The sequence below is a fragment of the Paenibacillus taichungensis genome (genome assembly GCF_003287275.1).
Taxonomy (GTDB): Bacteria; Bacillota; Bacilli; order Paenibacillales; family Paenibacillaceae; genus Paenibacillus; species Paenibacillus taichungensis_A.
In genome coordinates this window covers 1-57,671 of record NZ_QEVW01000025.1, presented here as the reverse complement: position 1 = coordinate 57,671, position 57,671 = coordinate 1, and the positions used below count along the sequence as shown (strand labels likewise).

Annotated in this window: 47 protein-coding genes, 1 tRNA gene and 2 other annotated features; of the genes, 46 read left to right on the top strand and 2 right to left on the bottom strand. The window is 46.9% G+C overall.

Features of this window, described 5'->3' with window-relative positions; genetic code table 11:
- The first annotated feature begins 135 nt into the window (after positions 1-135).
- Positions 136-4,125: a S8 family serine peptidase gene (locus tag DC345_RS27640; RefSeq protein WP_113055886.1), complete on the top strand. Its 3,990-nt coding sequence runs from the start codon at positions 136-138 to the stop codon at positions 4,123-4,125.
- 239 nt (positions 4,126-4,364) lie between these two features.
- On the opposite strand, the gene DC345_RS27635 is transcribed toward DC345_RS27640, so the two are convergent.
- Both DC345_RS27635 and DC345_RS27630 read right to left on the bottom strand, forming a co-directional pair.
- A complete protein-coding gene (locus DC345_RS27635) occupies positions 4,365-5,597 on the bottom strand; it encodes a CynX/NimT family MFS transporter (protein ID WP_113055885.1) in 1,233 nt (410 codons plus the stop codon).
- 292 nt (positions 5,598-5,889) lie between these two features.
- A tRNA-Arg gene (locus tag DC345_RS27630) sits at positions 5,890-5,963 on the bottom strand.
- A gap of 190 nt (positions 5,964-6,153) precedes the next feature.
- Here DC345_RS27630 and DC345_RS27625 point away from each other — a divergent pair.
- The 45 genes from DC345_RS27625 to DC345_RS27405 all read left to right on the top strand — a co-directional run bounded on the left by DC345_RS27625 (position 6,154) and on the right by DC345_RS27405 (position 57,190).
- The gene (locus tag DC345_RS27625) at positions 6,154-7,131 is read left to right on the top strand and encodes a hypothetical protein (protein WP_397333771.1); all 978 of its coding nucleotides are present in this window, start codon (positions 6,154-6,156) and stop codon (positions 7,129-7,131) included.
- A 135-nt stretch (positions 7,132-7,266) separates the two neighbouring features.
- Positions 7,267-8,607, top strand: coding sequence for a trigger factor (gene tig, locus DC345_RS27620; protein WP_113055884.1), 1,341 nt, complete (start codon positions 7,267-7,269; stop codon positions 8,605-8,607).
- Between the two features lie 377 nt (positions 8,608-8,984).
- The gene (gene clpP, locus DC345_RS27615) at positions 8,985-9,575 is read left to right on the top strand and encodes an ATP-dependent Clp endopeptidase proteolytic subunit ClpP (RefSeq protein ID WP_024633993.1); all 591 of its coding nucleotides are present in this window, start codon (positions 8,985-8,987) and stop codon (positions 9,573-9,575) included.
- A 12-nt stretch (positions 9,576-9,587) separates the two neighbouring features.
- Positions 9,588-10,841, top strand: coding sequence for an ATP-dependent protease ATP-binding subunit ClpX (gene clpX / locus DC345_RS27610; protein ID WP_063566713.1), 1,254 nt, complete (start codon positions 9,588-9,590; stop codon positions 10,839-10,841).
- Between the two features lie 123 nt (positions 10,842-10,964).
- Positions 10,965-12,062 (top strand): flavodoxin-dependent (E)-4-hydroxy-3-methylbut-2-enyl-diphosphate synthase, encoded by a 1,098-nt coding sequence (gene ispG / locus DC345_RS27605; protein WP_113055883.1) that lies wholly within the window; start codon positions 10,965-10,967, stop codon positions 12,060-12,062.
- Positions 12,063-12,231: 169 nt separating this feature from the next.
- Positions 12,232-13,986: an ATP-dependent protease LonB gene (lonB, locus tag DC345_RS27600; RefSeq protein ID WP_113055882.1), complete on the top strand. Its 1,755-nt coding sequence runs from the start codon at positions 12,232-12,234 to the stop codon at positions 13,984-13,986.
- Between the two features lie 86 nt (positions 13,987-14,072).
- On the top strand, positions 14,073-16,412 hold the full coding sequence (gene lon / locus DC345_RS27595) for an endopeptidase La (protein WP_113055881.1): 2,340 nt from the start codon (positions 14,073-14,075) through the stop codon (positions 16,410-16,412).
- 156 nt (positions 16,413-16,568) lie between these two features.
- Positions 16,569-17,222, top strand: a complete 654-nt coding sequence (yihA, locus tag DC345_RS27590) for a ribosome biogenesis GTP-binding protein YihA/YsxC (RefSeq protein ID WP_113055880.1) — start codon at positions 16,569-16,571, stop codon at positions 17,220-17,222.
- 263 nt (positions 17,223-17,485) lie between these two features.
- A complete protein-coding gene (locus DC345_RS27585; protein WP_113055879.1) occupies positions 17,486-18,076 on the top strand; it encodes a non-ribosomal peptide synthetase module in 591 nt (196 codons plus the stop codon).
- A gap of 562 nt (positions 18,077-18,638) precedes the next feature.
- On the top strand, positions 18,639-20,027 hold the full coding sequence (hemA, locus tag DC345_RS27580) for a glutamyl-tRNA reductase (protein WP_113055878.1): 1,389 nt from the start codon (positions 18,639-18,641) through the stop codon (positions 20,025-20,027).
- Between the two features lie 14 nt (positions 20,028-20,041).
- Entirely contained in the window at positions 20,042-20,869 is an 828-nt protein-coding gene (ccsA, locus tag DC345_RS27575) for a cytochrome c biogenesis protein CcsA (protein ID WP_376040466.1), read from the top strand.
- Between the two features lie 28 nt (positions 20,870-20,897).
- Positions 20,898-21,524 (top strand): precorrin-2 dehydrogenase/sirohydrochlorin ferrochelatase family protein, encoded by a 627-nt coding sequence (locus DC345_RS27570; RefSeq protein WP_258530842.1) that lies wholly within the window; start codon positions 20,898-20,900, stop codon positions 21,522-21,524.
- A 2-nt stretch (positions 21,525-21,526) separates the two neighbouring features.
- Positions 21,527-22,483: a hydroxymethylbilane synthase gene (hemC, locus tag DC345_RS27565; RefSeq protein ID WP_113055876.1), complete on the top strand. Its 957-nt coding sequence runs from the start codon at positions 21,527-21,529 to the stop codon at positions 22,481-22,483.
- Between the two features lie 4 nt (positions 22,484-22,487).
- The gene (gene cobA / locus DC345_RS27560) at positions 22,488-24,050 is read left to right on the top strand and encodes a uroporphyrinogen-III C-methyltransferase (protein ID WP_113055875.1); all 1,563 of its coding nucleotides are present in this window, start codon (positions 22,488-22,490) and stop codon (positions 24,048-24,050) included.
- A 107-nt stretch (positions 24,051-24,157) separates the two neighbouring features.
- A complete protein-coding gene (gene hemB / locus DC345_RS27555) occupies positions 24,158-25,159 on the top strand; it encodes a porphobilinogen synthase (RefSeq protein ID WP_079696601.1) in 1,002 nt (333 codons plus the stop codon).
- Between the two features lie 113 nt (positions 25,160-25,272).
- Entirely contained in the window at positions 25,273-26,577 is a 1,305-nt protein-coding gene (gene hemL / locus DC345_RS27550; protein WP_113055874.1) for a glutamate-1-semialdehyde 2,1-aminomutase, read from the top strand.
- A complete protein-coding gene (locus tag DC345_RS27545) occupies positions 26,574-27,482 on the top strand; it encodes an RluA family pseudouridine synthase (protein ID WP_113055873.1) in 909 nt (302 codons plus the stop codon). Before hemL ends, DC345_RS27545 begins: the two co-directional genes overlap by 4 nt.
- Positions 27,483-27,618: 136 nt before the next feature.
- Positions 27,619-29,094 carry a LysM peptidoglycan-binding domain-containing protein gene (locus DC345_RS27540; RefSeq protein WP_113055872.1) on the top strand — a complete coding sequence of 492 codons (1,476 nt, stop codon included), beginning with the start codon at positions 27,619-27,621 and terminating at the stop codon, positions 29,092-29,094.
- Positions 29,095-29,252: 158 nt separating this feature from the next.
- Positions 29,253-29,532: a binding site (T-box leader), on the top strand.
- Positions 29,533-29,590: 58 nt separating this feature from the next.
- Entirely contained in the window at positions 29,591-32,257 is a 2,667-nt protein-coding gene (locus DC345_RS27535) for a valine--tRNA ligase (protein WP_113055871.1), read from the top strand.
- 77 nt (positions 32,258-32,334) lie between these two features.
- Positions 32,335-33,711 carry a bifunctional folylpolyglutamate synthase/dihydrofolate synthase gene (locus tag DC345_RS27530; RefSeq protein WP_113055870.1) on the top strand — a complete coding sequence of 459 codons (1,377 nt, stop codon included), beginning with the start codon at positions 32,335-32,337 and terminating at the stop codon, positions 33,709-33,711.
- Between the two features lie 56 nt (positions 33,712-33,767).
- Positions 33,768-35,087, top strand: coding sequence for a UDP-N-acetylmuramate--L-alanine ligase (gene murC, locus DC345_RS27525; RefSeq protein ID WP_258530904.1), 1,320 nt, complete (start codon positions 33,768-33,770; stop codon positions 35,085-35,087).
- A 118-nt stretch (positions 35,088-35,205) separates the two neighbouring features.
- Positions 35,206-36,411, top strand: coding sequence for an SPOR domain-containing protein (locus DC345_RS27520; protein ID WP_181586751.1), 1,206 nt, complete (start codon positions 35,206-35,208; stop codon positions 36,409-36,411).
- Between the two features lie 145 nt (positions 36,412-36,556).
- A complete protein-coding gene (locus DC345_RS27515; protein ID WP_024633972.1) occupies positions 36,557-36,799 on the top strand; it encodes a DUF4321 domain-containing protein in 243 nt (80 codons plus the stop codon).
- A 94-nt stretch (positions 36,800-36,893) separates the two neighbouring features.
- Positions 36,894-37,505, top strand: coding sequence for a Maf family protein (locus tag DC345_RS27510; RefSeq protein ID WP_113055867.1), 612 nt, complete (start codon positions 36,894-36,896; stop codon positions 37,503-37,505).
- A gap of 35 nt (positions 37,506-37,540) precedes the next feature.
- Positions 37,541-38,230, top strand: a complete 690-nt coding sequence (gene radC, locus DC345_RS27505) for a RadC family protein (RefSeq protein ID WP_113055866.1) — start codon at positions 37,541-37,543, stop codon at positions 38,228-38,230.
- Between the two features lie 194 nt (positions 38,231-38,424).
- Positions 38,425-39,459 (top strand): rod shape-determining protein, encoded by a 1,035-nt coding sequence (locus DC345_RS27500; RefSeq protein WP_024633969.1) that lies wholly within the window; start codon positions 38,425-38,427, stop codon positions 39,457-39,459.
- Between the two features lie 187 nt (positions 39,460-39,646).
- On the top strand, positions 39,647-40,519 hold the full coding sequence (gene mreC / locus DC345_RS27495; protein ID WP_113055865.1) for a rod shape-determining protein MreC: 873 nt from the start codon (positions 39,647-39,649) through the stop codon (positions 40,517-40,519).
- Entirely contained in the window at positions 40,519-41,052 is a 534-nt protein-coding gene (locus DC345_RS27490; protein WP_113055864.1) for a rod shape-determining protein MreD, read from the top strand. Before mreC ends, DC345_RS27490 begins: the two co-directional genes overlap by 1 nt.
- A 73-nt stretch (positions 41,053-41,125) precedes the next feature.
- Positions 41,126-41,788 carry a septum site-determining protein MinC gene (gene minC, locus DC345_RS27485; RefSeq protein WP_099858127.1) on the top strand — a complete coding sequence of 221 codons (663 nt, stop codon included), beginning with the start codon at positions 41,126-41,128 and terminating at the stop codon, positions 41,786-41,788.
- 3 nt (positions 41,789-41,791) lie between these two features.
- Complete coding sequence (gene minD, locus DC345_RS27480) at positions 41,792-42,586, top strand: septum site-determining protein MinD (RefSeq protein WP_053783092.1); 795 nt, start codon at positions 41,792-41,794, stop codon at positions 42,584-42,586.
- Between the two features lie 227 nt (positions 42,587-42,813).
- Complete coding sequence (locus DC345_RS27475) at positions 42,814-43,698, top strand: M23 family metallopeptidase (protein WP_181586750.1); 885 nt, start codon at positions 42,814-42,816, stop codon at positions 43,696-43,698.
- Positions 43,691-44,551, top strand: a complete 861-nt coding sequence (locus DC345_RS27470) for a M50 family metallopeptidase (RefSeq protein WP_113055862.1) — start codon at positions 43,691-43,693, stop codon at positions 44,549-44,551. Before DC345_RS27475 ends, DC345_RS27470 begins: the two co-directional genes overlap by 8 nt.
- Before the next feature lie 106 nt (positions 44,552-44,657).
- Entirely contained in the window at positions 44,658-45,908 is a 1,251-nt protein-coding gene (locus DC345_RS27465; RefSeq protein WP_113055861.1) for an Rne/Rng family ribonuclease, read from the top strand.
- Between the two features lie 56 nt (positions 45,909-45,964).
- Positions 45,965-46,049 (top strand) — a sequence feature (ribosomal protein L21 leader region).
- Between the two features lie 14 nt (positions 46,050-46,063).
- The gene (rplU, locus tag DC345_RS27460; protein WP_062328098.1) at positions 46,064-46,375 is read left to right on the top strand and encodes a 50S ribosomal protein L21; all 312 of its coding nucleotides are present in this window, start codon (positions 46,064-46,066) and stop codon (positions 46,373-46,375) included.
- A 13-nt stretch (positions 46,376-46,388) separates the two neighbouring features.
- On the top strand, positions 46,389-46,718 hold the full coding sequence (locus DC345_RS27455; protein ID WP_079347324.1) for a ribosomal-processing cysteine protease Prp: 330 nt from the start codon (positions 46,389-46,391) through the stop codon (positions 46,716-46,718).
- A gap of 23 nt (positions 46,719-46,741) precedes the next feature.
- Positions 46,742-47,053 carry a 50S ribosomal protein L27 gene (gene rpmA / locus DC345_RS27450; protein ID WP_024633959.1) on the top strand — a complete coding sequence of 104 codons (312 nt, stop codon included), beginning with the start codon at positions 46,742-46,744 and terminating at the stop codon, positions 47,051-47,053.
- Positions 47,054-47,204: 151 nt separating this feature from the next.
- A complete protein-coding gene (locus DC345_RS27445) occupies positions 47,205-47,942 on the top strand; it encodes a Spo0B domain-containing protein (RefSeq protein WP_063568125.1) in 738 nt (245 codons plus the stop codon).
- A gap of 17 nt (positions 47,943-47,959) precedes the next feature.
- Complete coding sequence (gene obgE / locus DC345_RS27440) at positions 47,960-49,270, top strand: GTPase ObgE (RefSeq protein WP_113055860.1); 1,311 nt, start codon at positions 47,960-47,962, stop codon at positions 49,268-49,270.
- Positions 49,271-49,501: 231 nt separating this feature from the next.
- Positions 49,502-49,939: an ACT domain-containing protein gene (locus DC345_RS27435; RefSeq protein WP_024633956.1), complete on the top strand. Its 438-nt coding sequence runs from the start codon at positions 49,502-49,504 to the stop codon at positions 49,937-49,939.
- A 93-nt stretch (positions 49,940-50,032) separates the two neighbouring features.
- Positions 50,033-51,319, top strand: a complete 1,287-nt coding sequence (locus tag DC345_RS27430) for a homoserine dehydrogenase (protein ID WP_076290955.1) — start codon at positions 50,033-50,035, stop codon at positions 51,317-51,319.
- A 119-nt stretch (positions 51,320-51,438) separates the two neighbouring features.
- Entirely contained in the window at positions 51,439-52,509 is a 1,071-nt protein-coding gene (thrC, locus tag DC345_RS27425; RefSeq protein WP_113055859.1) for a threonine synthase, read from the top strand.
- Positions 52,506-53,474 (top strand): homoserine kinase, encoded by a 969-nt coding sequence (gene thrB, locus DC345_RS27420; protein ID WP_113055858.1) that lies wholly within the window; start codon positions 52,506-52,508, stop codon positions 53,472-53,474. Before thrC ends, thrB begins: the two co-directional genes overlap by 4 nt.
- Positions 53,471-54,352, top strand: coding sequence for a prephenate dehydratase (gene pheA / locus DC345_RS27415; RefSeq protein WP_113055857.1), 882 nt, complete (start codon positions 53,471-53,473; stop codon positions 54,350-54,352). The genes thrB and pheA overlap by 4 nt, the downstream gene beginning before the upstream one ends.
- 139 nt (positions 54,353-54,491) lie before the next feature.
- Positions 54,492-55,376, top strand: coding sequence for a branched-chain-amino-acid transaminase (gene ilvE, locus DC345_RS27410; protein ID WP_113056039.1), 885 nt, complete (start codon positions 54,492-54,494; stop codon positions 55,374-55,376).
- A 194-nt stretch (positions 55,377-55,570) separates the two neighbouring features.
- Complete coding sequence (locus tag DC345_RS27405; protein WP_113055856.1) at positions 55,571-57,190, top strand: LysM peptidoglycan-binding domain-containing protein; 1,620 nt, start codon at positions 55,571-55,573, stop codon at positions 57,188-57,190.
- Positions 57,191-57,671 lie beyond the last annotated feature (481 nt).

Genomic DNA, 57,671 nt, shown 5'->3' with positions numbered 1-57,671 from the left:
TTAGTAGAATAATTTACCAAGGGTCAATCTACTTGCAGATAGGGTGGTGAGTTGTCACAGGTATTGCAGTACTTGTCATTGCAGGACCCAATCTATTGGTGAGGTACTTTCATATTGAGAAGGAGGGGCATAGCCTTGAATAAACGTTTGATATCCATATTGTTAAGTATTCTAATGACTTTTTCTATTATCATGCCAGCGGCCGGAGCCGCTCCTGTTGGTATTCAGCTTGAGAATTCGCTAAGCAAGACCGAAGCCAAACAATGGAGAGAGATTCTTGCCCAGCGGGAAGGAAAGCTTGCAGCAGATCCATTTTTAGACAAGAGTCTGGAAGGTCTTGGGGGAGAGAATACAAGAGTCATTGTTGAACTCTCCAATAAGCCAGTTGCTGTTGCGCAAGGCGAATCTACCCTCTCTGGAAAATCTTTTACCTCCTCTATGGAAACAAAGGCTGTGACTCAAGTTGAGCAACAACAACAGTCATTTGTACATAGCCTCACTCAGAATAAAATCAAACACGAAGTATTGGAAAATTACGCATATGCTCTAAATGGTGTGGCCATTGAACTTAAGGGCAACCAATTGGGGCAATTGCTTCGCATACCGGGCGTTGTCAGTGTATATCCAGACCTCGAAATTACCGTAGCTCCGGAAACAGATGAGGTAAATCCTTATATGAAAGATACCGCACCTTTTATTGGCGCCCCTGAAGTATGGAATCTGGGGTACAAAGGAAAAGGCGTCAAAGTTGGTGTTATTGATACAGGAATCGATTATGAACATCCTAATTTGCAAGACGCCTTCAAAGGTGGCTGGGATTTCGTTGAAAATGACAATGATCCTTATGAAACAACACATGAAGAGTGGAAATTATCTGGTGCACCTGAATTTAATGCCAATGGAAGCGCCTATTACACATCCCATGGTACTCACGTGGCTGGTACCATTGCTGCTCGTGAAGCTGGAGATTACGGGATTGTTGGGGTTGCTCCTGAAGCCGATATTTATGCATATCGTGTTCTTGGGCCCTATGGAAGTGGTCAAACTTCATGGGTGCTTGGTGGAATTGACCGTTCCGTTGCCGATGGCATGGACGTAATCAATCTCTCGTTGGGTAACGCTGCCAATGATCCAAGTTATATCACTTCAGTTGCGCTTAATAATGCCATGCTGTCTGGCGTGACTGCAGTTGTCGCAAGCGGTAATGATGGCCCGAATCGTTATACATTAGGTTCTCCAGGAGCATCGGCTATGGCAATCACTGTAGGTAACTCCACAGGGCCTAGCCAAAACATTACAGCCAATACTCATTTCTGGATTGGTGAGGAAGGTGAAGGTACGCTTCCTGAAGAACAACCTGTCCCTGAAGTTGAGCCGTCCCCTGAACTGGGAACAGCACCGGGTGCTGATACTCCTGAAGTTCCAGCTCAAGGTGAACCATCAACCACACCGGAAGATGTGACCGGTGAAGCAGCTCCATCAACAAACGAAGCTGGATTGTCTGAATCAGCATCTGACGATGATACAGCTTTTGATGTGGAAGCCAGCCAATCAGAAGAGGGTGTTCAGCCAGCCTCGTCTTCGGCACCAGTCGAAACCTCTCCAGAGGTTGCACCTGTGAAAGAAGAGCCTGCGATTGCTCCAACTGAAACGGAGCAAAATCCATTGGCTGTTACTGAGTCGGTGTACCGACTTGATGTAATGGGCTGGAGCCTCTCGGCAGATCCGGAATCTGTTTTGACGGGTCAATATGATCTTTTATTCGCAGGGTTGGGTAAGCCGACCGACTTTGAAGGCAAGGATTTTACAGGCAAAGTGGCTTTTGTACAGCGCGGTGAGCTAGCGTTTGTAGAGAAGGTAGCCAATGCCAAAGCTGCTGGGGCAGTTGCTATTATCGTATATAACAATATTCCAGGCCCGATCGGTGTGAGTTTGGGAGATAATTTTGAACTTATTCCAACCTTGAGCATGTCGAAGGAAGATGGAGAAAGTATCAAGGCTGAGCTGGATGCCGGTCAAAGCGTTGAAGTGAGCTTTAGTGAATTCGTTAAAGGTCAAACGGCTGGAGATGAAATGAATCCATCCAGCTCCCGCGGACCAGCCAAGGTGACTCTGGATATCAAACCGGATATAGTTGCACCGGGTACCAGCATTCTGTCTACTGTTCCTGCCTATGGCAAGGACGAGCCTGGAGCAGATTATTCACAGGCTTATGATCGTAAATCAGGTACAAGTATGGCCACGCCTCATGTTGCCGGACTAGTTGCCCTGTTGATTGAGAAGCACAGTGACTGGACACCATTTGATATTAAAGTAGCACTCATGAACAATGGTAAAGTGCTCGACACAACCAAATACGATGTGTTTGATCAAGGTGCGGGGCGTATTCAAGCGGTGAAAACGATTGATCCTGCTGCATTTGTTAAAGTATTGGATGTAACTAAATACACAGAGAATGGCGTGGCTGTCGAGAAACCAAATGTTACTGGTAGTGTGAATTTTGGCAACTTCCTCAGCACGGACGAAAAAACCGTCAGCAAAACGATCAAAGTGGAGTCGCTGAATGGCAGCGGTGGAAACTACACTGTAAGCGTGAATCCTACTCGTACAATTCCTGGTGTATCCGTTGCGGTGGATAAGAGCTCTTTTACACTGAATGGTGAGGAAGAGTTGAAGGTTACCATTACAGTTCCAAAAGGTGTTACTGCGGTAACGGAAGCGCAAGGATACCTTAAGTTGTCTAATGGAACGGACACATTTAGTGTTCCATATGTTGCACATTTCAATCTTACCCTAGCAGGCGTTAAATACATTGAGACTGTATATGGTACAGAGAAGAACCCATTCCACTATCCATTGAAGTCTGATGGTACACTGGATACACTCAATGTAGCTATGGAATTCTACAATCCCATGAATTTTGCCCTTATTGAGATCTTTGATGGCCTTAACCCGGATGGGGGCTATTATGGAGATGGATATATTGGATCTATTTTTGGAAACTACTACAATTTCGCAGCCAACACAAGATATAATCTGGCTTGGGATGGACAGTATGCAGATTACACTACCGACGAGGTAACGACGATTCCAGATGGTCTTTACACGGTTGATATCACTACAATCGGTGTTGATGGCAAAACGTATATCGAAGATACCTCTCCATTTTTGGTGAAAAAAGCAGCTCCGGTTGTAACAGCACCAGAAAAACTGGAATTCAAGCAAGATGAATCTGTTGTTGTTAATGGCAGCGTGGATGACTTGTACTTCCGTGTTGCTCCTTCACTTAAAGAGAACTGGAACATTGAGTTTGACCCGGCGGCTGCGCTGAACGCAACATACGTCCTGAAAAAAGAGGATGGTTCGATTTACAAGGAGGGTGTATTTGAAGTAAAACCTGATGGTAGCTTCACTCTTCCTTTAGAAGGCATCCAAGCAGGTGAATATGCAGTTGAACTTACGGTAAAAGACCAACAAGGACTATCTGGTAAAGGCACTACGGCACTGAGTCTGAAATCCAAGGAGACTGAGCCTGAAACTCCAGCCGTCAAAGCGCCTGGAACACCTGTTTTGTCTCATAATAATTGGGTTGGTAATGGCCTGAGCGAAGGCTCATATATCGTTACCATGAACCTGTGGTGGGGTGAGAACGCCACCAGCTACAAGCTTTATGAGGATGGGGTTTTGATCGATACGCAGAAGTTGACCTACAATGCGCCACTGGCACAGTTTGCCCAAACGAAGATCACGGGTAAAGCCAACGGCACCTATACGTACGTAGCCGAGCTAACGAACGACAAAGGGACCACACGGAGTGCGACACTGACAGTCAAGGTTACCAACGCATCGCCAGGCAAAGCAGTTCTCTCTCAAGATAACTGGGATGGCGACGGTAATTATAAGGTAACTATGAACTTGTGGTGGGGAACCAATGCTACTGAGTATCGCCTCTACGAAAATGATAAGTTGATCGACACCCAAACACTCAAAGCGGTTACGCCTAATGCGCAAAGTGCCGTTACTTCGCTGACAGGACGCACTTCAGGCACGTATACGTACCGGGCTGAGTTAATCAACGCAGCTGGTGTTACCAGCACGGACAAGATCACGGTAAAAGTGAAATAAACTCCACGGCACTTATTTATTGAAGCAAATGTTTTCGCATAAGCGGTCTTCATCCTGATCTCGCGGGATGGAGACCGTTTTATCTTGTTTTTTTCTCTGCTGCGTGAATGGATAACTATTCGTTGTCCTGTTAGTTGTAAATTGAATATAGTTCACATGAAAGTCCGTCAATAATAAAACGCTCCTCTCATGAGTACAGGTTTTGTTAGCCTGTCACTCATAAGGGGAGCGTAATTAATCTAACCGATCACTCGATTCTTGCTGGCATTTATACCTGCGACTAGTAATACAATGGCAAGGAGAACCTGTACTAGCAAGGGAAGGGTCCATCCTTGTGTCCAATCATGAAGCACGCCGAACAGCAAAGGTCCGACAGCTGCCAGCATATACCCAAAGGATTGAGCCATACCTGAAAGTCCCGCAGCCTGTCTTGCATCGGACGTACGCAGTACAAAAAACATGGTTACAAGTCCGAACGAAGCCCCTGCTCCAACGCCGGCTAAAGCAACACCAATGGTTACCAGCGAGGAAATACCACTTAAAAGGAATGCGTATCCCAGAATCAGACATGACCCTGTAATTGCTGTCAACTTACGTTGATCTTTCATTCGACCAGCGAGAATGGGAACGATGAACGTTACTGGTACACTAACCATTTGCATCAGGGATAACATCCAGCCTGCTGAAGAGGAACTGAAACCTTGATCAGATAAAACCTCGGGCAACCAGGTAATTGTAGTGTAAAAAATTAAAGATTGCAGTCCCATGAACAATGTGACATACCAGGCTAAGGGAGAGGTAATAAGACGAACCGGCTTCGCTTCCGTTCTCGAAGCCACGTAAACTTCACCGCGACGTCCAGATCGGACGTGAGGCAGCCAGAGAATCAGGGCTAGAATGGACAGTATCGCCCACATGCCCAGTGAAGCGTGCCAACCCATGGAGGTTAAGCCTGCAGCTGGGACGCTGATTCCTGAGGCGATAGCGCCCCATATATTCATGGACACGGAATAAAGTCCGGTAACGAGTCCCACTCGCAATGGGAAATCCCTTTTGATCAGACTGGGCAGCAATACGTTGCTCAGGGCAATCCCACATCCAAGGATCGCTGTTCCTGCAAAGAGAACGGGAACAGAGGGCATAAACCGGAGGGATACACCTATGGTCACGAGAATTATGGCAGTTAACAGAGCGGTTTCTAGTCCGAATCTTCGCGCCAATTGTGGGGCGAACGGAGAGATTGCCGCGAAGGCAAGCAAAGGAAGAGAGGTAAGCAAGCCTGCCAACGTATGACTTATACCTGTATCTGTACGGATCAGTTCCACAATTGGACCTGTTGCCGTAATAGGTGAACGCATGGTTGCTGCGATAACGATAATGCCTGCCAGCAAGAGTCCAAGTTTCATGGATGCTGACGATGAATTATCGACTTCAGAGCGGTCAGGGGCATTTTGATGTAAAGATGATGGCATGGTAAATCTCCTAAAGTTTATTTGTCTAATATGTATACTTTGATACATACATATACATAAACAAGCATAACATCCCGTGTCAACATCAGCCGATTAACGTATTAATCATCCCTAGAACGCAAAAAAAGCTTCCCGAAGGAAGCTTTTCTTTAATACGTCCCAGGAGGGATACTCTCCTTGCAGTCGAGACTGCGAAGTTGTGCTCCCGAAGCTTAGGCTCCGACGAACCATTGGGGTTCTCATCCCCAGAACGCAAAAAAAAAGCTTCCCGAAGGAAGCTTTTTCTTTGTTACGTCCCAGGAGGGATTCGAACCCCCGACCGACGCCTTAGAAGGGCGTTGCTCTATCCAGCTGAGCTACTGAGACATGGATTTTTTCAAGCAAAATTGATTTTATCATAAATAATGATGAATATCAAACATTTTATTTTAAACTATTTTTCGTATATGATATTTGGCGGCGGTAACGTTTTTTTCATTATAATTAGGGTTATGTTAGAATATCAGAAGAACTCAAAAAATAGATCGACTTTCGTTTAATATACATCTATTTATGGTTGATTGCGACTGGAGATTCAGGATACAGAGGAGGTGCTCCTATTAAGGAATCCACGACCCCGGAAACCGAGCACAGTAACAATATCGTGCTGTTTCCTAAGACGCTGGACTATTACCAGATTCAATTGACGGTCATGCTAGAAAATGAACGCTATGGTGAAGCGATGGACCTGCTTCGCTTTTTGCTGCAATGCCAAGGGCAGGAGGAACGGCATTACGACGAATGGCGAGCGTTGCTCGAATGGCTCGAAGCTGCATTCCCTCATTATGGGGAAGATTTACCCGAGGTTCGTGAAGAGCGGGAGGAAGAGGAAATCAGCGAAGAGGACATGGCACGTCAACATGCCCGATCCAAACTTGAGCAGGATGACGGCTATGCTGATAAACTTCTTCGTACCGTAATGGAGGAACCTTTATCTGAACAAACGATGCTGGCGCTGGAGCAGCTTGCATATCTCGATCGGCCAGAAATCGATGATTCGCTTACCGGTTGGCTCAAAGACAAGACACTGCATCCTTTACTTCAGTTCCGTGTGCTTCAGACATTACGACGCCGAGGTGTTCAAGGCATTATTGCGTTTACTCGTGGGGAAGAACCTGTTGAAGTGGAGATTGATACGGTTCCACTTAGACCTGAGGATTTCCCGATTCAGATTGTTCAGATTCTTGAAAGGGTGGCAGATCAGACGGAGGTTCATGAACCTACACTCTTTTATTTTGCACAAGAACTGTGGATTCAATATGTCATGGCCGTGTACGGAACACGTGATTACATGTCCATGTTGGAAGAAAATGATTCCATGACAGATATATGGGCAGCCGCTCTACATATGACCGTTGCAGACAGTCTGGGCGGTTCGCATGACGAGGAAGATACTCGCTCAATGTATGCTGTGACAGGGGCGATGCGCTTTCGTCTGGAGCAAGCATATCGATCGATGAAGCAGTTTGTTTCTGCCGGTTTGGACGGTCAATAGGAGCCGGAAACGTTTTCCTCAAACCGTATCAAGGGATTCCCCTTGAAAAAGAATCTAATCTTGTTTATACTAAAATGGTTATTTTGTACGTGATTGCCTACGTGAACATGCGAATTTTGGAGGGGAAAGTATACAATGAAAGCAACTTGGGAAAAGATAGAGAAGAACCTTGGGGTTCTTGAGGTTGAAGTGGGTGCAGATCGTGTAACTGCAGCACTCGACAAAGCTTTTAATAAAGTAGTTAAACAAGCAAACGTACCTGGATTCCGTAAAGGTAAAGTTCCACGTTCAATCTTCGAAGCTCGTTTTGGTGTGGAAAGCTTGTATCAAGAAGCAATTGACATTTTGCTTCCTGAAGCTTACACAGAAGCAATCGACCAAACGGATATCTTCCCGGTTGATCGTCCTGATGTAGATATCGAACAATTCGCTAAAGGACAAGTATTCAAGTTCAAAGCGAAAGTAACTGTTAAACCAGAAGTTACACTGGGTGACTACAAAGGCGTTGAAGTTGCTGTAGCCAAACACGAAGTAACTGATGTTGAAGTGACTGAAGAGCTCGAGCGTCTTCAACAACGTCACGCAGAACTCGTTGTTATCGACGAAGGTGCTGCACAAAACGGCGACGTTGCTGTAATCGACTTTGACGGTTCCGTTGATGGTGTACCGTTCGAAGGCGGACAAGCTGAGCGTTATTCTTTGGAACTTGGTTCCAACACGTTCATCCCAGGATTTGAAGAGCAAGTTGTGGGTCTGTCCACAGGCGACTTCAAAGACGTTGAAGTGACTTTCCCAGAGAGCTACCATGCAGCTGAACTGGCTGGCAAACAAGCGGTATTCAAAGTGAAAGTACATGAAATCAAACGTAAACAACTTCCTGAATTGGATGACGAGTTTGCTAAAGATGTTAGTGAATTCGATACGCTTGAAGAGTACAAAGCTGATCTGAAAAAACAATTGGAATCCCGTAAAGCAGACGAAGCCAAAGCAGCTCAAGAAAATGCTGTTGTAGAAAAAGTGGCTGAAAATGCTGAAGTGGACATTCCTTCTGCAATGGTTGACAGCGAAGTACAAAACATGATGCGTGATTTCGACAACCGTCTTCGCAACCAAGGTATGAACCTGGAAATGTTCCTGAGCTTCTCTGGTCAAACACAAGCTGACCTGAGAGGACAAATGCAGGAAGATGCTTCCAAACGCGTTCGCAACAACTTGGTTCTTGAAGCAGTTGGTAAAGCGGAAAACATCGAAGTGTCTGACGAAGAAGTTAACCAAGAACTCGAAAAAATGGCTGAGTCTTACAAGCGTCCTGCTGAAGAGATTCGTGGCATTCTCGAGGGTAATGGTTCCCTGGACAGCCTTCGTGACGAAGTGAAACTGCGTAAAACGATCGATGTTCTCGTTGAGAACAGCAAAGTCGTTGAAGCTGTTGAAGCTCCAGCTGAAGAAGTTGCTGCAGAAGCTGACGAAAAATAAGACAAGCTGTTATGTAATGAGCAGCTGAATAAACGATAAGGCACGTGAATCATTGCGTGCCTTATTTTTAAATTATGGCATCCATTTTATAGATGATTCAGTAATAATATGGATGGAAAATTGTCGCGGTATTGGTTATGCATATCCAGCGTCCTATGCTTCTCCTGCAAATAAAAAAAGGTGAAACGGCATAGGATTGCTCCGATTTGCACATACATAGAAAACATGGTTAAATATGATCAGGCAAAAAAGTAAACTCACTCCCTCTTGACACCACTTGTGAAAAATGACATTGTCACAGGAACGTGTTAGAATGAATTTGGGTTTGCTTTACAGGTAGCCTATGTCTAATTACATGTAGAAAAGAGGTTGGTCTCATGAGTCTGGTGCCAATGGTTGTTGAACAAACCAATCGAGGCGAGCGGTCTTACGATATATATTCGCGTTTGCTGAAGGATCGCATTATCTTTTTAACCAGTGCGATTGATGACGATGTAGCCAATCTTGTCATAGCGCAGCTTTTGTTTTTGGCAGCCGACGATCCTGAGAAGGATATCAGCTTGTACATTAATTCACCTGGTGGTTCTGTCACCGCAGGGATGGGTATATACGATACGATGCAATATATCAAGCCGGATGTATCGACCATTTGCGTAGGTATGGCAGCAAGCATGGGCTCGTTATTGCTGACAGCCGGTGCTCCTGGCAAACGATATGCGCTGACTAACAGCGAAGTAATGATTCATCAGCCGCTTGGCGGCGTTCAAGGACAGGCTGCGGATATCAAAATTCACGCAGAATGGATTATTAAAACACGTCAGAAACTGAATCAAATATACGTCGATCGTACAGGTCAACCCCTTGAGAAAATCGAGCGGGATACAGACCGTGACTTTTTCATGAGTGCTGAAGAAGCCAAAACGTACGGCATTATTGACCAGGTGCTCAGCAGACCGATCAATTCCTAAAGGGGTGGTTTCATGTTTAAATTTAACGATGAGAAAGGGCAACTGAAATGCTCTTTTTGCGGTAAATCTCAGGAACAGGTGCGCAAGCTGGTCGCTGGACCAGGCGTTTACATTTGTGATGAATGTATCGAACTGTGCACTGAAATCGTTGAGGAAGAGCTCGGTCATGACGAAGAACTGGACCTCAAAGATATTCCAAAACCGAAAGAAATCCGTGATATTCTAGACCAATATGTCATTGGACAGGATCAGGCAAAGAAATCTTTGTCTGTAGCGGTTTATAACCACTATAAACGGATCAACACGCAAAGTAAGATTGAGGATGTTGAATTGCAAAAAAGTAACATTTTGCTGTTAGGGCCTACGGGTTCTGGTAAAACGTTGCTTGCGCAAACGATGGCTAAAATCCTTAATGTTCCTTTTGCTATTGCTGATGCAACTTCATTGACTGAAGCAGGTTATGTCGGCGAAGATGTAGAGAACATTCTGCTCAAGCTGATTCAAGCTGCTGATTATGATGTGGAAAAAGCAGAGCGCGGCATTATTTATATCGATGAAATTGATAAAGTAGCGCGTAAATCCGAGAACCCATCCATTACACGTGATGTATCGGGTGAAGGTGTCCAACAGGCGCTCCTTAAAATTCTGGAAGGAACTGTAGCTTCTGTACCACCACAAGGTGGTCGTAAGCATCCTCATCAGGAATTCATCCAGATTGATACCACCAACATTTTGTTCATTTGTGGCGGTGCCTTTGATGGTCTGGAGCAAATGATCAAACGCCGGATCGGTAAAAAAGTTATCGGCTTTAACACCGTTGCGGAACAAAAAGATCTTAAACCAGGTGAATACCTGGGTATGGTATTGCCGGAAGACTTGCTGAAATTCGGTTTGATTCCGGAGTTTGTAGGCCGTTTGCCAGTTATCTCCACTTTGGAGCCGCTGGACGAAGATACATTGGTACGGATTCTGTCCGAACCAAAAAATGCGCTTACGAAACAATACCAAAAATTGCTTGAACTGGATAATGTGAATCTGGTGTTCGAACCAGGCGCATTGCTTGCGATTGCGAAAGAAGCCATTAAACGTAACACGGGTGCACGTGGACTGCGCGCAATTATCGAGGGCATTATGCTTGAGATTATGTACGAAGTGCCTTCCCGTGATGATGTTACGAACTGTGTCATTACCGAAGAGGTCGTTGAGAAGAGAGTCGTGCCTGAACTGAGCCAATCCAAGGACGACAAGCAGGAAGAAAGTGCCTAACTACAGGTGAATATTCCGTTTCAACACTGAAATATAGACTTGTCAGTTCTCCACTCCTGGCAGAAGGCGAATTCATGTCTCTGTCAGGGTGGAGCTTTGACGTTGTGGGGAGAGAAATCACTCATGTTTTTAAGACAAGATACACGACCCGTAAAAGTGGGTAACTTAACGATTGGTGGCAGCAACGAGGTCATCATCCAGAGCATGTGTACAACGAAAACGGCAGACGTTGAGGCAACCGTGGCAGAGATTTTGCGTTTGGAAGAAGCAGGCTGCCAAGTGGTGCGTGTAACAGTGAACAATGAGGAAGCTGCAGCAGCCATCAAGGAAATCAAAAAACGGATTCATATTCCGCTCGTGGCGGACATCCATTTTAATTATAAACTGGCGCTCCTTGCGATTGAGAACGGCATCGATAAAGTACGGATTAATCCCGGCAATATCGGTAAACGTGCGAAAGTAGAGGAAGTCGTCAAAGCTTGTAAAGAGAAGGGTATTCCGATTCGAATCGGGGTAAACGCAGGATCTCTGGAAAACCATTTGCTTGAGAAATATGGTTACCCAACAGCTGATGCTATGGTAGAAAGTGCACTTTATCACATTGGTATTTTGGAAGAATTGGATTTTCACGATATTATCGTGTCTCTCAAAGCATCGGATGTACCGATGGCGATTGAGGCTTATTCCAAAGCGGCTGAAATCATCAAATATCCGTTGCATCTGGGTATTACTGAAGCGGGTACGTTGTTCTCTGGTACAATCAAAAGTTCTGCCGGTATGGGTGCCTTGTTATCGATGGGTATTGGTTCGACGATGCGGATATCGCTTAGTGCAGACCCGGTTGAGGAAATCAAGGTCGCTCGTGACCTGCTCAAAACCTTTGGTCTGATTTCCAATGCAGCTACGTTGATTTCCTGTCCTACCTGTGGGCGTTTGGATATCGATCTGTTCTCCATTGCGAATGAAGTGGAAGAGTATATCTCCAAACTCAAGGTGCCGATCAAAGTATCGGTGTTGGGTTGTGCCGTTAACGGTCCGGGTGAAGCCAAAGAAGCGGATATCGGTATTGCCGGTGCACGTGGAGAAGGCTTGTTGTTCCGTCATGGTAAAATGATCCGTAAAGTTCCGGAAGAAATTATGGTTGAGGAATTGAAAAAAGAGATTGACAAAATCGTGGAGTCCTATGAAACGACAGGAGTTATCCCTGGCCGCTCGCACTGATTGATATATATAACGTTTTGTAACAGTCCGTCAGCAATGACGGGCTGTTTTTTGTTCTCAAACATACAATTTCCTGATCACCCGTTTACGTCTCGGTGAAAAGGCTATACTACCAAGTATTAGCATGATCTCATATGAGAATAGGGATAGAACAGGAGGATGTTGAGACATGGAATTTGGTATGGTCATAATGATGATTCAGTTATTTTTTGGTGTGGTGATCGGTTTGTATTTCTGGAATTTGCTTCGTGGTCAGAAAACGAATCGCGGTGCGGTGGAGCGTGAATCCCGCAAGGAACTGGAGAAGCTGCGGAAGTTGCGCTCTATTTCACTCACTAAGCCCTTGGCAGAAAAGACACGTCCGGCAACCATTAATGATATTGTAGGGCAAAAAGACGGACTCCGCGCCCTTAAAGCAGCGCTATGCAGTGCTAACCCACAGCATGTCATTATATATGGCCCCCCAGGGGTAGGGAAAACAGCTGCGGCAAGGGTGGTTTTGGAAGAAGCCAAAAAGAATCCATCATCTCCTTTCAAGGCTGACGCCAAATTCACGGAACTCGACGCCACGACGGCGCGTTTTGATGAACGGGGTATTGCTGACCCTTTGATTGGTTCAGTGCATGATCCGATCTATCAGGGAGCAGGAGCAATGGGCGTAGCTGGTATTCCTCAGCCGAAACCCGGTGCCGTTACGAAAGCGCATGGAGGGATGCTTTTTATTGATGAGATTGGTGAATTGCATTCCATTCAAATGAATAAACTGCTGAAAGTGTTGGAGGATCGCAAGGTCTTTTTGGAAAGTGCGTACTATAACTCGGAAGACACGCATACTCCTGCTTATATCCACGATATTTTTCAAAATGGTCTGCCAGCCGATTTTCGTCTGGTCGGAGCGACGACTCGTTCGCCCCATGAACTGCCTCCAGCCTTACGCTCGCGGTGCATGGAGGTCTATTTCCGTCCATTGCTGCCCGAAGAGATTGGACAAATCGCGGAAGATGCCGTTCAGAAAATCGGATTCAGTCCATGTCCAGAAGCAGTTGATGTGGTTAAACGCTATGCAACCAATGGCCGTGAAGCGGTCAATATCATTCAGCTCGCTGCTGGGCTAGCGTTGACTGAAAAACGTGAAACGCTGCAGGCATCGGATGTGGAATGGGTCGCTGGCAGCAGCCAGATTCAACCCCGGCCAGATCGCAAGGTACCTTTGCGGCCACAGATCGGTTTTGTGAATGGCTTGGCCGTATATGGACCGAATATGGGCACCATTTTGGAGATCGAAGTATCTGCTGTTCCGGCTCTACGAGATCAGGGACGGATTAACATTACAGGAGTTGTGGATGAGGAAGAGATTGGAGGCGGTTCGCGCACTCTCCGGCGAAAAAGCATGGCTAAAGGCTCGGTTGAAAATGTGTTAACCGTATTAAAGGCCATGGGTATTCGTCCTAACGATTATGATTTACACGTCAACTTCCCAGGTGGAACGCCAATTGATGGTCCATCTGCCGGGATTGCTATGGCAACTGCCATTACATCAGCCATCCAGGGGCGTCCGATTGACCATGAGACAGCGATGACTGGCGAGATCAGTATTCATGGCCGGGTAAAACCGATCGGCGGTGTACTCGCCAAAGTGGAGGCTGCATTCCAGGCGGGTGCTAAGACAGTCATAATCCCTGCAGAGAACTGGCAGTCCATTTTTGAAAATCTGGATGGCTTACGGGTTATCCCGGTCGATACCGTTGAAGACGTATTCCGAGAAGTATTTGACTGGGTGCCTAATGAGGAGCAAGCCAAACAAATCAACCTTGCGGAGGATACAGCGACACCTGCACCGGAGATTTTTCCGCCGGCATCCGCATCCTATTTACGTGCTGACTTGCCCCGTCCAGGACAGGTTACAGATTCGGGAAGCTGCTAAGCGCTTCCCTTCATTGGTTTTTTATGTGAACATTTGATAGAATAATGAATGACTACAACCTGAGAGCCATTGGAGGTGCGAAAGCGATGGGACCGAGCAAAGCGAAAGGTCGTCGTTTTCCTTTACTGCCTTTAAGAGGACTTCTCGTCTACCCGAGTATGGTACTGCATCTCGATGTGGGCCGGGAGAAATCGGTCAAGGCTTTAGAAAAAGCGATGGTAGAAGAACATTTGATTCTCCTATGTTCCCAAGCCGAGGTAAATATTGAAGAACCAACACAAGAAGATATTTTCAGAATCGGAACCGTTGCCAAAGTCAGACAGATGCTGAAGCTTCCAAACGGGACGATTCGTGTACTTGTGGAAGGCTTGGAACGGGCTGAAATCATTGAATATACGGACAACGAGGAATACTATGAGGTTCTGGCTCAAGAGCTTCCTGAAGAGGAGAACAGCCATCCGGAAACGGATGCACTGATGCGTACAGTTCTGAACCAGTTCGAAAATTATATTAATCTGTCCAAAAAGGTTACACCTGAGACACTTGCGGCTGTGTCCGATATTGAAGAACCCGGTCGCTTGGCTGATGTTATCACCAGTCACCTGTCATTGAAGATCAAGGACAAACAGGAGATTTTGGAGACCATTGACGTTCGTGAACGACTGGAGAAGTTGCTGGACATCCTGAACAATGAGCGGGAAGTACTGGAGCTTGAACGCAAAATCAGCCAGCGCGTGAAGAAACAGATGGAGAAAACCCAGAAAGAATACTATCTGCGGGAGCAGATGAAGGCGATTCAGAAAGAGCTGGGCGAGAAAGAAGGCCGTGCTGGCGAGGTGGAGGAACTCCGAAATCAGATGGAGGCTCTTGACTTGCCGGACAAGGTGAAGGAAAAGGTTGAGAAAGAAATTGATCGACTGGAGAAAATGCCATCAAGTTCTGCCGAAGGCGGCGTTATCCGCAACTATGTGGATTGGCTGCTGGGACTGCCTTGGACGCAGATGACAGCCGATGATCTGGATATTCAGAAGGCTGAAGATGTGCTAAATGCAGATCACTACGGTTTGGAAAAACCGAAAGAACGTGTGCTTGAATATCTGGCTGTTCAGAAGCTGGTGAAAAAGCTTAAAGGACCGATCCTTTGTCTTGTTGGACCTCCAGGGGTCGGCAAAACATCGCTTGCCCGCTCCATCGCCAGATCCCTTGGACGCGAATTCGTTAGAATATCGCTGGGTGGCGTGCGAGATGAAGCGGAAATTCGCGGTCATCGTCGTACCTATGTGGGGGCAATGCCAGGCCGTATCATTCAGGGCATGAAGACAGCGGGTTCACTCAATCCGGTGTTCCTGCTGGACGAGATTGATAAAATGGCTTCCGACTTCCGTGGAGACCCTTCCGCAGCGTTGCTTGAAGTACTTGATCCCGAACAGAACAACACGTTCAGTGACCACTTTGTAGAGTTGCCGTTTGACTTATCTAACGTTATGTTTATTACAACTGCCAACACAGTGCATAACATTCCACGTCCGCTTCTGGACCGGATGGAGATGCTCAATATTCCGGGGTATACTGAGCTGGAGAAGCTGCAAATCGCCAAAAACTATTTGCTGCCGAAACAGAAACAGGACCATGGCCTGGAAGAAGACCAACTGAATATCGGGGATGACAGCTTGCTGCGTGTCATTCGTGAATATACACGAGAGTCCGGCGTGCGGAATCTGGAACAGCAGATGGCTTCGTTGTGCCGGAAAGCAGCCAAAAACATCGTCTCTGGTGCGGAAGGTCAGATTAACATTACACCGGATGAAGTGAAGGATTATCTTGGTCCGGGTAAATTCCGCTATGGTATGGCCGAACTGGAAGATCAGATTGGTACGGTGACGGGACTGGCGTGGACGGAAGTAGGTGGAGATACCCTCGTGATCGAGGTTACCGTTGTACCTGGAACAGGCAAGCTGACGCTGACGGGTAAATTGGGCGATGTCATGAAGGAATCGGCTCAGGCGGCATTCAGCTACACCCGATCCAAAGCTGCACAGCTTGGCATTCCGTCCGACTTCCACGAGAAGAACGATATCCATATCCACGTTCCGGAAGGAGCCATTCCGAAGGATGGACCATCTGCAGGAATTACAATGGCGACTGCATTGATCTCTGCTTTAACGAACAAACATGTCTCCAAAGACATTGCCATGACTGGTGAAATAACGCTGCGTGGCCGTGTGTTGCCAATCGGCGGACTTAAGGAAAAATCACTGGCGGCCCATCGCGCCGGTTACAAAAAAATATTATTGCCCAAGGATAACGAACGGGACCTGCGGGATATTCCGGACAGTATCAAGGAAGATGTGGAATTTGTCCCCGTAGCTCATATGGATCAAGTGCTGCAACATGCGCTTGTGGAACAGGCAGGATTACACCTGTAGTTCGTTAAACCAGGGATCGTATGAAGAGTAAACCGTTCTGCGGAAGCTTTGGCGTCCGCTGGAACGGTTTTTTTGGTATGATAGAACAATCCATGGCATAATACCAACAACAGCTCTAAGTCAGAGCACAGGAGTTAAAGAGAGGAAAGATACATTATGAAAGTAAATCAATCCGAATTTATTATCAGTGCCGTTCGGCCTGAACAATACCCCGAGGACGGCCTGCCCGAGATTGCCTTGGCGGGACGATCCAATGTAGGGAAATCATCTTTGATCAACCGTTTGATTAATCGCAAAAACTTGGCACGGACAAGTTCTACCCCTGGTAAGACCCAGCAACTGAACTATTATAAGATCAATCAGGATCTCTACTTTGTCGATTTTCCGGGTTATGGCTATGCCAAGGTATCGAAAGAGCAGCGTTTTGCCTGGGGTAAGATGATGGAGAAGTACCTATTGCAGCGCAAGGAATTGAAGCTCGTTATGCAGATGGTGGATATCAGACACGAACCATCCAAGGATGACAAAATGATGAATGAATGGCTGCGTCATCATGGGCTTCCTCTCGTTGTGGTAGCAACCAAACTGGACAAGATCCCCAAAACACGTCGACCAAAACATATCAAAATCATCAAGCAAGGGCTGGATCTTCGTCCAGGTGATCTGTTTGTACCGTTTTCTTCAGAAGAAGGTATAGGAAAAGAAGAATTATGGGAGATCATTACCCGCTTTGCCGGAATCGGTCAAGCTTCAGCGGAAGAAGAGCCACAGGCTGAGGAAAATCACGAAGACTCCCAAATTAACGGATAACCGGGAATTACGGCATTTCGGCGCAGGAAAGCGAGCAACTGGGGTGAATCTTTGATGCGATTAAGGATTAATCCATATATTATGGATTTTCGTGAAAATTCATTGTTTTATTTTGGGGCGAAATAGCTATACGGTAGTGTATAATGAGTATAGGTGCAATCGTAACAGTACCAAAGTAGCGGCCTTGCCGACCTGAAGAATTTTGAGATCACTGCCACATGTGCAGGAAACAAAACAATCGGGAAAGAATTGAGGAGATTTTTATGGCTCAGCGATTAGCTACAGAGTATGTTAAAGCCACTTTGAAATTATCAGAACCCCAGATGCATCAGTTTTTGCGGATGACAGAAGACGGCCGGATTCATCAACGTGTGAAGGTGATGGAGAATGGCTGTCAGGAAATTGTGCTCGTAGATGTGAGTGGAGAAGAAGTTCATTTCCCGTTTGACCGCAGGGAAGGGTTTTATATCTGTGAGTTATCTTGCCGCTTGGTAAACCATCATCTGACGAACGTAGTCCGGAAGCTCTTTATGACCTTTAAGGGTGACGGCGTTGTTCATCGAATTTATGAAGAGTTCACCATGACGTATGTTTATACTCAAGGCGTTGTTCGTAAAATTGTAGAGCAGACCGGTGAGAATATCCGTGTCATCTATGAATACAAAAATTCGTTGCTTGAGTTACAGCGTGTATTCCAGGCACGGGATGTTGAACGCGAGATCATTCGGGTATACGCCGAGATTGATTCGTTACTCGATGCAAGAATGGATGTTTCTACTTCTGAACAGCTCCAGCAGATTGATGAAAAGCTTGCTCGCCACCAGAAACGGCTGTTTGAGCTTGAAGCCTATTGACCTAAAAGTGTGAATAATACAAGTCCCCAACGAACCATCCCCCAATGCTCTGATCTGGCACATTCCAGGCAGCTGCGAAAGGGGATTTTTTTTTGATTTTGGTAGCTTGCTCGGTCCGTAATCTTTTATTTTTATCTTCCTAAAAGGGGTTGCAATCCCTTTGAATAGATGTTATTTTTAATCTCGAATTGCAAGTGGAGATACCAGAAATGAAACTAAATGCATGTTCGACAGTATGAATAATGTTTACATATCGGGATGGAGCGAAGATCACCCCAAACCTGAATAGTCATGGAGCCATCCATGGCTATTTGTTTTATATGGGATTTTCATGAATCTTTATCTTTAAAACAAGTATTTAACGCATAACGGTGAAGATTGGTGAGACACTACAATAAATGACAATGCATAAGATGATTTACATGGGGATTTCATAAACATTTCATAAAAATGGCCCAGTCATACTATGGATGTGTGATATAATTAACCATGTCAATCATAAATGGATGAACATATGTAGAAAACACTTTGATTGGAAATTTATTAGGCAGGTGAACTTGCAATGCACATCGTTGTCGTTGGTTTGAATTATCGCACGGCGCCTGTAGAGGTTAGGGAACGATTCACATTTGCAGAAAAGGACTTGTCTGAAGCGCTGCAGCAGCTCAAGCTGACCAAGAGTGTATTGGAAGGTGTAATCGTAGCCACATGTAACCGTACCGAGTTGTATGTTGTGGTAGACCGTCTTCACATGTGTGGTTATTTTATTCGGACGTTCATGGAACAATGGTTTAATGTTCCGCGGGAAGAATTTACGCAACACTTATATATATATGAAGATGATCAAGCTATGCGCCATTTGTTCCGTGTCATTTGTGGGCTGGACTCAATGGTTATTGGCGAGACTCAGATTCTTGGACAGGTGAAACAGGCTTTTTTCAAAGCACAGGAAGAGAAAGCTACTGGAACCTGGTTTAACATGCTGTTCAAACAAGCTGTTACATTGGGCAAAAGGGCACATTCAGAGACTTCGATCGGAGAGAGTGCGGTATCTGTAAGTTATGCTGCTGTAGAATTAGGCAAGCGTATCTTTGGTATGTTTACGGATAAGAAGGTGCTGATTCTGGGTGCCGGCAAAATGAGTGAACTTACAGTAAAACACTTATATAGCAACGGAGCCTCCGAAGTCATTGTGGCGAATCGGACACTTGCGCGAGCTGAGGAATTGGCAGCGAAGTTTCGGGGGACCCCTTGTACGATGGAACAGGCATTAGAGCGACTGAATGAGGTTGATATTGTCATTAGTTCGACGGGGGCAGAAAGATATGTACTGGATGCCACTGTCGTTCGAGAGAGTATGAAGCGTCGTCAATCGCGTCCACTGTTCCTGATTGATATTGCTGTTCCGCGGGATATCGATCCGGCGATCGGCGAGTTATCCAATGTATTCCTTTATGATATTGATGATTTGGAAGGAATCGTGGAAAGCAATCTGGAAATGCGCAAGGTAGAAGCTGCTAAGATCGAGAAAATGATTGAACTTGAGATGGAAGATTATTATCAATGGCTCAAAACCTTGGGCGTTCGTCCTGTCATTCGGGCATTGCAGGAAAAAGGTGCTTCCATTCATGAAGAAACAATGGATAGTCTGTTTAATAAATTGCCTGAACTGGATGAACATCAGCGTAAAGTTATCCGCCGTCTGACGAAAAGTATCGTGAATCAAATGACGACCGATCCGATTAACCGGATTAAGGAAATGGCTGGTACCAAGCATGGCGATGAAGCACTGCGCATGTTTACTCAGATCTTTGCTCTGGAGGATGCAGTAGAGGTGGCCGCTGAGAAAGTAAGTCAGAGTGATGCCACGGCTCTGCGCAAACCGGATCCCGTTCATCTTAACGATTCCCGGCAAGACCCCGTGCCGGCTTATGCCCCGGCAGGCGTATAAGGCGGGTGGGCAGCTTGACCCTAGCTGAACAAATTTATGAAGCTTTAATTTATATGTATGCCCTGAGCCTACTGTTCTATTTCTCGGACTGCATTCGACGCAATGCGGGGGCGAAGCGGACAGGCACAGGGTTTCTTGTTGTTGTGTGGGCGCTTCAGGTGTTCCATGTCATTTTACGCATGCTAACCGAAGGTCATTTTCCGATTTATACCACGTTTGATTTTTTGTTTATCTTTTCATTTAGTATTGTGTTGATGTCTCTAGTAATGACTCGAATTCAGCGTTCCGAATTTGTCATTTTATTGCTGAACGTGGTTGGTTTCTCCGTTACGGTGTTGAATCGATTGTGGTTTACAGCAGGTGAGATATCTCTGCATAACTGGCAGACTGTGCATGGATTGCTTATTATGCATATTACGTTGGCCAATCTTGGTTTTGCGGCTCTGACGGTGGGTGCTGTATTTGCCTTGTTATATCTGTTTTTGCACCGTAAGCTGAAGAATAAGAAATGGAATGATACCGTACGTCGTCTGCCGAGTCTCGAAGTGATCGGCAAATATATGGATGGTGCTACATTGATAGGCACACCTCTTCTCGGTGTTTCTATCATGCTCGCGGTATTGTCCATTGTGGCCGAAACGCGTTGGAGCCTGCTCTTGGATCTCAAGGTTATTGCAACAGGACTAGCCATAGCAATCTATGTGGGATACTTCGTCTTTAAGAGAAGAAAACAGTTTTCCACAGTCATTATGGCGAGATGGACGCTGATCGGATACGGCTTTGTCATTATCAGTTTTTTATCCAATGCGTACTCAGCGTTTCATCGTTGGACGGGAGAGTGAAGGGATGGAGCGGTACACGCCAATATTTATGGATATATCAGGGAAATCCTGCTTCGTGGTTGGAGGCGGACGTGTCGCTGAACGTAAAATAAAAGGTTTGCTTCATGCAGAAGCGCAAATCAAGGTGATTAGTCCGGAAGTTACGCCAACGTTACAACAATTGCATCATGATTCCCGAATTCAATGGCTGGCCCGGTCCTACCGCAATGGAGATTTGCGGGGGGCCTTTCTCGTATATGCAGCAACCGACCATAGTGAAGTGAACACAGCTGTTGTCCAAGAAGCTGAAGAAGCGGGTATACTGGTTAATGACGCCATATCTTCTGAGCGAAGCACCTTTATTACACCAAGTGTGGTCCGGCGTGGAAGACTGAGCATTGCGATATCGACAGCTGGAGCAGGACCTGTGGCCGCAGCAGAGATTCGTGACACCTTGGAGCAGCAATTCGGAGATGAGTACGAGACATATATTGAATTTTTGTATCAGATGAGGATGGAAGTAAAGGCACGTGTATCTTCTTCAGGTGTCAGAGCTAAATTACTTCGTCGTTTAACCGAAATGAATGTGCTGGAAAAGATCCGTACAGGTCAGTTTGAGTGGTGGACCGAAGAACAAATTGGGGACTGGATATCCCATAATCAGGAGGACGTGTAGACATGCGGACAATTAAAGTGGGAAGCAGACAAAGCGCACTTGCTTTGACCCAGACAGGCCATGTAATTCAAGATTTACGTGATATTTGTGAACGGGAAGGGTTAGCTTTTGATTTTGAAGTACATAAAATCGTTACAAAAGGAGATTTGATTCTCGACGTAACCTTGTCAAAAGTTGGAGGCAAAGGACTATTTGTCAAAGAGATTGAACAGGCGATGATGGATCGCACGATTGATATGGCTGTTCATAGCATGAAGGATATGCCTTCCGAGCTGCCACAAGGGTTGACGAACGGTGCAGTTCCGCGCCGTGCGGATCCTCGTGATGCACTGATTTCAAATGGTGGACTCACTTTGGATCAATTGCCGGAAGGGGCAAGAGTGGGGACGAGCAGTCTGCGTCGATCCAGTCAACTGAAAGCATACCGTCCGGATTTGCAACTTGAATCGCTTCGTGGCAATATTGATTCCCGCCTGCGCAAGCTGGAGACAGAAGGTTTGGACGCTATTATTTTGGCTGCCGCTGGGTTGTATCGAATGGGCTGGCAAGATCGAATTACGGAGTATCTGTCAGAGGAAGCTTGTCTTCCCGCAGTAGGTCAGGGTGCGCTCGGCATTGAATGCCGTGAAGATGATGCTGAATTGCTCCATCTGTTGCAGTTGTATAACGATCCGGAAACCGCATTTCCTGTGTTGGCTGAACGTCGCTTCCTTAGTGTATTGAATGGGGGCTGTCAGGTTCCGATTGGAGCTCATGCCGTATGGGTTCCACAGCAAGATGCAGATTCCCCGAATGGACAAAACACGTTACAATTAACAGGTATGGTTGGTACGCCGGACGGCGGACTGATTCTTAAAGAAGCGATGACGGGCAAAGATCCGGTTCGTCTTGGAGAAGAAGTGGCTTGGAGATTGATTGAACGGGGAGCAGAGCAGATACTGGCAGAAGTTAGGGGATGAAGTCATGGTGGGGAAGGTCTTTTTGGTTGGTGCAGGTCCAGGTGACGCCAAGCTGATTACGGTAAAAGGCTGGGAAACGATCGGTCGGGCGGATGCTGTTGTTTACGATCGCTTGGCAAGTCCAAGATTACTCAAACAAATGAAGCCCGGCGCGGTTAAGATTTATGTGGGTAAACGGCCGGATCGACATACGATGAAGCAGGAAGAAATCAACCAGCTGTTGGTTGATCTCGCACTGGAAGGCAAGATTGTGGTCCGACTTAAAGGGGGAGACCCGACGATATTCGGACGCGTAGGGGAAGAGGCTGATCTGCTGCGCAAAAACGGCGTTCCTTTTGAAATCGTACCTGGTGTAACCTCAGCAATAAGTGTACCTGCTTACGCTGGAATACCTGTGACCCACCGCGACTATGCTTCCTCTATTTCTATCATTACGGGGCATGAGAGTCCGGACAAGCTTGACCGCAGTATTCATTGGGATAAAGTGACGAATGCTACAGGCACACTGGTATTTATGATGGGCGTCTCCAAAATCGGATATATCAGCGAACAGTTGATTCGTCACGGACGCCCTGCGCAAACACCAGTGGCATTGATTCGCTGGGGCACAAGGGCAGAGCAGGATACGATCACAGGTACGCTTGAAGATATCGAAGCAAAAGTCATCGCTGCGAATTTTCAACCACCCGCTGTCATTGTTGTTGGTGAGGTGGTAAACCAGCGCGAACAGTTGAAATGGGCGGAAGCACTGCCGCTGTTTGGCAAACGCATTTTGGTGACGCGAGCACGCAGTCAGGCTAGTGAATTGGTCAACCGAATCGAGGAACTTGGCGGTGAACCTTACGAATTTCCGGTAATTGAGACCGTGATGCCATCAGGGGAGTCGGCACAGGAAAGTGTCAAACAGGCTTTTGGTGCGTTAAATACGTTTGACTGGGTATTTTTCACGAGCGTAAACGGAGTGGAATTCTTTTTCCGTCATTTGCAGCAGCAAGGTAAGGATATTCGCGCCATTCATCAAGCGAGAGTTGCAGCGGTAGGACCTTCCACTGGGGAAGCTTTGCGTAAGTATGGCATTGTAGCGGAGGTCATTCAGGGGCCATTTCAGGCCGAAGGTATGCTGGAAGCTTTTGAAAGTGAACTGAAGCAAGGGCAGAGGGTTCTTTTACCTCATGGAGATCTTGCGCGCTCCTGGTTGCCTGAACAGTTGAGGGAGCGGGGACTTCTGGTTACCGAGGCCATTATCTATGACACCATTCTGGCTGGCGAGGATGACGATGAACTGCTGAAGCTGCTTGAAGAGGGCGGGATTCATGCGATGACCTTCACAAGTTCGTCCACCGTCACCAATTTCATGAGCATTCTGAAACGAATGGGATTGCAGGATCCCTTACCTTTATTGGAAAATGTAGAGGTTGCATGTATCGGGCCTGTTACAGCGAAGACGGCAGAAGCAGCAGGCTTGAAGGTCACCATGATGGCCGAAGAAGCAACCATTGAGAGTCTGATTTCTGTGTTGTCTGAGTGGAAACGAAAGCCTGTTACAGAAGCTGTATTTCCCCGTTAAACATATAAATTGAACCGCAATCGATAGATGAAGCGTGCTGAATTCGTTACGATACCGGCGCGCTTCGCTTTTTGCTCCACATCACGATTCAGGGAGGTTTCACACGTATGAGTTTTCCAATTGTACGGCATCGCCGTTTACGTCAATCCACAGGTATTCGCAATATGGTGAGAGAGACCCATTTGACTGTGGATGATTTTATCCAACCTATCTATGTTACTTATGGTGAAAATGTAAAATCCGAAATCAAATCCATGCCGGGCGTATTCCGCTTCTCGCTGGATCGTCTGCAGGAAGAAGTGAAGGAGATTGCCGATCTGGGTATTCCGGCTGTACTCTTATTCGGTATTCCGGAAACCAAAGACAGTGTTGGTTCGTCTGGATTCGCTGAAGATGGCATTGTACAGGAAGCAACGAAGCTGATTAAGTCCTGGTACCCTGAGCTGCTGGTTGTTGCTGATACCTGTCTGTGCGAATTTACTGATCATGGTCATTGTGGTATGGTGCACACCGTGGAAGTGGATGGTCACATTTGCGGAGATGTTCTCAATGACGAATCACTGGAGCTGCTCGTGAAAACAGCGGTATCCCAGGCGAAAGCTGGAGCAGACATTATCGCACCATCCAACATGATGGATGGATTTGTCCAAGCGATCCGTGCGGGACTGGATGAGAATGGTTTTAGTCACATTCCGATCATGTCCTACTCCGTAAAATATGCTTCGGCATTCTACGGTCCATTCCGCGAAGCTGCGGATTCCACGCCACAATTCGGAGATCGCAAGTCGTATCAAATGGACCCGGCGAACGCTCGTGAAGCATTGCGTGAAGCCGAAACTGATGTGCTTGAAGGAGCAGACATGTTGATGGTGAAACCTTCACTGTCCTATCTGGATGTCATGCGTACGATCAAGGACCAATTTGATCTTCCACTGGTTGCTTACAATGTAAGTGGAGAGTATGCCATGGTGAAGGCAGCGGCGATTCAAGGCTGGATTGATGAGAAGAAAGTGGCTATGGAAATTTTGCTGAGTATGAAACGTGCGGGTGCAGATATGATTATTACGTACTACGGAAAAGACGCTTCACGTTGGTTGGCCGAAAAATAATAGCTTGCTCCCATAACAGCCAGGATGAACAAAACGGATTAACATTTATCAAAATTATATAAAAAGGCCTCTTCCTAAGGTGTGGAGGGGCCTCATCACTAAGGAGGATGTTCATGACTGCACAACAAGGAACTCGTCGCAATGATGAGCGCTCACGCAGCGCATTTGAAGAAGCCAAACAGTACATACCTGGGGGTGTGAACAGCCCCGTTCGAGCGTTCAAATCGGTAGGGCTTACCCCGATCTATGCAGAGCGTGGCGAAGGATCGAAAATCTATGATATTGATGGCAATGTTTTTATTGATTATGTGGGATCCTGGGGTCCGCTCATTATGGGACATGCGCATCCTGACGTTGTAGAAGCTTTGCGTGAGACAGCTCTTAAAGGAACAAGTTTTGGTGCACCAACACTGCTGGAGACCGAGATGGCTAAACTCGTCTGTGAGCGTGTGCCTTCGATCGATATCGTACGAATGGTGAATTCCGGTACGGAAGCAACCATGAGTGCGATTCGACTGGCACGTGGTGTAACCGGACGCAGTAAAATTTTGAAGTTTGAAGGATCATACCATGGGCATGCTGATAGCTTGCTGATCAAAGCAGGATCTGGTGTAGCAACACTGGGTCTGCCTGACAGCCCTGGTGTTCCTGAAGGTGTGGCTATAAATACGATTACGGTTCCATACAATGATCTGGAGTCCGTGAAACTTGCTTTTGAACGTTATGGTGAAGAATTGGCCGCCGTTATAGTGGAACCTGTTGCAGGTAATATGGGAGTTGTACCACCCGTTTCAGGTTTCCTTGAAGGCCTGCGCAGTCTGACGTCTCAATATGGCAGTCTGCTCATTTTTGACGAAGTTATGACCGGTTTCCGTGTAGGCTTGAACTGTGCACAGGGACGATATGGCGTTACACCTGACCTGACTTGTCTGGGTAAAGTCATCGGTGGCGGGCTTCCGGTGGGTGCTTATGGCGGCAGACGTGATCTGATGGAACAGATTGCTCCGACCGGACCGATCTATCAGGCAGGTACACTGAGCGGTAATCCGCTCGCTATGGCAGCAGGTTATACGACACTCAAATTGTTGACACCGGAGGTCTATGATCGTCTGGAGACGCTGTCTGCACGTTTGCAGGCTGGGTTTGAGAAGAATGCAGCAGAGACAGGTGTAGCCATAACGATTAACCGTGTTGGTTCGATGGTCTGTCCATTTTTCAGTGCTGTTCCGGTTACGAATTATGATATCGCCAAAGAAAGCAATCTGGATCAATTCCGTCGTTACTTTGCGGCCATGATTGATCAGGGTGTGAGTGTTGCGCCTTCCCAATACGAAGGTATGTTTATCTCTGGCGTGCATACGGAGCAGGATATTGACGATACAATTGAGGCGAACCGTAAGGCTCTTCAATCATTATGACCATTAAAAGTTGGAAACGCCGTGGGGAATGGCTTGAGCTGATGCCAGGCAAAGCAGTGACAAGCAGTTCAGACAGACAAACGGCTGCAGAACAATGGCTCTTGTCTGAGCTTCAGTTACCAGAGAAGATGTTGCGTCAGCTAAAGACGAACCAGGGCATACAACTGGCAGGGGACCGGCTTCGGCTGGCCCTTTTTGCGTCTCAGCCGATTGATGTAGAACCGCGCTGGGCGGATATCGATGTTCTGTATGAGGATGACTTCTGTCTGGTCGTGCACAAACCGGCCGGAATGAAGCTTCATCCTGATGGAAGCCGGGCGGATCAAGCGATTACGCTGGATCACGCGGTTGCCTCCTATTACGAAATGAATGGGATTCAGGCGAATGTACGTCATGTTCACCGTCTGGACGAGGATACAACTGGGCCTGTTTTATATGCCAAAAATGCTTTTGCTCTCGCCAAACTGGATGAAGCCATGCGTCGTAAAGACATTGGACGCCATTACGTCGCCATTGCAGGCGGTCAGATATCCACGGAGCTGAATACGATTGATGCTCCGATTGGGAAGGACAGGCATCATAAGCAGCGCAGACGTGTCTCTGAAGGTGGGCAGGACGCTGTAACTCACGTGAAGATCGTGGAGGTTTGGGATAGGGCGACCCTTGTCCGGCTGACACTGGATACAGGGCGCACACACCAGATTCGGTTGCATTTAAGTTATGTGGGGCATCCCCTCATCGGAGATGAGTTATATGGAGGCAGAAGGGATTCTATTGGTCGGCAGGCGCTTCATGGTGAGACTCTGAGTTTTAGTCATCCGCTGACAGGAGCGCGAATTAAAGTGGCTGATCCTTGGCCGCAGGATTTCGAACAACTGGCAGGGCGGGAAGGCAAGGACCAATAAACTGGGAAGGTTTGCACAAAAGGTGGCATGCTCATCTCATTCAAGGCATATAGATGGGGTAACGAAGGATTTGGACCATGGATCAGTCCCATGAGAAGGATCATGGTGAACATATGCCGAAAGGAGGACGCCACCTTTGTTGAATCAACCTTATGGTTTGCGGTTCGATATTTATGAGCGCGTTCATTTGTCAGAGGGAGTCCCTGCAATTGAGGAACTGGAGGAAATTGAGTTATACCCCCGCATTCAGGTGATAGGTCAGGATGATCATGCAACATTGCGAGGCCATCTTTTACTCACAGGTGCGTATCGGGGAGAGAACGAGATCTCGGAGGAACTCAAACATTTTATCCCGGTGGAGATCACAGTACCCCTGAACCGGGTAAGATCACTTGAAGATATTTCCATTGAGATTGAAAATTTTGATGTCGATTTGTTATCCGACCGAAGTTTGAACATTACAGGCGTATTGTCTCTTCGCGGTATCGAGGGCTTTCCGGTGGAGGAACCGCAAGTCTGGTCAGCAGATGAGTTTACCGTTGTCCATTCGCCCGACCCTCAGCAGGGCGACCGTTCTGTTGAAACAGAACAGACAGGCAGCCGTCCTAATGTATTTGCTCAGGAGTATTTGCTTCAACGGAGCGAAGAGGAGTTGCAGCAGGAACATTTATTTCAAGCTTCTTCCGAACAGTTTCAATCCTGGCAGCAAGGGGATGGAAACGCCGATCCAAGTAAAATATTACCTGAAAACGAAGCGTCCTCGTCCTTGAGGGATAAGGAAGATGAAGCGCAAGCAGCTGAATTGTCCGATACGCCTTCTCCCGTTTCGTCTTTTTTGGCGGAGACTGCTGACAGATTGGCTTCTTACCCTGAATCCGAGCCTTTGCTTCCTCTGGCTGAAGAGTCGTCTGTTTGGTCCGAGCCTTCCGTCGAGACCTTACATACGAATTTAAGGAACTCGGAACAAGCTGGTTCCAAACCGGACGCGCGGCCTTTGGATGAACAGGCAGCACCGGATGTATGGCATTTTGAATCTGCCCGATCTGAACCAAAGCCAGAGGAGCAGGCAGTTGCAGATGTTCCGACAGGTTCGCAGTCAGAGAACTGGCAGGATGTCTTCGCAGCGTCTGAACCGGAAATTTCAGAGGAAGACAGACCTCCTCTTGAAGCGTTGGATACGAATGAGTTCGCTGAAAAAGAAGCATTTATCCCTGAACCTGTGGCTGAGACGGAAGACAAGCCGGAGCTCAAGGTTGCTTTTGGCAGCAAGAGAGAAACTGCACCCAAACAGGAAGAGGGCGTAGGTATTTCCTCATTGTTATCCTCCGGCAGAGTTACACGGGAGGCGGAGGCAGAACGAGAGCAAGAGGCACTTGCTGGGGTCCAGCAGGAAGAAACATACCAGCCTGATGATGTCGAGTGGAAGAACCTGTTTCTCGGCACCATTGTCGATCAGACCCCGTTCCGTAAAGTAAAGTTATGCATTGTACAGCGTGAAGAGACGCTCGATACCATTGCAGACCGATATCAGTTAAGTACTCGAGAGCTCCAGTTGTATAACCGATTATCTGAACAGGTTGTGGAAGAAGGACAGATTCTATATATCCCTTAACCTGTAGGCAGGTTTAATGACCATTTCGACCCGTGATCCCTTGAGGATGGCGGGTTTTTGCTTTGTCTGCCCTTAACCTGCATTGCAGCGCGCTTTTTCCGCTGTTGTCAGGTTGACTATCGGGCACGGGCAGGGTATGATGTGTTTAGGTTTTTTGAAGAACAACGTGGATCGGGAGTAGTAGACAGTATGACCTTTCAGAGAGCGGGATTGTAGCGCTGGGAAATTCCGTAGGAACCAACTGATCGAAGTCGCCCGGGAGTTGCCTGTTTGAATACAAGGGATGAGTAACTTTAGTATCATTCATACCTGAGGTAGGATGGGCCGGTCGCAGCCGTTATCTGCTTGAAGTGTCACGTAAGTACAGAAGGGGTAGTCTGTCTTTCTATCTGCGTGAAACAAAGGTGGTACCGCGAAAGCTAACCTTTCGTCCTTTGATGGATGAAAGGTTTTTTTGTTTTTTGGCGATGATGAATAAGTAACGGAGGAATGACACATGTCTGAACAAAAAAATTCAGCTGCAACAGAAATGCCAACCACATATGATCCGAAAGCTGCGGAACAAAAATGGTATTCCACTTGGATGGAAAATGGATATTTTAAGGCTGGCCAGCGTAAAGATGCTGAACCTTATACGATTGTAATCCCACCCCCGAACGTAACCGGAATGCTCCATATCGGGCATGCGCTCGATTTCACACTGCAAGACATTCTGATTCGTACTAAGCGGATGCAGGGCTATGATGCACTGTGGCTGCCAGGTTCTGACCATGCGGGGATTGCTACCCAAACCAAAGTGGAGCAGAAATTGCGTGAAGAAGGTCAGACTCGTTATGATCTGGGACGCGAAAAGTTTTTGGAGAAGGTGTGGGACTGGAAAGAGCAATATGCAACAACCATTCGTCAGCAATGGGGCAAAATGGGCTTGTCGCTCGATTACTCGCGTGAACGTTTTACACTGGACGAAGGTCTATCCCAGGCTGTACGTAAAGTGTTTGTTCAACTGTATGAAAAAGGCCTCATTTATCGAGGCAAACGAATCATTAACTGGGACCCGGTGAACCGGACTGCACTGTCCGACATTGAGGTTGAATATAAAGAAGTTCAGGGTCACTTGTACCATCTGCGTTATCCGCTCAAAGACGGAAGTGGGTATGTTACAGTAGCGACAACTCGCCCGGAAACGATGCTGGGAGATACGGCAGTTGCTGTTCATCCGAAGGATGAGCGTTACGCGGATATGATCGGCAAGGTGCTTGTTCTGCCTATCATCGGACGCGAAATTCCGGTTATTGCAGATGAGTACGTAGATAAAGATTTCGGAAGTGGGGCCGTGAAAATTACGCCTGCTCATGATCCGAATGACTTCGAAGTAGGTCTTCGTCATGATCTGCCACAGATTACGGTGATGGATGAGACGGGTACGATGAATGCCGAAGCAGGCAAATATCAGGGACTGGATCGCAGCGACTGCCGTAAGCAGATTGTTGCCGACCTGCAAGAACAGGGCGTATTGATCAACATCGAGGATCATACGCATCAGGTTGGACACAGCGAACGGACAGGAGCTGTCGTTGAGCCGTATTTGTCGACACAGTGGTTTGTTGAGATGAAGCCGCTCGCGGAAAAAGCGATTGAGAAGCAACAAAGCGGTGAAGGAGTTCGTTTTGTTCCGGACCGTTTTGAGAGAACGTATCTGAACTGGATCGAGAATGTTCGTGACTGGTGTATCTCTCGTCAATTGTGGTGGGGTCATCGCATTCCTGCCTGGTATGACGAGGAGACTGGAGAAGTTATTGTATCTGCTGAAGATCCGACAACATTGCCAGAATACGCTGGACGCAAGCTGAGACAGGATGAAGACGTTCTGGATACATGGTTCAGCTCCGCATTATGGCCGTTCTCTACATTAGGCTGGCCGGAAGACACGGAAGATCTGAAACGTTATTACCCGACAAGTGTACTCGTAACAGGGTATGACATTATTTATTTCTGGGTGGCACGCATGATCTTTACCGCTCTGGAGTTCACGGAAGAGGTTCCGTTCAAGGATGTGCTGATGCATGGTCTTGTTCGTGATGCAGACGGACGCAAGATGTCCAAATCGCTCGGCAATGGTGTTGATCCGTTGGATGTGATTGAGAAATATGGTGCGGATGCAATGCGTTACATGATCTCCACTAGCAGCACTCCAGGACAGGATCTCCGTTTCCGTTGGGAGCGGGTTGAACAGGCTCGTAACTTTGCGAATAAAATCTGGAATGCATCACGCTTCGCCCTGATGAATCTGGAAGGCTTCACCTATGAAGATCGTGATATTAGTGGAGACCTCGGAACAGCGGATTATTGGATTTTGCACCGCCTGAACGAAACTTCTCGTGATATTACGCGTCTAATCGAAGCATATGAATTTGGAGAAACAGGCCGTTTGCTGTATAACTTTATTTGGGATGACCTGTGTGACTGGTATATTGAATTTGCGAAGTTGTCCTTCTACGGGGAAGATCCGGTTGCCAAGAAGAAAACACAATCGGTGCTTGCTTATGTGCTGGATCAGACTATGCGCCTGATTCATCCGTTCATGCCGTACATTTCTGAAGAGATCTGGCAGCATCTGCCGCATGAAGGCGAGACGATTACGTTGGCTTCCTGGCCGGTGTATGACCCTGCATTGGAAAATCCAGAAGCGGTTGCTGAGATGAACCTGCTTATGGATACCATTCGTGCAGTGCGAAACATCCGTGCAGAAGTAAATGTACCAATGAGCAAGAAAATTGAATTGATGGTAAAAGCGAACAACGCAGAGACATCCAGCATCATTGAACGCAACAGCCATTACATCAAACGTTTCTGTAATACGTCCGAGTTCGACAGCGGCCTGGATCTGAGCTCACCGGATAAAGCGATGACTGCTGTCATTACTGGGGCTGAGCTGTATTTGCCGCTGGCGGGTCTTATTGATATTGATCAGGAAGTGGCTCGTCTGGAGAAAGAGTTGCAGAACCTTGAGGGCGAAGTACTCCGTGTGGAGAAAAAGTTGGCGAACGAAGGCTTTGTTGCCAAGGCTCCTGCCAAGGTTATCGAGGAAGAGCGCGCCAAGCAAGCGGATTATTCCGATAAACGGGATAAGGTGATTGCACGAATCAAGGAACTGAAAGGTTAATATATTCGGGTCGGATGGAGTGCTTATGCGCCATCCGGCCGCTTTTTTCAACCAAACTCAAACCGAAGGTGAATCATATGACGGAACTTAACGGGACAGAAATAGCATCTCCTTTACTTACTTATGACGAGGCCGTGAACTGGATCAATGGCCTTATTCCTTTTGGCATCCGACCTGGATTGGAACGAATCGAGGGATTGATGTCATTGCTGGGCAATCCTCACCAGCGTCTCAAATTTATTCATGTCGCGGGAACGAACGGCAAAGGTTCGACTTGCGCTTTTTTGACGTCAGTGCTTCTTCAGGCGGGATATGATGTTGGAACGTTTACGTCCCCTTATATCACCAAATTCACAAACCGTTTTCAGTACAACGGTGAGGATATCCCGGAAGAAACGTTGCTCAAACTTTCAAACCGCCTGTATCCATTGGTTCAAGAGATGGCTTCAACTCCCCTTGGATCACCTACTATGTTTGAGGTATCTACAGCACTCGCCCTTCTGTATTATGCGGAAGAGTGCTACCCGGACATTGTGGTATGGGAGACAGGGCTCGGGGGAAGGATGGACGTAACGAATATTGTTACACCCGTGGTATCGGTCATTACCAATATCGGTATGGACCATACGGATGTACTGGGAGATACGATTGAGGCGATTGCTGGAGAGAAGGCAGGCATTATTAAAGCGGGGGTACCCGTTGTTACCTGTGCCACGCAGCCAGAGGCTGTGAAGGTGATCCAGGAGACAGCAGAGCGGTTGCGTTCAACCGTGTATCTGGCGGGAGATCGTTTCTCCTATCATAGACTGGACAGTGATGAGAACGGACAATCTTTTCATTTTACAGGACCGTTCCGTGATCTGGACGCTCGTATTCGCATGCAGGGCGCACATCAATGCGATAATGCAGCGGGTGCACTTATGGTACTGGAGTTGCTTCGCCAATACATGGCATTTATGCTGGATGATGAAGATATTGCACTTGGACTGGAACATGCCTTCTGGGCAGGACGGTTCGAGAAAGTGGTTGATCAGCCCCGCATTGTTCTGGATGGTGCGCATAATCCGGAGGGGGCTGAATCGCTGGCCAAGAGCATTATCGACGTATATCCTCACAACAAGTTAATTTTGATGATGGGCATGCTGGCGAATAAGCATCACGAAGCGTATTTGCAGCATATACTGCCACTAGTGGATACGCTGATCCTGACCGAGCCAGATTTCCGACGCAAAATGGATGCAGCCGAATTGCTGCAGATCGTGGAACGGGTACGTCCCGCCATTGCGAAACCGGAGCTGGAAATCATCGTCGAGCCCGAATGGGCAAAGGCACTTGATCTATTGAAGTCACGGACGGAAGCGGAAGATCTGGGGGTGGTGTCCGGCACATTGTACCTGATTGCAGATGTGCGGGCAGCCCTTTTGCATCAAACCGATTCTGAAAAAGGTTGGTGAAAGTTTTGTTAAATACATCGGAACACGTTCATTTTATAGGGATTGGCGGATATGGCATGAGTGCCATCGCGAGAGTTATGCTTGAGATGGGATACACCGTTACCGGATCGGATGTCGCTTCACAGGAGTTGACCGAGAAGCTGGCAGCCAAGGGAGCGAAAATATATATCGGACATACGGCAGAGCATGTAAATGGGGCAGACCTGGTTGTCTACTCTACGGCAGCTCCTGCTGATAATGTGGAACGGGTGGCAGCTGAAAAGCTGAACATTCCAATTTTGCACCGCGCACAGATGCTCGCGCGTTTGCTGAATGAGCGTAAAGGTGTGGCTGTAGCCGGAGCTCATGGCAAAACAACCACGTCATCCATGATTGCACTCGTTATGGATAAATGTGATACAGACCCGACGTACATCATTGGCGGGGAAATCATGAACGTGGGTACCAACGCGAAGGCAGGCCAAGGCGACTGGGTTGTTGCCGAGGCAGACGAGAGCGACGGTTCATTTTTGCAGTACCACCCTTGGCTCGGTATTGTAACGAATATTGAAGCAGATCATCTTGAGAACTACAACAGTGATTTTGAGGAACTCAAAAAGGCTTATGTGCAGTTCCTGAGTCAGATTCGTCCAGAAGGCACGGCCATTGTGTGTGCTGACGACGAGAATGTTCAAGCCATTTTGCCTGAGTTAAAATCACGGGTAACCACATACGGAATTGATTATGCTGCTGAGTATACAGCAACAGATATCGTGCTTGGCGACCGCCGAATTTCCTTCACGATGAGCCATCAGGGCACTGTGTTGGGTACGGTGGAGTTGTCAGTTCCAGGTAAACATAACGTTTATAATGCGATGGCTACGGTTATTACCTGTCTGGAAGCAGGTATTCCCTTTGAGAAAATTACGGCTGCCATTATCCAGTTCCATGGAGCGAAACGTAGATTCCAGGTGCTGGGTGAAGCGCGTGATATGTTGATTATCGATGACTATGCTCATCACCCGACTGAAATTGAGGCTACAATCAGTGCGGCCAAAGCAACGGGGAAACGTATCATTGCGGTATTCCAGCCACAGCGCTACACACGTACGTTCTTCCTGCTTGATGCGTTTAGTCGTGCCTTTGCAGAAGCGGATGAGGTTCTCATTACCGACATCTATTCCCCTGCAGGCGAAAAACAGATTGAAGGTGTTCACTCGGCTAGACTGGTTGAACTCATCGTTCAAAACAGCAATGCTTCTGCGCGTTATCTTCCGACAAAGGAAGAAGTTGTTGCAGATTTACAGAACCGTCTTCAGCCAGGCGATCTTGTGCTCACGATGGGTGCAGGTGATATCTGGAAAGTTGGCGATACACTTGCAAAAGGGTTGAAATAATTACAATCGTAAAACCGTCTGACTTCATTGCGAAGCAGGCGGTTTTTTGCATGAATGGAATGTTTCAGATTCTATCCGCATATAGCTGTTATAAATGGGACAAAGGAGAGGGTACGGGGTGAGCAATGCTAGAATGACGTTTCGCTTTGGGGATAACGAGTCGGACAAGCCTGAAAACAAGGGGATACCCACATCCAGCACATTTGCAGCTTTGAGTGAAGAAATTCCGCACAGTCCAACGCCAACACCAACACCAACGCTGCTGAATACAACGCCTTCATGGACACCAGAGGATATTCCCGGTGACTGGGGAGAGACGATGCTAACAGGCTCCACTGTACCTGAACCTTACCAAAGAACGGACAAGGATTCGAAACTCGATGAGCCTGGATACAGTTATAATCATGTTACTGCGTATCCGGGAGATGAGGACGAGAACAGATCGGACGAGAATTATGGAGGTCACGATTGGCTTGCAGATAGTGAAAACTACTCTTATAAGCGAAATCGCCCCCCAAAGGGCTGGAAAATGATTGGTTCAGTAACGGGTGCGCTTGTAACCGGGGCCCTCTTCGGTATGGTTATTCTTTCTTTTTTCAATCGGGAAGGGGCTGTAGATCCTGGGAGCAAGATTCCCGCCAATCAGGCGGTATCGGCCGTGACAGGTCAAGAGGGAGTGGCGGGTTCGGAACAGCAGCTCCAGGCAACAACTACAGGCGGCAGCTATTATGCACTGCAATATGGTGTATTCAGTTCTCCTGAACGTGCTGAACAGGCGAAGGTGGAGCTGTCCCAGGCAGGCATTGCGGCAGGCTCCGATCCAGAGGATGGTAATCGGGTATATGCAGGCATTTCGGCTGACCGTGAGGAGGCAAAGCTGCTCAGCTCAAGGCTTAAGGCCGAAGGTGTGGAGCTGTACGTTAAGGAAATTGTCAATCCTGAAGTGAACCCGGCAGTATTTGGCGGAAAAGCAGAAGATGTGCAGCATTTCTTCGCAAGCGGATCGGCTTTAGTTGAACAACTGTCTACCCTCTCAATCCAGCAACTTGGTCAGTCTGTTCCTGAAGCCGTATCTACCGAAACGATGACTTCATTACAGAACCAGCATCAGCTCTGGCTGACCGGTTTGAATAGTATTGCACCAGGTCTGAGTGCAGATGTACAACCCTATGTATCGGCGATGGAAAAATCGATGGCCAGTGCGGTAACGGCAATTGCCGAATACAACAAAAATCCGGCCAATGTGCATATGTGGTCTGTACAGTCCGATCTGATGGAATATGTATTACAGCAAAAAAAATGGCTTGAAGCAATAAAACAATAATTAACTCTTTCCCATAACACAGCCTTGAAATACCTATCCGGCAAAGAACTGGAAATAGTTCCCCTTGCCGGATTTGTGTTTGTATTGACGTACAAAACCCCGTATAATAATGTGGGTGTCAAAAAATGGCGAGGGAAGATCACCGATGAAAAAAAACTTCGGCATGTTATTGCTGTTTCTGCTGCTCGGCTGGCTGGCCGGTGCGTGGATCGCCAAGGCACTGCAGCCTGTAAAGGCCGTTGCCTTTCTAACGAAAGCCACGACCATTCGTTGGTCGCCGCAGGCTGATCTGGATATTATCAGTTATGATATTTCACTTCAATTTCAAATGAGCCTCCTGAGTCTGATCGGTATTATTGCTGCTGTATGGCTGTATCGCAGGTTATAGGAGTATGACGAATTTTGACGAAGAAACTAAAAAAAAATGATATCTACTAGCGTGATCCGACAGGATGTCGCCGTAGCATAAGGGGCCGGTTTTTTTGGGTAAAACACAACAGCGTCGCATTATTCTGGCTTCCACTTCGCCGCGGCGTAAAGAACTGATCGCATCACTCCATCTAGCTTTTGAAGTAATACCAAGTCATGCCGATGAAGATACACCGCCGGAATGGACTCCTGAACAGACGGTACAGGAGCTTGCGATGCGGAAGGCGCTTGCCGTTTATCGCGGGCTGGAAGGCCGTGAACAGGATGCTGTTATTGTTGGTAGTGACACTGTTGTCGTTCTGGACGGTGATATTCTTGGTAAACCCGTAGACGAAGCGGACGCTGAACGAATGTTATCTCGTCTACAGGGGCGTGTACACCGTGTTTTCACGGGAGTAGCTTGTATCGATGTAAGTAATGGACAATCCATGGTTCAGTATAGGCAGACAGATGTAACAATGAAGGAACTGTCTGAAGCTACGATTCGTGCGTATGTTCAGACTGGAGAGCCTTCGGACAAGGCAGGATCATATGCCATTCAGGGCATTGGTGCTTCATTGATAGAACGTGTTGAAGGATGTTATTTCAATGTGGTAGGCCTACCGTTGTCTTTGCTTAGCGATATGCTGGATGGATTCGGCATACATGTACTGCCACGTACATGAAATTCCGCAATTGACGATCTGAAAAGAGGGAACATATGGAGTCGCCTCAATATATGATGCGCGACATCCCCCAGGAAGAACGCCCGAGAGAACGCATGATGGAATACGGGGCGGGCGCCTTAAGCCATGCTGAATTGCTGGCGATCTTACTTCGAACAGGTACTAGACAGGAATCCGCAGTGCATATGGCACAACGGATTCTGACCGAAGCGGGTGGAATTCGCTCGTTGATGGATTTGAGCCTGGAAGAACTGACTGCGATGAAGGGAATCGGCATGGCCAAGGCTGTACAGCTGAAAGCCAGCATTGAGCTTGGTCATCGGATTGCGAAGAGCAGACTTACACAGTCAACTTCAATTCGTACCCCTCGTGATGCGGCCGACCTCCTTACCGAACAATTGCGTTACTTGCAGAAAGAACACTTTGTGTGTCTTTTCCTGAATAGCAAAAACCACATTATTGCCCAGGAAACACTCTCCATGGGTAGCCTTAACGCTTCGATTGTACATCCGCGTGAAGTGTTCCGGGCTGCCATCAAATGCAGCAGCGCCTCTATTGTGTGCGCACACAACCATCCCAGTGGTGATCCTACGCCTAGTCCAGAGGACATCCAAATAACCAAAAGACTGATCGAAGCCGGCGCAATTGTAGGCATAGACGTGCTGGATCACATTATTATCGGAGATGGAACGTACGTAAGTTTGAAGGAGAAGGGCTTAGTATAATATAATGGTTGGCGTTGATGTTTTCCTATGAATGTTGACGGCGTTGTCCGTAGAAGATAGGTTCACTTTACTTTGCAAAACAAATGCAACACAAAACAAATGCGAATATTAGCTCCACCATTTTGGTGGGAATGAAAATGAAACGCTCTTGATTCACTGGGGCGGCTATATGAGGCAGAAAAGGAGATTACGTCATGTTTGGTGGTTTTACGAAAGATTTGGGTATTGATTTGGGGACAGCGAATACTTTGGTTTATGTACGTGGAAAAGGAATTGTGGTGCGCGAACCTTCGGTTGTCGCTATACGGACAGATACAAAAAGCATTGAGGCAGTAGGGGAAGCCGCAAAAAAAATGATTGGACGTACACCAGGTAACATTCGTGCCATTCGTCCAATGAAAGATGGCGTTATTGCCGATTTTGATACAACGGCAACGATGATCAAATATTTCATCCGTGAGGCGCAGAAACAACGCTCCATGTTCCAACGTCATCCGAACGTGATGGTATGTGTACCATCCGGGATTACTGCAGTAGAACAACGCGCGGTCGAAGATGCAACCAAACAGGCTGGAGCACGTGAAGCCTATACGATCGAAGAGCCATTTGCAGCTGCAATCGGTGCAGATCTGCCTGTATGGGAACCGACGGGTAGTATGGTTGTCGATATTGGTGGCGGTACAACGGAAGTGGCTGTCATCTCTCTTGGCGGGATTGTAACAAGTCGTTCGGTTCGTGTTGCTGGTGACGAGATGGATGAATCCGTGATTCAATACATCAAACGCCAGTATAATCTGATGATCGGTGAACGTACATCCGAGCAGTTGAAAATGGATATCGGATCAGCTATGCCGCTTGAGCAAGTGGAAACTATGGAGATTCGTGGACGCGACCTCGTTACAGGCCTGCCGAAGACGATTACGATTACATCGGATGAAATCAGCGAAGCTCTGGCGGATACGGTGAATGCCATTGTTGAAGCTGTAAAAGTAACCTTGGAGAAATGTCCACCTGAGCTGGCGGCGGATATTATGGACCGTGGTATTGTTCTCACAGGTGGTGGGGCATTGCTGCGCAATCTGGACAAGCTGCTTGCTGGAGAGACAGGAATGCCTGTGATCGTAGCAGAGAACCCGCTCGATTGTGTTGCGATCGGAACAGGTAAAGCGCTTGAAAATATTCATTTGTTCAAGAGCAGAAGCAGTTCGGCAGTTCGTTCCAAACGTTAATGGATATATGCCATGCTTGGCTCACTTATCGGCCAAGGGCATGATATCAACGAAGAGGACCCGGTTAACCCCGGGAGAGCTATTACCCGCATACCCGGGGAGAATCGGCTGATATTCTCGATGGGACTATAAGTCTGACAGTCTCCCCGCCGGGCATGGCTCGGAAGAGAATAATGGATGTTAGAGGGTGGTCGAACTGTTTAAACTGCTGGGTAACAAAAGACTTTTTGTTTTGCTGGTGGGCCTTGTTACATTTATCGCGTTAATGGGCTTTACGCTCGGTCCGCGAACCGCTCTATCCTGGCCGGAGAAATTCCTTAAGGATTCAGTCGGATTTGTACAATACGTATTTTATAAGCCCGCTTCTTCTGTAGCGGGCTTTTTCAAAGATTTGGCGAACATGCGTACGGTGTATCAAGAAAATGAAGAGCTACGCATTGCGATGGGGCACTATACCCGTGATCGGCTGAAGTACAATGATATGGAGCAGGTAAATGAACAGCTCCAGAAAGCTCTCAATTTTACCGAGGAACAAAAGAATCGATATAACTACGGTTCACGAATTGCTCAAGTCATCAGTGCCAACTCAGACCCCAACAGCAGAACGATTAATATCGACATTGGTGAAAATGCGGGAATCAAGGCTGGGATGGCCGTTACTTCGCAAGAGGGGCTGGTCGGCGTGATCAGTCATGTCAGCTCATATACGTCAACGGTTAATCTGTTAACGTCCATGGATGCGAATGATCCTACTTCCAATGCCATTGCGGCTACAGCGGTAGGTAAAGAAAAAGTGTTTGGCATGATTGAAAGTTACGATCCGAAGTCCGGAATGCTCAAGATGACCAAGATTTCAGAGGATTCTAATATCAAAGCCGGCGATGAGATTATCTCCTCCGGAATTATCAATAACTTTCCGAAGTATATGCGGATTGGTGAAGTGAAGAGTGTCGAGAAAAGCGAATATGGTTTAACAAAAACAGCTACAATTGAGCCCTATGCAAGCTTTCTGGACTGGAAAGAGCTGATTGTGATTATTCCACCTGAGGTAAAAGAATAATGATAACGCGCAAGCAAGTCTTATTCCTGTTACTGTTCGTTTTGTTCATTGTTGAAGGAACGATTCTTCCGCTGCTCATTCCTTCGGCCTGGCAAATGCGTATTTCTGCGAACCTGGTCTACATCGTGATTTTGTTTATTGCTGTATATCATCATCGGCACACGGCGTTGGTGCTTGGCATATTATTTGGACTCTTGCACGATGTCGTATTTTACGGCGAAATGATTGGACCATACGGATTCTCGATGGGATTATCGGCATATATGATGGGACTTATTTTTCAAGCGCCACGCGCACCACTGCCGGTTATGGTTTCCGTCGTCCTTTTGGGAAGTCTGCTGAATGACACCATGTTATTCTTTCTGTACAAGCTCTTCCAACTCAATCATGTGACATTTGACTGGGCACTGCTTGAATACATGATTCCCAATTTGTTCATTCATTTTGTGTTTGCGCTGATCATTTATGTTCCTCTTCGGAAACAACTGGAGCGGATTGGTAAGAGAAAGAGCAAAGCACAAGAAGCTACTTGATACATTTATGGAGTGAGAAGCAGGAACTTGGGGACCCGGGCACGAAATGTAATGAGATGGGAGGGACAGGCTTATGACGGTAAAATCGAATCACGTAACGATTAAAGGCATCCGAGACGGCCTGGTTTTCCTGTTGGACGATCAATGTGAATTCGAGGAATTGCTCTACGAGCTCCGCTATAAGCTGGAACACAGCCATCAAAATATTTTGACCGGACCGATAGTTCATGTGGACATCAAACTGGGCAACCGGGAAGTGACGGAGGACCAGAAAGAAGCAATTCTTGATATATTGAAACAAAAGGGGAATTTGCTCATTCGTTCCATAGACTCACCGGCCCTTAAACCAGAGGTTAAAGGGCCGCCGCCGATTGTAACCATGTGTGGTATGGTACGTTCGGGTCAGGTGCTTCATCATGAAGGGAATCTACTGTTTCTTGGTGATATCAATCCGGGGGGCACAGTAACGTGTACCGGAGATATATATGTTTTGGGTTCACTCAGAGGCATGGCTCACGCTGGAATTGGTGGGGACGAGGACTCGATCATTGCAGCTTCGGTGTTTGCACCAACGCAGCTGCGGATCGCTGATATCATCAGCCGTCCTCCCGATGAGTGGGAGAGCCGAGAGACCGGTATGGAATTTGCTTATTTACAGGACAATCAGATGCAGATCGACAAGATGAGCAATATCGTTCGGTTGCGCCGAGATTTTAATGTGTTTAAAGGAGTGTAGCTCATGGGAGAGGCGATCGTGATCACTTCGGGTAAAGGCGGCGTGGGTAAAACAACCACCTCGGCAAACATCGGGACAGCGCTGGCGCTGCTCGGCAAAAAGGTTTGTCTGGTAGATACCGATATCGGCCTTCGCAATCTGGATGTCGTGATGGGACTCGAAAACCGGATCATTTATGATCTGTGCGACGTTGCAGACGGCCGTTGCCGACTGAATCAGGCTTTGGTCAAAGATAAACGTTTCGAAGAATTATATATGCTGCCTGCAGCACAAACGAGAGATAAGAACTCTGTGTCACCAGAACAGGTGAAGGACATTATTCTCGAATTGAAAAAAGATTTTGAATACGTCATTATTGATTGTCCAGCCGGAATTGAGCAGGGGTTCAAAAATGCGGTTGCAGGAGCTGACCAGGCGATTGTGGTCACTACACCAGAAAATGCGGCTGTGCGTGATGCGGACCGTGTCATTGGTTTGCTGGAGAGTTCGCACATTCAATCACCAAAATTGGTTGTGAACCGTATCCGCAACAATATGGTCAAATCAGGCGACATGCTCGATATTGACGGCATTTTACAAGTACTTAATATTGATCTGATCGGGATTGTTCCTGATGATGAACTTGTCATTAAGGCAGCCAACTCGGGAGAGCCCACAGTAATGAATCCGGATTCACTTGCGGCCATTGCCTATCGTAATATTGCCCGTCGTATTCTGGGAGATACCGTTCCTCTGATGCAATTGGAGCAAAAAAAAGGTGCTTTCACACGTTTTAAGAAGTTTTTTGGAATGGGTTAACTCGCTCTTTTTCATCACATTCATGTATGATAGCCGTGGCCCTCAAGCCCGGCTTTTTGAATATTATGGAGCCTTTGAGTTAAGGAGCTTGGGTATAGAACAGGGCATGTGCTTTACAATAGGACTCCACGTTGTGGGGTTATTTTTGCTTCCCGCCGAAGCTTGTTCATATTATGAACGAGCCCCTCATAAGATGTAGTAAACAAGCCTCGGCGGGAGGACATTCCATGAATACGAAACTCAGGATCAAACAGAGAAGAGAAGAGCGCATTCGGCGGTTAATGGATGGTGCTGCGGAAGAAATTGTGCAGAAGCGAGAATTGGGCTCGGTATTCGACAAGCGTACGTCTACGCAACGTAATCCGTTCTCGTCTATAGATATACAAGATAATCTACGAACGGCCAGATCCTCTTTGGCGGAACCGGAAAGAGACCCGGAATGGCTGTGGAAAAAAGAGAACGGACATTATGGTCCTAGCGGCCATCCTCGTTTCAACCTGATGAAGTCATTCGTGAAACGAACGGTGGTTAGCATTTTATTATTCGGCGCTGTCTGGGGATTGTTCCAGTTGAACACTTCATGGACGGCACCTGCCAAAACCGTGATCGCCGATGTGCTGCATCGGGATATGGATTTTGCCTATGCCGCCGCCTGGTACGAACGGCATTTTGGTGGAACACCATCATTCCTGCCTGTTCTCGGACATACCACCGATGCTGTGAACGGCTCGGGTATTCGACACCTGCTCGGCAAACCGATTTCGGGAACCGTCGTTCAGCCTTTTGCACTGAGCATGAAAGGCATTGAAATTGTTCCTGAAGCCGGAGGTACAGGACTTGTCCAAGTTGTCAGTTCAGATGCCGGACGAGTACTTCAAGTATTGGATGACCCGGAGAATGGGACAACGGTTGTAATCCAGCACTCTGGTCAAGTCACAGCCATTTACGGACGCTTGAACGAGAGTGAAGTCCAGGTGAATGATTGGGTAGAAGCGGGTGACGCCGTAGGTAGCCTAAAGGAGAATGGAAAGGATCAACCTGCCACATTATATTTCGCTGTAAAAGAGGGGGAGCAGTACGTAGACCCAGCGGAAGTGGTTGCCCTTGATTAGGTTATGGGGTGTGCGTATCTCGTTTCATCCTTTTTTTGTGATTATCATGATGGCTTCCCTGTTGACTGGAAATTTTATTGAGCTCATCACATTGTTCGCCATCGTTTTTATTCATGAATGTGGACATGCTGCAGCGGCAGCCCTTCTGGGCTGCCGTGTCCTTTCGATACAGATGCTTCCTTTTGGGGGTGTCGCCGTTATTGAAGATGCCGGAAATATTACAGCCCGCCGGGAGATCATTATCGCTTTGGCAGGTCCTTTTCAAAATATGCTCATGGTAGGAGTCGTATTGTTGCTGAAGTATGGGAACCTGGGAGACCCGCTGTTTTTGGATTATATTATACAGGGGAATCTGCTGATTGCCCTATTTAACCTGCTACCCGTGTTGCCGCTGGATGGTGGTAAAATTGTACAGGCACTCGTTAGTCTTGCTGCTCCCTACTATACGACATTGATTTGGACTTACAGAATCAGCATTCTGTGTAGCGCAGGGGTTATCTTGGTTGCCATCGGTCGCTGGTTTACCGGTGATTATGGGCTACCTTTAAATATTCTATTGGTCGGAATTTTTCTGTTCTATTCCAATTTGACTGATTACCGAAATATCCCATACCGGTTTATACGGTTTCTGATGAATCGTGAAAGTGCATTCACCCGTCATGCAGCTACAGGCAGTTTGGCGCAGCCGATTATCTCATTTCCGGCGAAACCTTTGGAGACTATTTTGCGTCTATTAAAGAGAGAAAGATACCATATGATATATGTGATGAATAGACAGGGGAGAATCATGGCCGTTTTGCCTGAGCAGCGAATCATCGGTTCTTATTTCAAACAAGACACGGATAAGTTGTAGCATCTTGGTGGATCTGTCCTGAATTGGGTTAATACATGTACAATGAGTATAGCAATGATACAGAATGGATGTGGATTAAATTGAATTGTCTTCTAGAGGTGAAGCCATGAAACAAATGATTGTACATAATGAACATAACCTCATGCAAATGGCGCTTCTGGAAGAAGGCAAAGCTGTAGAATTCATGGCAGAGCGTACACGCGAGCGTGGACTGCTGGGTTCGTATTTCAAAGGACGGGTAGTGAACGTGTTACCAGGTATGCAAGCTGCTTTTGTGGATATCGGTCAGAAAAAGAATGCTTTTCTGTATGTGGACGATGTATTGCATCCCAATCTGGAGAAACAACCCAAAGTGAAGCCTTCAATTTCGGAGCTGCTTCGTCCAGGTCAGGATGTAATTGTCCAGGTCCTGAAGGAGCCAGTAGGAAGCAAAGGAGCCCGGGTGACGACTCATTATTCGCTACCTGGCCGCTGGCTTGTCTACATGCCTTTAGCGGATTATGTAGCCGTCTCCAAGAAAATTGCCCGTGAGGGGGATCGATCCCGACTCAAGACTCTTGGTGAACAACTGAGACGGGACGAAGAGGGGCTTATCATACGAACCGTATCCGCAGAGGAACAGAGGGAAGCCATTCAGGCCGATCTGGAAACATTACGTGAGCAGTGGCGTCTGATTCGTGAAAAAGCGGATAGTTTGCCTTCACCAAGCCTGCTGCATCGGGATCACAGTATGGTTCAGCGGATCATTCGTGATGTGTATACGCCTGGCAGCGATGAGGTAATAACGGACAACGCAGTACAAGCCCGTGAGTTGAGTGCTTTGTTGGAAGAAATCTGTCCGGGCCATCAACCTAAAGTACAGGTGTACAAGGGAGAGGAATCCATTTTTACTGCTTATCGTGTGCAGGAGCAGTTGAACAAGGATTTTGCCCGCAAGGTATGGCTACCTGGTGGCGGATATATTGTCATTGATCATACCGAGGCGCTCACTGTAGTCGATGTCAATACAGGCAAGTACACGGGAGCGGGCGGTGACAGTCTGGAAGAGACGGTAACGGAGACGAACATGCAGGCAGCGGTTGAGATCGCCCGTTTAATGCGTCTTCGGGATATCGGCGGCATGATTATTGTGGATTTCATTGATATGGAGGAAGCGATCAATCGGCATGAAGTTGCGGCAGCGCTGGAAAATGAACTCAAGAAGGATCGAACTAAGGCTTTTGTAATTGGCTGGACCAAGCTAGGATTGCTCGAACTTACCCGTAAGAAAGTACGGGAAGAGAGCACCCTCCCTTACGTGGAGCCGTGTTCTTCCTGTCATGGGACAGGCAAAAGATATATTTCGCCTTTGCATTGATTTTTAGTATGGTTGGTGGTATAATCATCAGGTATGTGTTTAGCCTATTGGTCTTGCACATGCTGTAACCGCACTGGCCGGGTACAAGAACAGTTCCGCAAGGACACTGTCACCTGAGACCGGGCGAGTCTGAGACATGAGGAGGTGCAAGGCAAATGTACGCAATTATTGAAACAGGTGGCAAACAGTACAAAGTCCAAGAGGGCGATGTTCTGTTCATCGAGAAATTGACTGCGAACGATGGCGAAAGCGTAACGTTCGACCGTGTCCTGGCTGTATCTAACGATCAAGGTTTGACAGCAGGTACACCATTGGTTTCCGGAGCAACTGTAACGGCTAAAGTGGAGAAACATGGCAAAGGACAAAAGGTTGTTGTATACAAATACAAACCTAAAAAGAACTACCATGTGAAGCAAGGTCACCGTCAACCGTATACAAAAGTAACTATTGAAGCAATCAAAGCGTAAGAAGGTGCGATAAGTGATTATCGTTCAAGTCTTTCGTAATGATGACGGGAGCATCGATCGTTTCTCCATCAAAGGGCATGCTAATTTTGCCAAGCGAGGAGAAGACATTGTATGTGCCGGGGTATCCGCTGTTACAGTGGGTACGGTGAATTCGATTGAAACACTGACTGGTGTCGAAATGGACGCCAAAATGAAGAATGGCTTTTTAAGCGCTTCTTTACCGGTGTTGGAGAAAGACGGAACCTGGTCCCAGGTACAATTGCTACTCGAATCCATGGTGCTTATGCTCACTGATATTGCAGAGTCATACGGAAAGTATATTCAGATAGAGCAAGTCAAATAATTAAAGAAGGAGGACAACCAATCATGTTGAAATTAAATCTTCAGTTATTCGCATCGAAAAAAGGTGTAGGTTCCACGAAGAATGGTCGTGACAGTAACGCACAACGCCTTGGCGTTAAACGTGCTGACGGACAAACAGTAACTGGTGGTAGCATTCTCGTTCGCCAACGCGGAACGAAAATTCACCCAGGTACTAACGTGGGTATCGGTAAAGATGACACTTTGTTTGCGAAAGTTGACGGCGTTGTGAAATTCGAACGTTGGGGACGCGATCGTAAAAAAGTAAGCATCTACCCTGTGAATGTTGCTCCAGTAGCAGCTGCAGTAGAAGCATAATATCGGCATTCCGCCTAAGGAGCCTTCGGCATTTTTGCCGGAGGCTTTTTGTATTTATAGGTTATTCGATAATGAACTGGCAGAAAAGACATGTTATACTTGGTTACGGTGGGGTTTAAACCAACCGAGTTTTGTAGAACGGGGAGAAGCCATGAAATCTTGGAAAAGAGTGCCCTGGATTGCGGCATGTTCACTTCTGATTCCTTTGGTTTTCGTTATGCTGTATCCAGTGATTATTTCAATTGCTGTATACGCATTGTGGTCCGTCGCGGTGCTTTTTGTTTCTGTAAATGTGATGAAGAGACAGGCAGAGGCGGAACGCAGAACCATCATACAATCTATGGAAAAGACAGCAATTGCATCATTAAATCATCATAGGCATGATTGGATGAACGATCTTCAGGTATTGTATGGATATCTTAGACTGGGCAAACTTGATAAATCAGTGCAATGTGTGGAAAGAATAGTAGAGCGGGTTAACGAAGAAAGCCGAATCTCCAGATTGGGTATTCCTTCACTCGTATTTTATCTTCAATCTTTCCGGACCAGTGGAGTCGCTCTGGAATTGCATGTGGTCGTAGAGGAAGAGTTGCAGCTTAGTGCTCTGGTCTCTCCCGAGGATGGCGAGTCGCTTACGGGGGCGATTGCCGATGCGATTCGAGCCTATCAATATGGCGGCGGCCGGTCGTCTTGGGGAGAGGTTCGCAAACTGACCTTGAACTTCGGACAGGATCACGGAGATGTGGTTGTCCGGCTGGATGGGGATCAAACACCCGATCCGGAAACATTGCGGCAGCTCAATGCCGTACTCAAAGGAAAAAAAGTCAGAACGGAGCAGCTTCCGTCTGAGGATACGTTTATACAATTCAGAATGCCTTGCGGAATATAGGAAGAAGGGGTTAACCAATGTTTGTAGATAAAGCGAAGATTTATGTGAAAGCCGGAGACGGAGGAGACGGAATTATTTCGTTTCGTCGTGAGAAGTATGTACCGAACGGCGGACCTGCCGGGGGTGATGGAGGCAGAGGAGCTGACATCATTTTCCGTGTGGATGAAGGTCTGCGTACGTTGATGGATTTCCGTTACCAGCGTCACTTCAAGGCCCCTCGTGGTGAGAAGGGACGTAATAAAAGTCAGCATGGCGCGAACGCTGAGAACATGATTGTACGAATTCCACCAGGTACTGTGATTTTGGATGAAGACAGTGGAGAAGTACTGGCTGATTTGACACGTCATGGTCAACAGGTTGTTGTTGCTCGTGGCGGACGGGGCGGACGGGGAAACATTCGTTTTGCCACACCTAACAATCCAGCACCGGAACTGGCCGAAAATGGCGAAGAAGGCGAAGAACGTTACATCGTACTTGAGCTTAAGGTCATGGCAGATGTTGGTTTGGTTGGTTTCCCAAGTGTCGGTAAATCTACACTGTTGTCTGTTGTTTCGGCAGCCAAGCCAAAGATTGGAGCATATCATTTTACAACCATTACTCCTAATCTGGGTGTTGTTGGTGTGGGCGAAGGTCGCAGCTTTGTTATGGCCGACTTGCCTGGTCTGATTGAAGGTGCTCATGAAGGTATTGGGCTAGGACATGAGTTCTTGCGTCACGTAGAACGTACACGTATTATCGTTCATGTTGTTGACATGTCTGGTTCAGAAGGACGTGATCCGTTCGAAGACTGGCAGAAAATCAACGAGGAACTCAAATTGTACAATCCTGTCCTCGCTGAGAGACCGCAGGTTGTAGCAGCCAATAAAATGGACATGCCGGATTCCGAAGCTAATCTGGAAGAGTTTTTGCAGAAAGCTCGTGAAGTTCAACCGGATATTGAAGTTATGCCTATTTCGTCCCTGACACGGAAAGGGATTCAAGAGCTCCTGTATCGTGCGGCTGATCTGCTGGATCAAATTCCGGACGAGCCAGTGGTTGAAGAAGTTGCTGACTTATCTGAACGCAAAGTATACAGCTTGGACAAAAAAGAGGACGATGGGTTCCGTATTGTACGGGAGAATGAAATCTTCGTTGTCGAAAGTGCCAAGATTGAACGTATGATGAAGCGGATGCAGCTGAATTCGCATGAAGCGATTCTCAAACTGGCGCGTACATTGCGATATATGGGTGTGGATGCGGAATTGCGTAAACGTGGAGCTGAAGAAGGCACCATTGTGCGCATTGGCGAGTTTGAGTTCGAATTTGTGGAAGGCAGTAGCTACTACTAAGGACGTCATGCCAACATGTACAGTTAGAGGGTAAAACATATACGCAGAGAAGTGGGAGATAACCCGCTGCTCTGCGTTTTTTTTATTTTTCCTTACCTGCGCGCGGGATAAACTTGTATACTGTTAGGAATAGTTTTTCAAAAATAGACATGTGAGGTATTGCCCTTTTGAGATAGATCCTATATAATGTCCACTATATGAATACATGAGTCTTTGAGGAGAGGACGTTCTGTGAATGAACGCTATTACTTAGTACGGGAAGACATTTTGCCAGAGGCTGTGGTGAAGACCATGCAGGTAAAAGAACTGCTGGCTTCCGGGGATGTTAAAACAGTTCATGAGGCTGTTGAACAGGTTGGATTAAGCCGGAGTGCTTTTTATAAGTACAAGGATGGCATCCATTTGATCAATCAGCTTGAACGGGAGCGAATTGTAACGATCTCCATTGATTTGGAGCATCAGTCAGGAATATTGTCTCGTGTGCTCGGACATGTAGCTGGTTATGGAGCCAACGTGCTAACCATTAATCAAAGTATCCCGCTCCAGGGAAGAGCCAATGTCGTCATTTCAGTGGAGACATCACATCTTCATGGGGAAATCGGTGAAATGCTCGATCGGATGCAGGATATGCCCGGAGTTCGGCGCACGCGCATTGTTGGCCAAGGTTAATTAGACGTTAACTAAAACGTTTAGGAATAAGTTGCATGTATGGTTAAATCGTACAGGGGTGAAGGAGAAAAAGACATTGGGGGTAGATCGTTAGTGAAGCCAGTAAAAGTGGGACTGTTGGGTCTGGGCACGGTGGGTACAGGGGTCGTTCGCATCGTGGAAGGAAATCAGGAGGATCTGAGCAGTCAGGTTGGATCACCGATCGTTATTGAGAAGATTGCAGTGAAGAATACGGAGAAGGATCGTGTCATTGCTGTAGACCGCGCCAAGCTCACCGAAGATCCTTGGGAAGTCATACGTCACCCGGATATTGATGTTATCGTGGAAGTTATGGGCGGCATTGATCAGACCAAAGAGTACATTCTTGAAGCGCTGGAGCGGGGCAAGCATATCGTAACCGCGAACAAGGATTTAATGGCTCTGCACGGTTCCGAGATTTTGGCAAAGGCACAGGAAAAGCAATGTGATGTATTCTACGAAGCGAGTGTTGCTGGGGGTATCCCGATCATCCGCACGCTGATTGAAGGCTTCTCGTCCGACCGGATTACCCGCATTATGGGGATTGTGAACGGAACAACGAACTTTATTTTGACCAAAATGAGTCAGGAAGGTGCCTCGTATGAAGAGGTTCTCGCAGAGGCTCAAGCACTTGGATATGCAGAAACTGATCCAACCTCGGATGTCGAAGGACTCGATGCAGCTCGCAAAATGGCGATTCTGGGTACTTTGGGTTTCCGTACGAATGTGGAACTGAAAGATGTGACCGTTAGAGGGATTACATCCGTAACCCGTGAAGATATTACGTATGCCAAAAGACTTGGTTATGAAATGAAGCTGCTGGGTATCGCAGATCGTCGAGATGATGAGATCACCATAAGTGTTCAGCCGACGATGGTAAGACAGAATCATCCGATTGCATCCGTCAATGGGGTGTTCAACGCAGTGTATGTACATGGCGAAGCTGTAGGTGAGACGATGTTCTACGGTGCGGGTGCAGGGGAGCTTCCGACGGCAACTTCTGTAGTAGCGGATATCGTGGCTGTGATCAAAAACTTAAAGCTGGGTGTGAATGGTCTCAAAGCGATAGTACCTTATAAACAGAAGCGTCTGCAAAGTGACGAGCACATTATGTCGAAAAATTTCATTTTGCTGCATGTGGATGACAAGGCAGGGGTACTGGCGCAAATTACACAAATCTTTGCTGAATACGAAGTCAGCTTGGCTTCAGTCGTGCAACAGCCGAATGAGCACAACCCGGATGCTGAGATCATCATCGTTACGCATAACGCTAGCAAGGCGAGCATGGATAAAGTATTGAAACACTTTGAATCCCTTGCGGTCATTCGTCGCATTAAGAGTGTGTATCGGGTAGAAGGATAATACGTCCCCAAATACCGATTTGAATTTTCAAATCTAAGTCCAGGTTTAAGGTACACGTTTAACCATATAGATGTATGCAATTATATTCGGATTATTAACGACAAAGGAGTTTACCCATAATGAGATATCAAGGATTACTGCAAACATATAAAGAACACCTTCCAGTTAATGAAAACACGCCCCTGCTTACGCTTCACGAAGGAAACACACCTCTGGTTCATGCGGAGAATCTGTCCGAGGAACTCGGTATAAATTTATATTTCAAATATGAAGGTCTGAATCCAACAGGTTCATTTAAAGACCGCGGCATGGTTATGGCTGTTGCTAAAGCGATGGAAGAAGGCAGCCGCACGATCATGTGTGCATCGACAGGTAACACTTCAGCAGCAGCAGCAGCTTATGCGGCTCGTGCGGGTCTGAATTGTATCGTATTGATCCCGAATAACAACATTGCGTTGGGAAAACTGGCTCAAGCCATGATCTATGGAGCAAAGGTAATTGCGATTAATGGCAACTTTGACCGTGCATTGGAAATTGTGCGTGAGATTACAGCCAAACATCCAATCACGCTCGTGAACTCCGTGAATCCGTTCCGAATTGAAGGACAGAAAACGGCTGCATTTGAAGTGATTGAGCAGCTTGGTCAAGCTCCTGATGTACTCGCAATCCCGGTGGGTAACGCAGGGAACATCTCGGCTTACTGGAAAGGATTCAAAGAATATAAAGAAGCAGGAAAATCGAACTCTCTGCCCCGTATGGTCGGTTTTGAAGCGGAAGGTGCTATGGCGATTGTCAAAGGTGAACCGATTCTAGAGCCTGAAACTGTAGCAACAGCTATTCGAATCGGTAATCCGGCAAGTTGGAAAACTGCAGTAGCTGCAGCTGAAGAGTCAGGCGGACAGATTAATTATGTAACTGACGAAGAAATTCTGACTGCCTATCGTACAATCGCCGCTCGTGAAGGGATTTTTGCTGAACCTGCATCCGCTGCTTCCGTTGCTGGTGTATACAAACTGAAGAGTGAAGGGTACTTTAAAGGCGGAGAGACTGTGGTTTGCGTACTGACAGGACATGGTCTCAAAGATCCTAATATTGCAATCAAAACGGTAGCGACTGAGCCACTTGTTGTGGAAGATTCCGAAGAAGCGGTTATGGCGGCAATTGCACAATTGGAGCAACAATCCGTATGAGTTTGCAGCAAAGGGTAACTGTTAAGGTACCTGCAAGTACAGCCAATCTGGGTCCAGGGTTTGATACCCTGGGCATGGCATTGTCTCTGTATGCATGGCTTGAGATGAAACCGGCTGAGCAGACAACATTTCATTTACATGGAGATCATCTGACAGGTTTGCCAACAGATAAATCCAATTTGATATATGAAGTTGCACAAATGGTGTTCAACGAAGCCGGGATTTCTGTGCCGGAGTTGGAGATTTCCATGTATTCCGATATTCCGCTTACTCGGGGTCTGGGAAGTAGTGCATCGGCCATCGTGGGTGCATTGGCTGCTGCCAATGCATTAATTGGTACTCCATTAACTGATGCCAAGCTTCTGGACATGGCTACGTCACTGGAGAAGCATCCGGATAATGTAGGAGCTTCACTATATGGAGGTATCATTACAGCAGCGTGGGATGGAAGTCGCGTAGACCATATTCGCATTGAGCCGCATCAGGATTTGCAGACTTTGGTTATCGTACCGGACTTCGAGTTGTCCACTTCAAAGGCAAGAAATGTAATTCCACAGCAGTTTGACAAGTCTGATGTCATTCACAACATAAGCAGATCCTCCTTACTTGTTGCGGCTTTGGCAAGTGGGAGATTGGACATGATTCAAAAGGCGATGTCTGATCGGATTCATCAACCCTACAGAGCATCTTTGGTACCTGGTATGGCTGAAATCCTGGAACATGCGGTGAGTCACGGAGCCCTGGGGGCTGCATTGAGTGGAGCCGGACCTACCCTTTTGACGTTGGTAGATCGTCATGATACTCGTAAGCTCGAACTGGAGCAATATTTGATAGACACAATGAGAAGTGAAGGTATCACTGCCTCTGCATTGTGGTTGGATCCGGACCTGGACGGTGTTACCGTGCTGCCTGATCAAGATGAAAGTCCTTTTATGGACAGAGTTAAAGGGGAAGTTAACGCATGAAACGAATTGCAGTATTACCTGAAGGCTCGGTTTCCCATGAAGCTGTAGATTTTCTGTTTAATGGGGAGCCTTTGGAATTGCTTCATTCCAAGCTGATTTCTGATGTTTTCCGGGCAACGGATAGTGGAAAGTCACAGTATAGTGTCATACCCATCGAGAATACGATTGAAGGCTCTGTTAGTTTGCATATGGACTGGCTGGTTAACGAAGTGGATATTCCGATGCAAGCAGAATGGGTGTATCCCTCCATCCAGAATGTCATTGGGCATGGCTCCGAGTTCAGGTCAGAGAGTGGTGAATATGATTTCGGGAAAATCACGAAGATCATGTCCCATCCGGTAGCGATTCCGCAGTGCCAGAATTTTATTCGCCTGCATTCACCTGGAGCAGACCTTGAAGGTGTGAACAGTACAGCGGAAGCTGTCGAAATTGTGAAAAAAAATCCTGGAAAAGGCTGGGTCGCGATTGGTACCAGACTGGCAGCACAAAAGCATGGTTTGGACATTATGGCTGAACGGGTTACCGATCATGACAACAACTATACACGTTTTGTACTGATTGGCCATGAACCTGTTCAGATATCACGAGAACCTGATCATGTGAAAACCAGTTTGCTGGTTACATTGCCTGAAGATGCACCGGGTGCATTGCATCAGGTACTGTCGGCTTTTGCCTGGCGGAAGCTGAACTTGACCCGACTGGAATCTCGTCCAACGAAGAAAAGGTTGGGGAGTTATTATTTTTACATTGATGTTGAGGAAAGTGCAGATTCGGTATTGCTTACCGCAGCCATGGCTGAGATTGAGGCTTTGAATTGTCAGGTACGTGTTCTTGGCAGCTATCCGTGTTATACATATCCTTCGTTGAAAACGACCTGATTCAGGACGTACATTGTTGAAGGTTGTCATAAGACTGGGCAAAATGAGCAGGAAATAGCTTGTCATTTGTTGTACAATGAACGAGATAAATGTTGTTTCGGAATCTAGGAATGGAAATTTTATGGAGGTGCAGTCATCGGTGTCAGAACAATGGATTTACTTGGATGGTCAATATGTGACCAAGGAGAACGCAACCGTTTCGGTATATGATCATGGATTTTTGTATGGAGACGGTATTTTCGAAGGTATTCGAATTTATAACGGTAACATTTTCAGATGCAAAGCGCATTTGGATCGTTTGTACGATTCAGCTAAATCCATCAGTCTGAACATTCCGCTGTCTTATGATGAGATGCTGGAAGTGATGGCTGAAACGGTACGTCGCAATGATATGAGAAACGGTTATATTCGTCTGATCGTTTCACGTGGACCTGGTAATCTGGGTCTTGATCCGCTGCGCTGTCCTAAAGCATCCGTTATCATCATTGTAGAGCAACTGGCGATTTATCCGGAGGAAGCGTATCTTACTGGTCTGAAAGCCGTGTCTGTGTCCCAGCGCCGCAACATCCCGGATGCACTTAATCCAAAAATTAAATCATTGAATTATTTGAATAACATCCTGGTTAAAATTCAATCCAACTATTCAAATGCTGGTGAAGCGATTATGCTGAATTCCCAAGGTTACGTTACTGAGGGCTCAAGTGATAACATCTTCATCATCAAAAATGGTGTGGTTTATACGCCGCCTTGTTATCTTGGTGCTCTGGAAGGGATTACACGTCAGGCCATTATCGATCTGTGCGGTGAGCTGGATCTTGAATTAAAAGAAGTGCCATTTACGCTACATGATGTATATATTGCCGACGAAGTATTTTTCACTGGAACAGCTGCGGAAGTTATTGCTGCTTGTGAGGTGGATGGCAGAACGATTGGCACGGGCGTCGCAGGTCCTGTAACTTTGAAATTGCTGGAAGCGTTCCGTCAAATTGTCGACAAAGACGGTTACAAAGTTTGGGAAGATTAAATGGAACGAACTGAATAGGGAAGCAGGAAATCCTTCTTGTCTCAGAATCTCAGCATACCTGGAGTATGCGGTTTTTGGGGTGGGAAGGATTTTTTTTGCTTAGTTGATGTCATTGGCCCAATTTCTGCATAGGATGTAGTAAAGGTATGGGCGAATGCACTGCCCAAGTATCACGTCTAGGAGGTTAGTTCCAAGTGAAAATACACATGGTGAAAAAAGGCGACACATTATATCTGCTGTCCCAAAAATATAATGTAGCGTTGGACAAAATTATCGCAGCCAATCCGCAAATCTCAAATCCTGACAAGTTGGAGATCGGCATGAAGGTCAAAATTCCTGCGGAGCCTGTAACACCAAAGCCGGAAGGCGTACTGCACAGTCATAAAGTTCAGCAAGGAGATTCATTGTGGAAGTTATCACAGGCTTGGGGAGTTCCGTTGAAAGATATGATCAATGCGAACCCGCAATTAAAAAATCCTAATGCGCTGCTTGTAGGGGAGACTGTGTACATTCCATCAGCGAATACACCTGGAAATGTGAATTCAGAGAATGGTGCATCATCCAATGTTGCTCATGAGAAATTGTCGCCTGAAGGAAAGGAATACACGGGAGTTAAAGAAGAAACGGCTCCAGTAGCACCTGAACCAGCGCCAGCACCAGCACCTGTACCGGAAGTCTCCAATGCGGTTCCGGCTCCTGTGCCTGCAAATCCGGTCGTGCCTAATATCAAGCCAGAAGTGGAAGTGTTACCACAGTTACCTGAAATTCCGGAAGAGAAGCCGCAGAAGGAAGCTCAGAAGAAAGAAAACAGCAAATCCGAAGTTCAATTAAAACCGATAACTGAAGCACCGACGTATACGATGCCTAATATCTCACCTGAAGTCCTGCCTTTACCTGTAATACCTAACAATACGAAATGGCCTACAGAGGTGGCGCCTGCGACCAAAGCTCCATGTGGTTGTGGCAGTAAAATGCTTCATGCTCCTGCCGAGCACCCGTATGCCCAAGTTCCAGTACCTGCACAAGAGGTATACACTGCTCCACAAAACATGTATACGGCTGGGGTAAATGACAATGCTACATTCCCGGGTATACCTGAAGTGAGTCCTTACTCCATAGGTAATACATCTAACATGCCTTGGACCGGTTCAGAGTATAATCATAACAACGTTATGCCAAACGTATCTGCTGAGATGCAGAATAACTCGTATCCGATCGCACCATCAGGTCAAGTGAACAGCCCATATCCTCCATTTGCGGCCAATGAGCATATGAACCACCAACCGCCTCATATTTCTCCTTACTCTATGCTTCCGTACCCGCCATGCGGATGTGGCAATCATCATATGCCAAACCATCAGTACGCATATCCCTCACATAACTACCAGAACCCAGCGTGGGGCACATACAATCCTTATGGGATGCAACCCGAAATGACTACATCCACGATGCCTAATCAGCCATTGGAGTATGCATATCAAAACCCATACCCTACTCAGAACATGGTTCCGCCGTCTCCATTGGGTGCATTTGGTGAAATGTATCCTCCACAAGGTAAGGGGGAGGGCAAAAAGGGTGGACGTGACGAGGCTAGCTTAAGCCAGTCTTCTACAGAGAGTGAGGCTGAGTTTAACCTTGAAGCAAAGCCTAAACAAGCTGCCAAAACAGGAACTGCGAAACGCAGAACAGCCAAACCTGCTGCCAAAGCTAAATCTAAAGTATCTGTATCCGGGAAACAAGCAAGAGAACGCACAGGAATCACCACTAAACGTTCTGACAGCAAAAAGCGTAGAAATCCTTGGATACAGCAATAGCAATATAAAGTAACGAAAAACCGTTAATCTTCAAAAGGCCGACTCTGTGAAGAGCCGGCCTTTTGAGTTTTTACATGGGAAGCAGGGTTGCTCCTTAAGTAGTATGGAGTATCACGCTTGTAGGGCTCTTTAGTAGATTTCAAGAAAGAGAGCTATTGAATGTGGAAGGGATTATTTGGGAAATAGAGCCTCGAATTCACTATAGTTTTAGTGGAGGCATTGGGACGTAAAATCTATTAAATGATTTTTTTGAAAAAACTATTGCATTGGTTTCGTCAGTATGATATATTATTTAAGTCGCCGCTGAAACACAGCGCTGACAACAAAAGAAAGAGTAACACAAACAAGTTTGATCTTTGAAAACTGAACAACGAGTGAGTAACGATCTTGCTTGCGAGATCGACGCTGAGAAATCGGTACAAGTCTTCGGACTGTATGATTTCGAAGCATAAATGAGATTTTTAATCTCGTCAGTTTCAAA

Bases quoted from the DNA above. Each gene is read 5' to 3' on its own strand.
- obgE (WP_113055860.1), top strand. From the start codon at position 47,960: ATGTTTGTAGATAAAGCGAAGATTTATGTGAAAGCCGGAGACGGAGGA.
- thrB (WP_113055858.1), top strand. From the start codon at position 52,506: ATGAGTTTGCAGCAAAGGGTAACTGTTAAGGTACCTGCAAGTACAGCC.
- rpmA (WP_024633959.1), top strand. From the start codon at position 46,742: ATGTTGAAATTAAATCTTCAGTTATTCGCATCGAAAAAAGGTGTAGGT.
- lonB (WP_113055882.1), top strand. From the start codon at position 12,232: ATGGAATTTGGTATGGTCATAATGATGATTCAGTTATTTTTTGGTGTG.
- thrC (WP_113055859.1), top strand. From the start codon at position 51,439: ATGAGATATCAAGGATTACTGCAAACATATAAAGAACACCTTCCAGTT.
- radC (WP_113055866.1), top strand. From the start codon at position 37,541: ATGGAGTCGCCTCAATATATGATGCGCGACATCCCCCAGGAAGAACGC.
- DC345_RS27445 (WP_063568125.1), top strand. From the start codon at position 47,205: ATGAAATCTTGGAAAAGAGTGCCCTGGATTGCGGCATGTTCACTTCTG.
- DC345_RS27545 (WP_113055873.1), top strand. From the start codon at position 26,574: ATGACCATTAAAAGTTGGAAACGCCGTGGGGAATGGCTTGAGCTGATG.
- DC345_RS27535 (WP_113055871.1), top strand. From the start codon at position 29,591: ATGTCTGAACAAAAAAATTCAGCTGCAACAGAAATGCCAACCACATAT.
- murC (WP_258530904.1), top strand. From the start codon at position 33,768: ATGAGTGCCATCGCGAGAGTTATGCTTGAGATGGGATACACCGTTACC.
- pheA (WP_113055857.1), top strand. From the start codon at position 53,471: ATGAAACGAATTGCAGTATTACCTGAAGGCTCGGTTTCCCATGAAGCT.
- minC (WP_099858127.1), top strand. From the start codon at position 41,126: ATGACGGTAAAATCGAATCACGTAACGATTAAAGGCATCCGAGACGGC.
- clpP (WP_024633993.1), top strand. From the start codon at position 8,985: ATGAGTCTGGTGCCAATGGTTGTTGAACAAACCAATCGAGGCGAGCGG.
- cobA (WP_113055875.1), top strand. From the start codon at position 22,488: ATGGTGGGGAAGGTCTTTTTGGTTGGTGCAGGTCCAGGTGACGCCAAG.
- tig (WP_113055884.1), top strand. From the start codon at position 7,267: ATGAAAGCAACTTGGGAAAAGATAGAGAAGAACCTTGGGGTTCTTGAG.
- lon (WP_113055881.1), top strand. From the start codon at position 14,073: ATGGGACCGAGCAAAGCGAAAGGTCGTCGTTTTCCTTTACTGCCTTTA.
- DC345_RS27570 (WP_258530842.1), top strand. From the start codon at position 20,898: ATGGATATATCAGGGAAATCCTGCTTCGTGGTTGGAGGCGGACGTGTC.
- hemB (WP_079696601.1), top strand. From the start codon at position 24,158: ATGAGTTTTCCAATTGTACGGCATCGCCGTTTACGTCAATCCACAGGT.
- DC345_RS27530 (WP_113055870.1), top strand. From the start codon at position 32,335: ATGACGGAACTTAACGGGACAGAAATAGCATCTCCTTTACTTACTTAT.
- hemL (WP_113055874.1), top strand. From the start codon at position 25,273: ATGACTGCACAACAAGGAACTCGTCGCAATGATGAGCGCTCACGCAGC.
- rplU (WP_062328098.1), top strand. From the start codon at position 46,064: ATGTACGCAATTATTGAAACAGGTGGCAAACAGTACAAAGTCCAAGAG.
- DC345_RS27585 (WP_113055879.1), top strand. From the start codon at position 17,486: ATGGCTCAGCGATTAGCTACAGAGTATGTTAAAGCCACTTTGAAATTA.
- DC345_RS27515 (WP_024633972.1), top strand. From the start codon at position 36,557: ATGAAAAAAAACTTCGGCATGTTATTGCTGTTTCTGCTGCTCGGCTGG.
- DC345_RS27500 (WP_024633969.1), top strand. From the start codon at position 38,425: ATGTTTGGTGGTTTTACGAAAGATTTGGGTATTGATTTGGGGACAGCG.
- minD (WP_053783092.1), top strand. From the start codon at position 41,792: ATGGGAGAGGCGATCGTGATCACTTCGGGTAAAGGCGGCGTGGGTAAA.
- ispG (WP_113055883.1), top strand. From the start codon at position 10,965: ATGTTTTTAAGACAAGATACACGACCCGTAAAAGTGGGTAACTTAACG.
- hemA (WP_113055878.1), top strand. From the start codon at position 18,639: ATGCACATCGTTGTCGTTGGTTTGAATTATCGCACGGCGCCTGTAGAG.
- hemC (WP_113055876.1), top strand. From the start codon at position 21,527: ATGCGGACAATTAAAGTGGGAAGCAGACAAAGCGCACTTGCTTTGACC.
- yihA (WP_113055880.1), top strand. From the start codon at position 16,569: ATGAAAGTAAATCAATCCGAATTTATTATCAGTGCCGTTCGGCCTGAA.
- DC345_RS27475 (WP_181586750.1), top strand. From the start codon at position 42,814: ATGAATACGAAACTCAGGATCAAACAGAGAAGAGAAGAGCGCATTCGG.
- DC345_RS27635 (WP_113055885.1), bottom strand. From the start codon at position 5,597: ATGCCATCATCTTTACATCAAAATGCCCCTGACCGCTCTGAAGTCGAT.
- clpX (WP_063566713.1), top strand. From the start codon at position 9,588: ATGTTTAAATTTAACGATGAGAAAGGGCAACTGAAATGCTCTTTTTGC.
- DC345_RS27490 (WP_113055864.1), top strand. From the start codon at position 40,519: ATGATAACGCGCAAGCAAGTCTTATTCCTGTTACTGTTCGTTTTGTTC.
- DC345_RS27465 (WP_113055861.1), top strand. From the start codon at position 44,658: ATGAAACAAATGATTGTACATAATGAACATAACCTCATGCAAATGGCG.